This is a genomic window from Brucella sp. IR068, from assembly GCF_049065885.1.
In the GTDB taxonomy this organism is placed as follows: Bacteria; Pseudomonadota; Alphaproteobacteria; order Rhizobiales; family Rhizobiaceae; genus Brucella; species Brucella intermedia.
Window position 1 is genome coordinate 1 of sequence record NZ_JBAKHE010000017.1, and the last position, 55,561, is coordinate 55,561.

A 55,561-nucleotide genomic window follows, 5' to 3' on the forward strand; every position below is an offset into this window, starting at 1 on the left:
GCAGGCGCGATGCCGCTACTGGCAAAGGCGGGCATTGAACCCGATATGGATGAGGGACTAATCTCGCTGGACAATGAAAAGGGAGCGTCGGAATTTGTTACATCCTGCCGCAAGCTCCGGTTGTGGGCGCGGGAAAATGCCGTCAAGCTCTGATCTCGCAGCATACAACTGATGTGAAGAGATGTTCGAACTGCAAACACAAGCGGGCCGGCCCAGCTGGGCCGTTTACCACGCGTATTGGAATGTGGAGAAATTGGTAATCGCCCATGAAGAACATTGCTATTGTCGGCACCGGTCCGACCGGGATCTACACTTTCTTTTCGCTGCTCAAATTCGCAGAGCCAATGTCCATCTCGATCTACGAGAAGGAAGATGAAGCTGGCGTAGGCATGCCTTATAATGACGATGAGAACAGCCGGATGATGCTGGCCAACATCGCCAGCATCGAGATTCCGCCGATTACCTCGACCTATCTGGACTGGCTGCGCAAGCAGGACGAGACGCGTCTCGCTCGATACCGGGTCGACAAGGAAGGTCTTCACGATCGACAATTCCTGCCTCGCATTCTGCTGGGCGAATATTTCCGGGATCAGTTTCTGGCTCTTGTCGAGGCAGCGCGTCGAAAAAACTTTGAAGTCGAAGTGCACGAATCCTGCGAGGTCACGGATATCGAAGCCACGGCCGATGGTGTCAAACTCTGGACTGAGGGGAAGCTCGATTCGAAACTCCTCGATCTCGTCGTCATCGCCACCGGCCACGTCTGGCCCGACGGCGACGAAGCAACGCGCAGTTATTTTCCCAGCCCCTGGTCTGGACTGATCGAAGCCAGGATACCAGCGTGTAAAGTGGGCATTATGGGGACATCGCTCAGCGCCATCGACGCAGCAATGGCGGTCGTTGCCCAACATGGAAGCTTTATCGAGGAAGAAGACGAAAACCTGCGCTTCGACCTTGACCCGGACAGTAAAGGTCTGGCGATAACGCTTATGTCCCGTTCAGGCATCCTGCCAGAAGCGGATTTTTATTGCCCGATCCCTTACGAGCCCTTGCAGATTGCCACGGAGCAGGCGATCAACAGGGAGATCGAGAGCGGTGCCAGTGGCTTGCTTGACAGGATATTTGCCTTGGTCGCGCGCGAAATCGAGGACGCCGATCCGGCCTGGAGCGAGCGTGTTTCGCTTTCGGAACTCAACGCTGACAGCTTCGCTGATGCCTACTTTGCCGACCGCCAAAACCACGATGCGTTCCGCTGGGCAGAATACAATCTCAAAGAAGTCGAGCGCAACAAGCGGGAGAAGCATACCGTCCCCTGGCGCTATGCAATCCTTCGGCTGCACGAGGTCGTTCAGGAGATTATTCCGCGTCTCAATGAAGAGGACCGCAAGCGGTTCGATACAGGACTCTGCAAGGTCTTCGTCGACAACTATGCTGCAATCCCGTCGGAATCGATCCGCAGGCTACTGGCGCTGCGCAAGGCCGGCCTGATAGACGTCCTCGAACTAGGGCACGATTACGACATGGAGGTAAGGAACGATCACACCGTCATCGCCATCGGCTCGGAAGTACGGACATTCGACGTGTTCATCGACGCCCGAGGCCAGAAGCCACTCAAGACGAAGGATTTGCCGTTTCCGTCACTGCGCCGGCAACTCGTTTCGGTCGGAGAGGATATTCCGGAGGTCTCAGACGACTACACTCTGCTGGTACCGGACATTGCATGTGGCAAGATTGCGTTCGGCGCGCTGCCGTATCTGATGCACGACCAGCCCTTCGTGCAGGGAATTACGGCAAGTGCCGACATTGGAGCAGCAATGGCCACTGCTGTCAGTGAACTAAAACACCAAACGCGCCGGCGGCTTCCTTTTATTGATCTCTCCTGATCGAAGCTGAAACATTGACGGGTCAGACAGATACGCCCATGCGAGCGGCCTGGATTATATCTTCGATCAATTCACGCCTTGCACGTTCTCTCGCGACACTGTCGTTTAACCGCAAGATATAGGATGGATGCCAGGAGATCAGCACCGGTCCACCATGTAACCCGATTTCAGCCTGACCGCGTCGCGAAGTAAGAGGAGCGTTGTTATCCGTCAGAGCGAACGCCGCAGAGGCCCCCAACGCAACCACCATGCGTGGACGGATGAAAGCCAATTCGAGCCCCAGCCACCAGCGACAATGCAGAATTTCCTGCCGGTCAGGATTTTGATGCAGGCGGCGCTTGCCACGCGGCATGAACTTGAAGTGCTTAACTGCATTGGTCAGCCATGTCTGCCTGACTTCTGCTCCTGCTGCAACCATGGCTTCACGCAAGAGGTGACCTGCCGGACCTACGAACGGTCGACCTTCCAGATCCTCACGATCACCCGGCTGTTCTCCTACAATCATGAGCTCAGCGTCTTCGGGCCCCTCACCCCAAACAGTCTGGGTTGCGGCCTCGCATAATCCACATCGCCGACAATGTCCGGCAGCCGCTCGCGCTTCGACCATTGTCTGAGGGAACTCGGGCGTTTGCGGCATCGCAGCGCGATAACGGGTCGAAATCGCGACTGCGCCAGCCGCTGGTGACGTTTCTGCGGCCGCGCGCATTCGCTCCACTCGCGACTCGGCATCTCGTAACATATCTGGAATCAGGCGCGTTTCGGGTAGGTTCTTCCAATACTTCTTAGGCATTTCCGCGCGCATCGCATTCAACTTTACCCGTGCCGGATTGAAGATGTTCGCGAAATAGGTGCCCCAAAGCGTTTCGGTGGCATCTTCCGATAAGTCAGGGCGTGAACCGCCTGGATGGTAGCTAAGTCTGCCGGCTTCAAATCGAGCTGTAAGCCTTGGCGTGGCGATCACCCAGTCCATATCCGCGAAACGCTTTGCGAAAAAGGAACTACCCGGCTCGACTATATTATGCTCCGGCTCAAACCAAGCAGCAAAGCGACGACGCAATCCAGTCTCAGGTAATTCGCGAAACCGTACGAAAGCATGCATCTTGTGGATATCACGACCAACCGATTTTGCCATGAGATGCAGCCGCCGCCCAAGCGGGTCCGCATGGCTTAAAGGTTCTCCCGCGTTTCGGTCAAGCCGCCACAACGCCTGATAGAGCAGTCCGAACCGTTCCGGATTAGAATGCCAGATAACCGAATGCGCAAGCTTCAAAAACCCCTGCGTAACGCTTGCCTTATGCTCACCAGGCGCATTGGGCAGCGACGCCCCATCAAACAATCCGTCTGCTCCGCTCCAATCGATATCATTTGGCTCGATACCATGTGATATCGCGATGCGCGCCATCTCACGCCACGCATCGAAGGTGCCGCCGTCGGGTAGTTTAACGGAATAGATCATAATAGCCGCAGTTGCTCAGCGGGAGGTGCACATCGAGCGCGTAAATCGACGTTGTCGATGAGCCGCCCCGGCGACCAGCCAGGTGTCATGATAAAAGGGCGTGCCTTGTTCATGTTGGCACCTATCCGCACCAGATCTTCGTATCTTAAACCGCCGTTCTGGCGCGCAACGATTATGCGATCCACCGTGCGGGTGCCAAATCCAGGAACACGCAGCAGCAATTCACGGCTTGCACGGTTTACATCCAGAGGGAACAGGCCACGGTGCTGTATGGCCCAGGCAAGTTTTGGGTCCAGTTCCAGATCAAGATGACCAGCCTTCATGCCGGTAGCGATTTCCTCGGCAGTGAAACCATAAAAACGCAAAAGCCAATCTGCCTGATATAGGCGGTGTTCACGCAGTAGAGGAGGCTGGATCAAGGGCAGAGCTGCGGAGGCGTCCGGGATCGGGGAGAATGCTGAATAATAAACCCGTCGCAGCTTGTAACCACTGTAAAGCCGTGTCGACATTTTGAGGATGGTCACATCGTCTGCCCCATCCGCGCCGATGATCATCTGCGTACTTTGCCCGGCCGGTGCAAACCGGCGCGGCTTACGCCCGGTATGGGTCTTATCTTTTGCCGCCTCGCCTTCCAGCCGCACTTGTGCCATCGCACCACGGATCGTTTCAGGGCGTTTTTCCGGAGCGAATTTGCGCACACTTGCGTCCTCCGGCAATTCGACATTAATCGATAGCCGATCAGCCCAAAGCCCGGCCTCCCGGATCAAGTCCGGACTTGCATCGGGAATCGTCTTGAGATGGATATAGCCGCGGAAGCCGTGACCCTCCCGCAATGTCCGCGCGATGCGTACCATATCGGACATGGTCTGGTCGGGGGACTTGATGATGCCCGAGGACAAGAACAGGCCCTCGATGTAATTGCGTCGATAAAATTCCAGCGTGAGTGAGACAACTTCCTCGACTGAGAACCGCGCCCGTTCCACGTTCGAGCTGACCCGGTTTATGCAATAGGCACAGTCGAAGATGCAGAAGTTGGTCATAAGAATTTTCAGCAGGCTGATACAGCGCCCATCCGGAGTGTAAGCATGGCAAATCCCTGCGCCTCCCGACGATCCGACACCGCCCTTGCTTGCATCGCGCTTCTCGCCACCGCTTGACGCACAAGATGCATCGTATTTTGCCGCATCCGATAGGATGGCAAGTTTATCCTGAAGGCTCTTTTTCACCATGTGAGCGAAGATACATGTTCATGTTTTGTTCGTCAATAAAAGAGATTTTTTTGCGGATCGCTCACCACGACGTGACCTGTCGCCTGCAAATCTGTTCCCGAAGCCACCGACGCACCGATCTTCCCGATTTCCCAAATGCCAATAGACACCCGATCGAAGTGGGAAAGCGTGCGTCTAATGGCGGCTGCCTTCGACATAAGCCTCGCAAGCGGCCCCCTGCAGGACACGCGCGACGGCGGCAAAGACCTCTTCGCGTTCCTTGATGCTGAGGTCTTTGATGAGTTTTATCTTCTCTTCTCTTCTCTTCCCTATCCGGTCTCACTCTGAACAGACGTGGGATATTGACCGATCTCATCAAGCCTCGGTCACGACAGAGCTAGGATAGAGGAAATTTCTGTTCAAGACCTCAGTGAAGCTTGAACTCGCCTTCGACGCGGCGCCATTCATTCGGTCCGATCAAGCACTGATGCGTATAGCGGACAGAATGGAGCGGGCCTTCAAGCCTGGACTGCCAGAAATCCAGGAACCTGTGCATCTCAGGAAAATCGGGTGCCAGATCGTAGTCCTGCCAGACATAGGTCTGCAGCACGGATTCGAAATCAGGAATGCGATAGAGGATGTGCGCGGTGGTGAGGCCGTAGCCATTGAGCTGACGTTCCAGATCCGATGAGAATTGCATGCTTCATCTCCGTTTCATGACACTGTGAAGTGTGTCGCAAAATTTCACGACCATCAACGGATTTTTAGACGCAATCGCGCCGTTTATTGTTCCTTTCCAGTATGTTAGTAGCATCAGAAGACGAGTGCTAATTTTTTCGTTTCTCCCTCTTGAAATCGAAAAATCTCAAAACCAGATCATTTTGCGCAAAATGCTCGACTTGAGGTTTTGCACCCGCCTGGACCGATCATTCGGTCCGGCCAGAGGGAACAACGTCATCATTTTTGCTCAACGGAGGAAAACATGTCGTTCCGACCGCTTCATGATCGCATTCTCGTCCGCCGGGTCGAATCCGAAGAAAAGACCAAGGGCGGCATCATCATTCCCGACACCGCCAAGGAAAAGCCGCAGGAAGGCGAAGTCATCGCCGTAGGTCCCGGCGCGCGCAACGATGCCGGCCAGATCCAGGCGCTCGACGTCAAGGCCGGCGACCGCATCCTGTTCGGCAAATGGTCCGGCACCGAGATCAAGATCAACGGCGAAGACCTGCTGATCATGAAGGAAAGCGATGTCATGGGCATCATCGAAACCCAGGCAGAGCAGAAAAAAGCTGCCTGAGGCGATAACCCGTCAATCCAACCCATCAGTCAAATAGCTGCCTATTGAGGAGTTAGAGAAAATGGCTGCGAAAGAAGTCAAGTTCCACACCGATGCCCGTGAACGCATGCTGCGGGGAGTCGACGTACTGGCCAATGCCGTGAAGGTCACGCTCGGTCCAAAGGGCCGCAATGTCGTGATCGACAAGTCCTTCGGTGCCCCTCGTATAACCAAGGACGGCGTTTCCGTCGCCAAGGAAATTGAACTGGAAGACAAGTTCGAGAACATGGGCGCCCAGATGCTGCGCGAAGTGGCATCGAAGACGAACGATCTCGCCGGCGACGGCACGACAACCGCGACCGTGCTTGCCCAGGCCATCGTTAAGGAAGGCGCCAAAGCCGTCGCCTCCGGCATGAATCCGATGGACCTGAAGCGTGGCATCGATCTCGCCGTCGATGCGGTTGTCAAGGAGTTGAAGACCAACGCCCGCAAGATCACCAGCAATTCCGAAATTGCTCAAGTTGGTACCATCTCCGCCAACGGGGATACGGAGATCGGTCGTTATCTTGCCGAGGCGATGGAGAAAGTCGGCAACGAAGGTGTGATAACGGTCGAAGAAGCCAAGACCGCTGAAACCGAACTCGAAGTCGTCGAAGGCATGCAGTTCGATCGCGGCTATCTCAGCCCCTACTTCGTCACCAACCAAGACAAGATGCGGGTGGAACTGGAAGATCCCTATATCCTGATCCATGAGAAGAAGTTGTCGAACCTGCAGGCGATGCTGCCGGTTCTCGAAGCCGTGGTCCAGTCCGGCAAACCGCTCGTCATCATCGCTGAAGACGTCGAAGGGGAAGCTCTTGCAACGCTCGTCGTCAACAAGCTGCGTGGCGGCCTCAAGATCGCTGCCGTCAAGGCTCCTGGCTTCGGCGACCGCCGCAAGGCCATGCTGGAAGACATCGCCATCCTGACGGGAGGAACCGTGATCTCGGAAGACCTCGGCATCAAGTTGGAAAACGTCACCCTCAACATGCTCGGCCGGGCGAAGAGAGTGGCGATCGAGAAGGAGAACACCACCATTATCGATGGCGTCGGTTCCAAGGCGGAAATCGATGGCCGCGTTGCCCAGATTCGGGCTCAGATCGAGGAGACAACCTCCGACTACGACCGCGAAAAGCTACAGGAACGTCTTGCCAAGCTTGCCGGGGGCGTTGCCGTCATCCGCGTCGGTGGCTCGACGGAAGTCGAAGTGAAGGAGAAAAAGGACCGCGTCGACGATGCGCTGCATGCGACCCGCGCCGCGGTAGAGGAAGGCATTCTCCCGGGTGGCGGTGTCGCTCTCCTGCGTGCCGTTAAGGCGCTCGAGGGCCTTCCGATCGCGAACGACGATCAGCGTGTCGGCGTCGAGATCGTGCGACGGGCGATTGAAGCACCTGTTCGCCAGATCGCCGAAAATGCCGGTGCCGAAGGTTCGATCATTGTCGGCAAACTGCGTGAAAAAACCGACTTCTCCTATGGCTGGAACGCCCAGACCGGCGAATATGGTGATCTTTATGCTCAGGGTGTCATCGATCCGGTCAAGGTTGTGCGCACTGCGCTGCAGGACGCAGCCTCGGTTGCCGGTCTTCTGGTGACAACGGAAGCGATGATCGCGGAGAAGCCCAAAAAGGAAGCCACTCCAGCCCTGCCGGCTAGCGCCGGCATGGATTTCTAAGCGATTGTCTTTGGCTCGCCTCCGCTGGGGGCGAGCCTCCAATGAGGAGATGAAACATGGTTCAGACTACAATCAAGCGCTCACCCCAACCACTCTATTCTAGAGACCTTGTTGTCTGTCAGAGGGTTTTCGATGACATTCGATCGAGAGCTGGAGTTACCAAGGAAACTGAGGAAGCGGAGCGGATGGCGGCCATCACTGTGGAATTATACAGGCAAGGTGTTCGCGAACCGAGCCATCTAAAAACAATGGTCGAGGCCGCGCGAGGCGTGTTCGATCACCAGGCGCACTAACGACCTGCGCCACATGCAACCGAAACCATCCACTTGGCATCAAAAGGGGGGTCAACCTATGAGAAAGGAAAGATTGCAAAATTCGATTCCGGAGAAACCAGCAGCAATTAGCGCCGAGCATCTGCATCATCCGGCCCAACATTTCGGTCATCCCCGAGACGTTCTTGCAGCCGACGATATCGACATAGACGAGAAACGCGCCATTCTTGCGTCGTGGGCATCTGACATCTTTGCCATCGATTCCAGTCCGACCCTTCGCCTTTATCCTGGAACCGATAAGGCCGTCTCATATGACGAGATCATCGAAGCGCTGAAGACGCTGGACCTGTCTGATCGGCAAGGGCGAGGCGCTCAAGTATCGAAGAATGCACGGCAAAATCCGCAGCTAATCCGTCGAACGGCCAGCGCTACCAGATGTTTCACCAATCGCGGATTAAAGCCCTGTACGGGCCTTTGAAGTTAGCGCATCATCAAGAAACCGGACGGCATTGAGGATCGCTTGATCCGCTTCAGGCAGGAGACCGGCCAGCAGATGCCAGACATGGACATGCCCGGCCAGACTTCGAGCGACGTGCGCACCCGTGCCTCGCCCAGATTGGACGCAAGACGGATCGCATCGCTAAGCATGACCTCGTTTTCGCCGATCTGGATCAGCACCGGCGCCAGATCGTGAACATCGGCGAAGACTGGAGAGGCATCAGGATGTGTCGGCAATTCACCGGCGAGGAACATGCGCGCTAGCTTGTTCAGGAATTCCACGCTGCAAAGCGGATCGATCCCATCGCGCACGGTGGCTGACCGCCCGCTATGGGTCAGATTGGCCCAGGGCGAAAAGGCGACACCTGCCGCAGGCAATGCGATCCCCGCATCGCGGGCCTTGCGCATCATGGTGACGACCATAGCGCCACCAGCGGAATCGCCCGCAAGAACGAGATTTTTCGGATCAACGTCCGATGAGAGAATCGCGCGATAGGCGGCAAACACATCATCAATCGGGGTTGGAAACGGAAATTCCGGTGCCTGACGATAATCGGGTGCATAGATCTTCGCATTCAAGGCCTTGGCCAATCGTCCAGTCAGACCACGATAGCCCTCGACACCGCCATGAACATAGCCACCACCGTGGATATAGAGCAAGACCCGTTGAGGTTCCGAGCCTTCAGGAACAGCCCTCATCGTCGGCACGGAATCCAGCGTGGCGGTTCCATAGGAAACGTCTTTAAGCGCGGGAAACAGGTGGCCAAGACCGCTCATATAATCAGTACGGACTTGCGCCCAACTGGCTTCTGACGTGCCGTGAATCTTTTCTACCACGGGACCCGCGGCCTCGATCCAGCCGTTGAGGGCCGCCTGTGCATTTTCGTAGCCTGCAACTGCTCGAAGACCTTGCCGAAGCCGGGGCGAGCATTCGTCAGAATCAGCTTCGACCGCACGGCACACTGCGCCTGACGGTCTCCGAAGGCTACGGGAAGGCGAAAATCATTCCCTACCTTGCAACCTATCTCGAAACCGCACCCGATCTGGCCGTGGAAGTGAGCTTCACCGACCGGCTGGTCGATCTTGTCGAGGAAGGGTTCGACCTTGCGATCCGGGTCGGGTCGGTCGCGCCGAACGGGCAGTATATCACGCAGGTGATCGACCGGGCGCGGCTCGGAATTTACGCTTCGCCCGAATATCTCCTCAAACAGGGCATACCGGCCAGCGTCACCGATCTGGCGCATCACAAGCGGCTGGTCTATGGATTAGGCTCGACATCAACGGTATGGAGCCTGCCCGGCGAAGACGGGCAGCCCGTCACGATCCATGGCGGTGCCCATGCCCGCTTTGACAGCGGCGACGCGATCCGTGTGGCCGCGCTCGCGGGCCTTGGGATCGCGCTTCTGCCTTCATTCATCATTGAAAAAGACATCGAGCACGGCAATCTGGTGGAAATCCTGCCGGAAACCGCAATGAACGAAGTCGCCATCCATGCGATTTATCCCAGCAGGCGTCACCTTTCGATCCGCACCCGAAGCTTCATAGAGGGACTGAGGCGTTCTTTCAGTTAGGCCGCGCCATACCGTTCAATTTGGCTCATTCACATTTATGGTCAGGGATAGACCCGCCATAAGGATGATGAATGCGCCAAACCCCAGCACAGTATCGAAAACACCAATCTGGCCTGCGGCATATCCGGCGATCATCGCCAGAAGCGCGTTCGGCAGATAGCTGGCAATGTAGAAGGACGAGATCAGGCCGGCGCGTTCTTCGGGCCTTGCACGCGCCACCAGACCGCGCAATACGCCAAGGAACCCGGCGCCAAAGCCGATGCCTGTCGGCAGTGAACCAAGCAGAAGCAAGACAGGGCTGTGAAAAAGCGCACCAAGCAGGACGATCCCGGTTCCGGCAATAATCGTCAGCCCGGCCCAGTTGCGAGCGCTTGCAGCCGAACGGTCGCGGAACAGCATGACGGCACCTGCACCCGCCAGAGTCAGAATTCCGACCGCAGCGCCACTCAGCCACGCCATCGACGGTCCTGTCGCCATTTCATGCAGAAGTCCGGGCAACAGCGACAGGAACAGCGCGCCCAATCCCCAGACGGCGACATTCAGCGGGATGATGCGGAGAAACATTCCCCGCACCTCGGTCGGAATCTCGACCTTTGGCCGCAGGGACAAGCCTTTGCTGGTTCGATTCCGGAAAGTCTCCGCTGAAAGCAAGGTGCGCAGGATCTGGATCAGGGAAAGCCCCAAGGTCAGCGCATAGACCAGCCGCAAGGGCAACGGCGCGAACTGAATCAGTACACCCGCCCCGATCGCGCCCAATGCCATGCCGACCATAGGCGCTAAGCTGTTGATCACCGCACCCGCCTTGTGATCGACATCCAGAAGCGCTGCCGCAACCGCCGTGGTCGCGATGCCTGTGGCAAAGCCCTGAACCAGACGCGCCGCCACGAGCCAGCTTCCGCCGTCCGCAACGAGGAACATGACAAGTGCTGCGCATTCCACCGCGAGCGCCGCCACGATGACAGGCCGTCGGCCATAATGGTTGGATAAAGCCCCCAGAAACAACAGCGAGACGAGCAGCGTGCCGACATAGACCGCGAAAATCACGCTGATCAGAAAGGCCGAAATGCCCCAGCTTGCCTGATGAAGCGGAAAGAGCGGCGTCGTCATGCTCGATGCCGCGAAAAACAGAATGATGGTGAGGCCGTGCAAAGCAAGGGCGGATGATCTTTCCGCCCCACCCCGCGTCTCGTTACAAAGGGTGGTCATGTCAGCGATTCCATGCTAAAAGCGAATTTGTTGCGTTTGTAGCGCAAATTGACCACTAAAGCAAATTATTTGCGTTAGTGGCGTTTGATGCGTCATGCCATACCGTGGAAGACCTTGAATTGTCCTTGAGAGATCAAACAGATACAGCCCCTGCCCCAATCAGCCGACCGGGAGGCCGCGCGGCGCGGATACAGGCCGCCGTTCTGGAAGCCGTGGAAACACTGCGGCAGGAAAAGGCCGCATCCGAGATCACCGTGCCGATGATCGCGGCCCGCGCAGGCGTCACGCCCTCGACCATCTACCGCCGTTGGGGTGATCTTTCACAATTGCTGGCCGATGTCGCCGTGCGGCAGTTTCAGGCTGATGCCCTGCCGCCGGATAGCGGTAACTGGCAAAGCGACCTTGGCCTTTGGCTTGAACAATTCGTCGATGAAATGAGTTCCGGCCCCGGACGCGAATTGCTGCGTGAAGCGCTGGCCGGAAGCTCGACCGAACGTGCGGGCCAATGCACGGAATGTATCCTGCGCAACCTCGCCAGCATCATTGCTCGCGGTGTCCGGCAAGGCGCAACCCCGCCCGACGCGGAAACCCTGCTCGACCGAGTCGTGGCACCGGTGATCTACCGGATATTGTTCACGAAAACACCTCCCACCACGCGATATGCCGCAGGACTGCTGCGGCAGTGCCTTGATGGAGAGATAGATTGACTTTCGCCGCCTGCCTGAATCTTTCGGTCAATGGGTAGCCGCTACGGCTTCCAGTTGCGCGGGTGCCATAAGCGCGAATGCGGAGCGCATCTCGCGCGCCTCTTCTCCGGGACTGCGACCGAAAAGCCGTTTGAACTCGCGGTTGAACTGTGACGCGCTTTCATAGCCGACCCGTGCCGCAGCGCCCGCAGCCGTTACATCGTCACGGATCATCATAAGGCGCGCCTGATGCAGGCGAACCGACTTGATATATTGAATGGGTGAAGTTGCTGTAACCGCCTTGAAATGGGCATGGAACGCGGGAGTGCTAAGGCCTGCTTCACTTGCCAGCGAGCTCACATCGAGCTGCTGCGCGTAATCGCTATGAATGCGCCGCAGAACACGCGCGATGCGTCCGAAATTGCCATGGCTTGCCAAGGCGGCCCGGATCGCACCGCCCTGCCCGCCCACCAGAACGCGGAAACACAATTCCCGCACGATGGCAGGCCCCAGCACCCTTGCTTCCAGCGGCGAACACAATGCGCGAAGCAGCCGCACCGTCGTATCGGCCAGTGTGGCGTCCAATGGCGTGGAAACGATGCCGGCGGGCGGGCTTGCCGGACTGGTGGCCTGTTGATCGACCTCGATGATCAGATCGGCCACGGCGGTCATGTCGAGACGAACGGAGACAGCCAGCAAAGGCTCTTCGGGGCTGGCTTCCGTCTCTGTCGAGAAAGGCAGCGGGACGGAAAGCACCAGATAATGCTGTGCATCGTAATGATAGACCTGATTGGCCAGATAGCCGCGTTTGTGCCCCTGACAGACGATCACGATGCTGGGCTCATAAAGCACCGGCGTGCGGCCCAGCGGATGATCCGCCCGCATCAGGCGCACGCCATCGAGCAGCGATTTCGTATGACCCTCATGCGGAGCAAGCTGCCGGATCAGCGACGCCATCTCGGCTTGCCGCGAGGTATCCGACTTGAATTCTCTCGTATTTATGTGCCGGTTATCCATACAAAATGGATACAATAACACGCATATTATCTGCAATAGGCATCAAAAGAAATAGTTTTAGGCAATGATGCAAGAGGCTTCGGTCTAGCTCGCTCCGCACCGCCTAACTAACTTCTTTCTCGTTCAAACACCCTCTGCGGTGCCGCATGCGACTGCCGCGGGAAAGGAGGAAAAAACATGGATATATCACCAGATGCCAAAGTCATTCTTTTGACTGGTGCCAGCAGCGGCATTGGCGAAGCCACCGCCCGCCATCTGGCCCGAATGGGCCATCATCTCGTCATAGGTGCGCGTCGCACCGAACGTCTTGCAGTATTGCAGAAAGAATTGCGGGCCGAAGGCTGTGAGGTTGACACCGTGGAACTCGACGTCACACGGCTTGAAGGCCTTCAGCGCATGGTTGATTTCGCGCGCGAACGGCATGGGCAAATCGACGTGCTGATCAACAATGCCGGCGTCATGCCGCTTTCCCCTCTGGCGGCGCTAAAAGTCGATGAATGGAACCGCATGATCGACGTCAATATAAAGGGGGTCTTGCACGGCATTGCAGCCGTCCTGCCGGTCATGCATGCAGAGGGCAAAGGGCACATCATCAACATCGCTTCAATCGGCGCGCATGCCGTCTCGCCCACTGCCGCAGTCTATTGTGCAAGCAAGTTTGCAGTACGCGCCATTTCAGATGGTCTGCGTCAGGAAACCGACCAGATTCGGGTGAGCGTCATCAGTCCCGGTGTCGTGCAATCTGAACTGGCGGATCACATCACTGATGAAACGGCGCGCGCCGCCATGGAGGAATTTCGCCGTGTTGCCCTGCCCCCGCAGGCGGTGGCGCAGGCAATCGCCTATGCGATCTCGCAACCGGACGACGTGGATGTCAGCGAAATCATCGTGCGTCCCACTGCCAGCCCCTTTTGAGCGACAAATCCCAATCGACAAGGACTATCATGTCACAGACAATGACAACATCACCCCAACACGACCTGCCCTTTGCAGGCAGGGTCGCTATCGTCACCGGTGCCGCCAGCGGCATCGGCCTTGCGACAGTCGAGCTTCTTCACGCTCAAGGCGCACGTATCGTGGCGGTCGGCCGTAGCGATAATGTCAAGGCCCTCGCCCGCGACAGCATCGTGCCACTGGTTGCGGACGTCGCGCAGGAAGCGAGCGCGGCACGTGCGGTGGATACAGCGCTTTCAGAATTCGGGCAACTGGATATTCTGGTTAACAATGCCGGTATCATCATCAACCGGCCCTTGGCCGAGATGAGCCTTGATGAGTGGAACCAGGTGCTTGCGGTCAACGCGACTGGTGCCTTCTTGTTTTCGCGTGAAGCCATGCGGGCGATGATGCCTGCCCGACGCGGGGCAATCGTCAATATTGGCTCCTATGCCTGCTTCCAGTCCTTTCCCGGCATTGCCGCCTATGCGGCATCCAAGGGCGCGCTGGCGCAACTCACCCGCACGTTGGCGCTTGAGGCCATCGGCCACGGCATCCGCGTCAATGCGGTCGGCTCAGGTGATGCAGTGACCAATATCACGAATGCAATCCAGCCAGATGGCCGCGCCTATCTTGCCGAACATGGCCGCAAAGCACCGATCGGTCGCGCTGCTTCCCCTGAGGAAATCGCTGAAGTCGTCGCTTTCCTCGCCTCGGACCGCGCAAGCTACATAGTGGGTGCCATCGTCATGGCCGATGGCGGGATGAGCGTGGCCATTCAATAATCAACAAACAACAGGAGTATCCATTCATGCAGCAACAAACTCAAAACAAGGTCTGGTTCATCACGGGGGCTGCGCGCGGCATCGGCCTTTCTCTGGCACGGCAGGCCATGGCCAAAGGCGATAGCGTGGCCGCCACCTCGCGCACGCTCGAAAGCCTGCGGCAGGCATTTGGCGACGACAGCGCGCAATTTCTGGCACTGGAAGTCGATCTCGTCAGCGAGGCAAGCGTGAAAGCCGCCATCGACAAGACCATCGCCAGTTTCGGTCGCATCGACCGCGTGGTCAACAATGCCGGCTATGGTCAACAGGGCGCTGTGGAGGCGCTGAGCGACGCCGAACTGCGCCGCAATTTCGACGTCAACGTCTTCGCGCCCCTGCATGTGCTGCGCCATTCATTGCCGCATCTGCGCAGGCAGCGTAGCGGCCATATCTTCAATGTGGCATCCATCGTCGGCTTTCAGGGTGGTTATGCCGGATGGGGCAGTTATGTCGCGAGCAAATTCGCGCTTGCCGGTCTGACCGAAACCCTTGCCGCCGAACTTTCAGAACTGGGCATCAAGGCGACGGTCGTCTATCCCGGCCCGGTGCGCACGGGGTTCCTGTCGAAGGACAGTCTCGTCGTGGCCGAGCGCTCCATCGACGATTATACTGAAGCTCAGGCTTCGCTCGATCTGCATCTCAACGAGTTGGACGGCAAGCAGGCGGGCGATCCCGAAAAAGTGGCGACGCTGGTCCTGCAGGCGGCAAGCGTGGCCGAACCGCCGGTGCATCTGTTTGCGGGCAAGATCGCCAATATGCTGGCCGAACAGAAGATGGAAGCCGTGCGCAAGGACATCGATGCATGGCGTGGCGCGTCAGACGCCACCGACTTCGACGAATAACCGCATGAATAAGGCCCTCCGCAGGCATGGCTTGCGGCGGGCCATCAAATTCACGATGGATCTGTATCATGTTTGACGAATTTCCGGCTGAACAGGCCTATCGCATTCTCGAATCCGGCCCAATCCTGCTTGTATCCACGCGCGGGACGGATGGTTCCGCTAACCTGATGACCATGGGCTTTCACATGATGATAAGCCACGATCCGGCATTGGTCGGCGCCATCATCGGTCCGTGGGATTACAGCCATCAGGCGCTTTTAGAAAGCCGTGAATGCGTGCTGGCCGTGCCGACTGTCGATCTGGCGGAAAAGGTGGTGGATATCGGCAATTGTTCAGGCGAAACGCTCGATAAATTCGAGCGTTTCGGCCTCACACCCGTCGCTGCAAAAACCGTGAACGCGCCGCTGGTGGGCGAATGCTGGGCCAATCTCGAATGCCGCATCGCGGATGATGGATGGTCGCAACGCTATAATCTGCTTGTGCTGGAGGTCCAGCGCATATGGGTGGATAACACACGGCAAGAAAAGCGGCTGATCCACCATAAGGGCGATGGCCGCTTCAGCGTCGACGGCGAGATGATCGATCTGGGCGAACGCATGGTGAAATGGCGTTATCTCATGGATTGATCCGTCGGCTCTGTTTTGCTAACAGCGTCGCACGCTCATTCGAAAGCACGGCGCTATAATTTATTAAAGCTTTGTATAATATTTCAAAAGTCGACTCTAATTATAGCGAATGCTGTACGCAAACTTAAACATCATGCCCGATAAGGTTAGCCCTCGCCACATGCTGGCGGGTGTCATTTCACAGCTGGAAATAGTACCCAGGCAATCGCAGACAGCCTGATATCTGTAAGGTGAATTCACGCCGATATTCATAAAAGGTGAAAGAGCGCCTGTACAACGGTTAAGTGCAAATTCCACTGGCAGACAGCACGTTATCGAAACTGCTACAGTCAAACGGCGAAGCCTGCAATCCTGAAACACCTCTGCCGGAAGCTCGACGGTGATCTTGACCGGCTTATCGTCAGGAATCGCGGAGAGTTTCAGCTTGGTCATGTCGGCTCCTTCGCCGCGCCATATATCTGCATCTGTAAATCCCGCTGGACGATCACGCGCACCAGGAAGCCCGGCCGGATGGTGAGCGTCGGCTGGATGTTGAGCCGGCGTCGCACGATCTGCTGGCCGACGTCGGATGCGGTATCCTGCGCGCTTTCGCGGATCGCCTTGGCAATCTCGGCCTCGTCATTGCTGGAACCGATTTCCGTGCCGATATCAAGCAGCGTCGAGAGGGCCGCGGCCCTGAACAATTGGCCCCAATGGTAATCGACGCCATCCTCCAGACCGGAGTAGCCTTGCGGATCAGCCCCTGAAGGCGTTCGAGCACGATGGATGTACCGTCCGGCATGATGAGCCGGTTCCATACCAGCAATACGCGGGACTGACCGAACGCGACCTGGCTGTCATACTGACCGATCAGGCGGGAGCCTTGCGGGATCAGCAGGTGGCTCCCGGTCGGGCTGTCATAAACGTGTTCCGTGACCTGCGCGATGATCTGGCCGGGAAGATCGGACTTGATGCCGGTAATCAGCGCGGCGGCGATCACGGTTCCGGCCTGCACGATATAGGGCGACGCCTTTTCCTGCACGCGGTCAGCGCTGACGGTGCGGTGGTCGTTATCGGCGTTGACGAAGGCAAGTTTGCGATCCTGCATGTTCTGCGCCGAACCGGAATCGAGCGGCGGGGTTTCGGCCGCAAGAGCGAGACCGGTCGCGGAATCTATGCCCGAACCTGTTGCCGTCGCCGCCGTAGTGGATGCGACCTGCGGATTACCGGCAGTCCGCTCTCCACGGCTATCGGTGAAGAGTTTCGCCTGCCGCGCCGCCTCGATCTCGGCAAGCCGGCGCTGCTCTTCGGGATCGACGCGCGGCGTCTGGATATTCGGCGCCATGGACGCCGTCATTGACCAAAACCCGCGAGTGGAAGCGCGAGAGGCTTTGGCCATTTTGACGAGCAGCATCAGAGGTCAACCTTTTGACTCCCATCCGCCACGCATCCAAGTAATATTTAAGGAGAATATTCCAGAGCTTTAGAAGCCCTGTCTATTCCCGATAAAGACGCAAAGGATACCTGTTTCAAAAAACAATTCTAGGTCACTTTCAAGTCGATAGTTTTGAACACGATCCATCAAAGGTCTCACATACATCTAGCTTACCCGCGCGCAACACGCTGGGAGCTGGAACAAGGCAAATAACATGGCACTTCAATCAATCTTGCAATGCGCTGATTGCCAGTCAACAACGGGTCTTCACAGCCATCCGGTGTTCAATACCGTGCTTGTTGAACGTGGCATCCCTCTTAAAGAGTGCTGTACAGGTATTGCGCGGTAAACAGATCGAGATGCCCGCCGCCAACATTTTTGTAGACGGTGATCTGGCGGTCGTCGCTGCGGCCTGGATGTTTTCCCTGACATAGCTCAATCAGATCAGCTTCGATTTGCTCATGGTTGATAAGTCCTGTAGCGAGCGGAATTCCGAGTTCACCCGAACCATCACAGCAATGGCGCGTATCGACAAATACCCGTCCGGCACGACGGAACACGTCATCATCGGCTTCACGCATGTCTGGCATATAGGCACCGATCAGATCAACATGAGCGCCCTCTTTGAGGAGTTTTCCCTTAACCAGCGGACTGGTCGACATGGTGACACACGATATCACTTCCGCCTTCGAGACTGTGTTATCGAGATCCTCCACGGCAACGATGTTGACGCCGGCAATGTCAATTCGGCTGGCAAGTTTTTCCGCCCTGTCGAAGTTGCGGTTCCAGATAAAGACTTGATCGATCGACGGTCGGCTGGCGCAATGAGCCTCCACCACATGGGGCGCTAGCCCCCCGGCACCAACCACCAGCAAGGTACGGGCGTCCTTGCGCGCCAGCAGGCTGGCGCCAAGTGCCGAATCTGCCGCCGTCTTCTTGAAGGTTTCAATGGCGCCATCACAGACCATGAGTGCTTCGCCGGTCTGACCGCTGAACAGCGTTACCGTGCCCTGGATCGAAGGTTGGGCCACAGGAAGTTTGACATTCGCAGGGAAAACACCGACCAGCTTGACGGCAACCGCCTCCCCTTCGAGCCAAGCTACCAGGGACACAAACTGGTTGTCTGCGCTTTTCCGATCCTGAAGCACGGTAGTGTCGCTTTGCGGTCGTTTGCCGCTCGCATGCGCTTGACGCAAGGCTTCGATCAATCCCGGATAATCGAGCGCGGCTTCGGTTTGCTGTGCATTGAGAATTATCATCATTCGTTCCTGTCACGCCACGCGCTTCAAAAAACTTTTAGTACGCGGATGTTGTGGATTGCCCATAACCTTTTTAGGCGGGCCGGATTCAACAATCACGCCACCATCCATGAAAATCAGAAGGTCGGCGACTTCGCGAGCGAAGTTCATTTCATGCGTGACGACAATCATGGTCACGCCATCTTCGGCCAACTGGCGCATCACCGCCAGAACCTCACCGACCAGTTCCGGATCAAGAGCTGATGTGGGTTCATCAAAAAGCATCAGCCGAGGCTGCATCGCCAATGAACGGGCAATCGCCACGCGTTGCTGCTGCCCACCGGAGAGCTGGTCGGGATAATAATTCGCGCGCTCGGTAAGGCCGACTTTTTCCAGCAGCTTCATCGCCGCGGCGGTGGCCGACTGGCGACCTATCTTGCGTACGATCATAGGCGCCTCGATGATGTTTTCCACCACGGTCTTATGGGGGAAGAGATGGAAGCCCTGGAACACCATGCCCATTTTCTGGCGCTGGCGTGCCAGTTCGTTGAAGGACATCGTATAAAGCCGCTCACCCTGCCAACGCATGCCGATCGGCTCGCCTTCGAGCAACACGGCACCGGAATCCGGCACTTCGAGATAGTTCAGGCAGCGCAGCAATGTGCTTTTGCCGGAGCCGGATGGGCCGACAATGCAGGTCACGTCCCCCTTTTCCACCGTCATATCGATGCCGTCGAGCACCCGGTGATTGCCAAAAGATTTGGTCAGTCTTTCCACCTGCAACAGTGGCAAGCTCGCGGGCGTTTCACTCATTTTTGATATCCAAGCGCAAATTTGAAGGGGAGCAGTCTGGACAGGAATGACGCGGAACAGGTGATCTGCCGGGATTTCAGGTGGTTCTCGATATGGTGTTCGATGATAGTCAGGGCGGTTGACAGGATGAGATACCAGATCGTAGCCACGATCAGCAGCGGAATGGTCTGATATGTGCGCGAATAAATCATCTGCGCCGAATAGAGCAGATCGGGCAAGGCAAGCACGCTGACCAGCGACGTGAATTTCAGCATTGAAATGGTGTCATTGCCGATCGGCGGAATGATAATACGGATTGCCTGCGGCAGCACGATGCGCTTCATGATCTGAAACCGCGTCATGCCAAGTGTCGCGGCGGCCTCGGTCTGGCCCGGATTGATCGCCTGGATGCCAGCGCGGATGGTTTCGGCGGCATAGGCGCTTTCTGTAAAGGACAGGCCAAGCAGTGCTGCACTCATCGGCGTGATCAGCGTGTTCATGTCCCAGGACCACAAGGTCGGCCCGAACGGGATGCCAATGGTCAGATTGGGAACCAGAAGCGCCAGATTGTACCAGAAAATCAGCTGAACCAGGGGTGGAACGCCGCGAAAGAACCATATCCACAGCCAGCTTGCCCATTGCAGCACCGGATTGGCCGAAAGGCGCATCACGGCCAGTATGATGCCGATTGCAAAACCGAAGATCATTGCGGCAAAAGTCAGGAACAGCGTGCGCGCCAAGCCAGCGAGAATGTCGGGATGAAACATGTAGCGCACAACAATGTTCCATTGCAGGTTCTCATTGGTCGCCAGCATATTGGCAAAACTCAATGCGATCAGAATGAGCACGGCGCCGGTGATCCATCGAGACGGATGGCGCACGGGTATCGGTTTGACACTATGTATATCCGGCCGGTGCGCGACCGTCTTTGCTGTTCTTGCCATGATTTACTCCAGACTACCGTATCGTGTTTAGCGAAATTCGTATTCGAACTTACCAAACCCGCCGGCCCGTGTTCCGGGCCGGCCCTTGCGTAATGGACCGCGGCTGTATTCGCACCGCCGCCGGCTGACAGGCGTTCTCCTTCAATCGGCCCTGACTATTTTGGCTCCGGATTGTCCTTAGTAACCAGCACCGCCTTTTCCAGGGTGCCGGCGCCATCAACGCCCCACTTTGCCATGATTTCCTTGTAGGAGCCGTCATCGATCATGGACTGGATGGCATCACGGAAAACTGGCCCAAGCGCATCACCCTTGCGCACGCCAATGCCGTTGAAGACCGGATTGCTGACCAGTTCAGATACGCTGAAGCGCCCCGTAATCTTGGCCATATAGTGCATTTTTGCCGATCCGGCCGCCACCATCTCAACACGCCCCGAGGACACAGCCAGTTCGGCGGCGTTCTGGGTGGTGAATTGCTGCAGGTTAATCGGCTTCTCACCGGCGGATTCGCACAATTCCGCGCTCTTTTCCTTCAGATATTGGTAGTCCCAGGCGCCTGTCATCACTGCAACGCTCTGGCCGCACAGATCTTTTTCCGACTTGATGGAAAAGTCTTTGCCTTTCAAGAAGGCATAGGCGGTACCTTCCTTGCGCTGAGGAATGAAATCAAGCGAATCAAGCCGTTCCGGCGTCACACCGAAGGAAGAAAATCCGGCGTCAAAACGCTTGCTGGCCAGTCCCGGAATGATGGCGTCGAAACTGGTTGCGGTAAATTCGAATGGTACGCCAATGCGTTCCGACATGGCTTTGGCCATGTCGATGCTCCAGCCTTTCAGGACGCCGTCTTCGACAAACTCGTCCGGTGGCCAGTCATTGAAGGCAGCAATCTTGACGCCCTTCCTGTAATTCTCCGGCACAGCGTCCTGTAGTGCCTTGATCGGTGCGGCATGCACCGAGGTGATGCTGGCGGCCGTGGCCAGCGCCGCCAGCGCTACCATCATGCGCCGGGATGCGGTTTTGCGACGATTGGTCATTTATCTCCCCTTTGATTGGAACTTTATCCCCGTGCGAGGCTCGTCTTCTACTTGCGTTGCTGAGAATGATATGCGAACGTTCTCACAATATAGCCATTGATTGAACGCATCCGTCAAGTTGAAAGTTGAGATCAGGCCCATCATCGCCTATGAAACGGTACAGGTATTGAGCAGCGTGGAACTGCTTGGAAGGAACGCGCAGACATGAGTGAACGACGCGCCGACAAGACGACCATTGCCGATGTAGCGCGCCTGGCCGGCGTCAGCACCGCGACCGCCGGACGTGTCTTGGGCGGCTATGGCTATACCAGCGAAGAAATCCGCGACAAGGTGAAGAAATCCGCTGATATGTTGGGCTATCGCCCCAATCTGCTGGCACGCAGTCTTATCACCGGGCGCAGCAAGACCATAGGCGTTGTCGCGGGCGACATGCAAAGCCCGTTTTACGCCAGTATTCTGCGCGGTATTTCCGATGTGGTTCGTGCGCGCGGCTTTGGCTTGATCGTCACCAACAGCGATGAATCGATCGATCGTGAGCTGGAGGCAGTGGATCTTCTGCGCGAAAAGCAGGCCGACGGCATCATCATTGCGCCCTGTGATATTCTCAAGGCGCAGCACTTGCACGATGTCGTTGCCAGCGGCTGTCCGGTGGTTCAGATCGATCGCCGCGTGAAGGGATTGAAGGCGGATTCGGTGACCGTCAATGGCCGCCAGGCCGCCCACGCCGCAGTGACCCAAATGATTCTCGACGGCCACAGTCGGATTGGCGTACTGGCGGAACTCGAGCATGGCCGCTACAAGAATCTCAACGCATTTCTTCACGACCGCCAGCACAAGAAAATCGATATTTCATCGCTTTATCCGAGCTGGCAACGTCTGCTCGGCTATATCGAAGCGCATGAGGAAGCCGGGATCGCCTTTGATCCGAGCCTCGTTGGCCAGGTGGGCAGCTATTCGATCGATATTGCCCGCCAGCACGCCATCGCGTTGCTGACCCGGGAAACCCCGCCTTCAGCGCTGTTTACCACCGATGGATTGATGTCAGCCGGCGCCATGCTGGCAATCAGCGAACTCGATATTTCCATTCCGCAGCAACTGTCCGTGGTCTGCTTCGACGATCTGGACTGGATGTCGTTCTTTACCCCTAAACTGACGGCAATCCGGCAGCCGCTGCTCGAGGTTGGCGAAGCCGCGGCCCGTCTGGTCCTGGAGCGGCTCGATAGCGCCGATCGCGCGCAGCAGGATATCGTGCTGCATGCCGAATGGCAGCCCCGTTGTTCGCTCGCCCGCCATCCCGGTTGATCTGGCCGGTCTTAACCTCGAAAAGACATGCGCAGCGAGCTCAATCCTGCAACTCGGCTATAGGCTCGCCGAGATCAATCGGCGCGGCATGACCTGTACCACCATATTGGCCACATGTCGCCGCAGCAACGCGTGACGCCGCCTGTAGCAATGTTGCGGGCGCCTCGCCTTTCACCAGGCCATAAAGGGTGCGGGCGATGAAACTGTCACCAGCGCCTAACGTGTCAACCGCCACAATCGGCGTTGCTTCGGTATGGAAAACCCCTTGCGCACTGGCAAGAACTGCGCCCTTGGTGCCGCGGGTGACCAGCACCCAATCCGCGCCGCTCTCGCGCAGGCAGGCAATGGTCGCCGTAATCTCGTCCGGCGAAAGCTCACCGCCCGAAACAGCGGCCAGAAAGCATTTCGGGCCGATGCGTCGATAGTGTTCCACGTCGCGACGGGTGGAGAAATCATAGGACAGACGTTGCGGCGCAATGGCATCCAGCCAGCCGTCAAGGCCGCTCGACTGACCGATATGGACGGCATCGAACCGGCGCGCAAACTGAATATCGGCGGCGCTCGGCTCAAACATCGACACTCCGAGATCAAAGCGGATGAAATAGCGATCATTGTTACCGCGATGACCAATGATGCAATAGGCCGTCTTGCCTGTGCCCTCCATGCGCAGATGCGAAGTATCGACGTCCTCGTCGCGCAGTGCGGCCTGAATGACCCTTCCGGCCGCATCTGCGGCAACCACACCGATATAGGCCGCCTCGGCCCCAAAACGGCTCATATGGATAGCGACATTGACACAGTTACCGCCTGGAAACATTTCCCGACGCGAAATGTAACAATCGACGACATTATCGCCCATCGCCGCGATTTTGATCATTCTTATTTTCCCAATTGACAAGATGTGAGAACGTTCGCACACTAAAGTAGAACTGTCAATGTATCGCGGGGTTGGTACCGGGAAATGTTGCACTGGACCGGAACGGCTGCCGATCGGCGCAGCCAGGCTCTTCAAGACGCTGAAAAGAGGAATAGAATGCCCAAACAACTTCCTACCGATATTGCTGAAACCCTGAATGCGCTTGCGCAGCGGGATTTTTCGCATGTGTTTCTGGTTGCCTGCGGCGGATCGCTGTCAATCATGCATCCGGGCAAGTATTTGCTGGATCGCCATTCGGGACTGCTGACCTCTGATGTCTATAATGGCGAGGAGTTCGTCACACGCGACCCGCGTCGCCTCAACAGCGATGCCATTGTAATTCTGTGCTCCCAGACGGGCACCACCAAGGAAACGGTGCGGGCGGCAGAACATGCCCGTCGCCGGGGCGCCTGCGTGATCTCCCTGACGCTGGATCCGCAATCGCCGCTCGCCGCCGCCGCCGACCACGTGCTGCAATACCAGGCGTCCTACACCACCGGCATTCCGATCGATGGTGCCGACAGCAATTACAGCGTGCTTTACATGTTGCTGGCGGGCATTGTCGATTTACGCGACAAGACCAGCCTGCTGCCCAAACTGCTGGAAAGCCTGCCGGCACTGCAACCGGCCATTGAACGCGGTCAGCAGCATTTTGATGAAACCTTTACCAGATATGCAGAGCGCTACGGCCGCGAAAAAGTCGTGTACACCATGGCTAGCGGTCCGGTTTATGGCGCAGCCTATTCATTCTCCATCTGCGTGCTCATGGAAATGCTGTGGATCAACTCGCAAGCTATCCACGCCAATGAGTTCTTCCATGGCCCATTCGAAGTCGTCGATAAAAATGCCTGCTTCGTCGTCATGATTGGACTCGATGAAACGCGTGCGCTGGCCGAGCGTGGCCGGGATTTCCTGTACCGTTTCGGCGAGCCGGACAATATATTGGTGCTGGATGCAGCGAAACTCGATCTCGCTGACATAGATGACACTTTCAAGGGATATTTCGTGCCGTTGATTTTCTTCGATGCGCTTTGGAAATTTGCCTACAAACTGGCGGCGAAGCGTGAGCAGGTCATGCTGGATGGTCGCCGCTACATGAAAAAGATCACCGATTACTAAACAGCATCGGGTGCTGGTCCATCTCTGTTGAAGCTGGGCCGGCGCTGCGCGTAATTCTCACGAGACAGTCGAGCCGCTCAGCGTCGCCAAGGTCCTGGCGTGAGCCATCTGTTTCGCTGATTTACGGTGCTTCTCAACTAGAACTAATCACTTTTTTTGGCAAGCAAGAACCCAGAGGAGATAAAGTCCCCCTAATAGCCCGGTCGTAAGACCAATCGGCATTTTGATGCCGAATGGCACATGCTGGCTTAACAAGTCAGCAACCACCAGAAGGGTTGCCCCCATAAGGGCGCCCGAAATGAGTGGGACATTCGAACTCGCCGTCAGACGCCGGGCCAACTGTGGCGCTGCCAGAGCGACAAAGGAAATCGGTCCGGCGGATGCGGTAGCAACAGATGTTAGCGTGACCGCGACCAACACCATTGCCAGACGCGTACGCTCCGGCTGGATGCCGAGCTGGCATGCTGCATCATCGCCCATTTCCAAGATATTGACAGATTTGGCGTAATGAAGCGCCAACGGCACGGTTACCGCGAAACCGACCATTGCTGGGACAACATGTGCCCAGCTTCTTGTATTGAGTGATCCCGATAGCCAGAGTTGGGCCGACGCGGCCTGGTCCAGATCGCCCGCGACCAGAAGTACGGTATTGATGCCCGAAAGAATGGCCCCCACGCCAATTCCGACAAGGATAAGCCTATAGCCGCCGGTTCGTCGCCCCTTGACAGCCAACATAAACACAAGAACTGCCGCCGCCATTCCACTTGCAACGGCTGAAAGCGCTGTTTCAAGCGGACCGGCATTGAACAATATGATTTGTGCAATAGCGCCAGTTGCTGCACCTGTCGTAAAGCCGATCACGTCGGGCGAGCCAAGGGCATTGCGCGAGATTGATTGGAAGATCGCGCCTGCCATACCGAGTGAAGCACCCACAAACAAGGCTGTGACAAGGCGAGGTAAACGTACGCGCTGGATTATGCGATCGGCGGTCGCGTTGTCGCTTCCACCAACCAGACTCGAAATGACCTGGAAAGAGCTGAATGACATTGTACCTGTTGCGATATGGAAAACCGCAAGCAGCAGGATGGCTGCAAGCAAGAGGCAGCAGATCATCAATGGGCGCGATTTCCAGCGAACAGAAACAGGACCTATCCGAAATATATTCATTGATGTGCTCATAGTTTCGTCAACCGGAATTTGCGCACGACAAAGATAAAGAACGGCCCGCCGATCAACATGGAGACAATCCCGGCTGCAACTTCCGAAGGTGCTACAATCAGCCTTCCTATGATGTCAGCGCCTAGCAAAAGATTGGACGCCAGCAATGCGGAATATGGCAGTATCCAACGATAGTCCGGTCCAGTGATGGTCCGGGCCAGATGAGGAGCCACCAGTCCGACGAACGCGATGGGGCCAGCCCCAGCAGTGGCAGAACCTGCCAGAAGCATTACGGAAAGACAGGCCACAAGCCAGGTCACGTGCAGGTTGACGCCAAGCGCAGCACCAAAATCCCTGCCCAGCGCCATTGCATTCAGGTTTCCGGCGATCGACATCGCCACGCCAAGCCCTGCGATGACTGCCGGAGCCAGAATGGCGACGACATCAAGGCCGCGCCCCTCAACGGAGCCTGCGGCCCAGTGACGAAACTGGTCAAGGACAGCGAGCGGTGCATTGATGACAACAATGCCCGTGACCGATGCAAGCACAACCGACAATCCGGCTCCGGCCAGCACCAATTGCACGGGATTATTCGCTTTGCCGTGGGTGTCTCCGAGAATGAAGACGGCAATTCCTGCAAGAGCAGCGCCCGCAAATCCGAACCAGACATATTGCGCCATTGTCGTCAGGTTAAAGGTCACGATCCCCAGAATGACCGCGACGGCTGCACCTGCATTGATCCCCAGCAATCCTGGTTCGGCGAGCGGATTGCGCGTTACAGCCTGCATGATGGCGCCAGCGGTTCCAAGAGCCATCCCTGCGATGATTGCAACGATGGTGCGCGGGATACGCAGTTCGAGAATGACAAGATGTTCGTTGTTCGAAAAATCAGGCTGCCATAGCGCATGGATGGTCTCGGTAAGGGCGATTGACCGGGAGCCCAGAGCAAGGCTGCAAAGCGCCATAGCGGCTAAACTGGCGGCGACAATAACAAGACCCCGAACACGCCGCTTCTGCAATGGCATGATGAATTGTATCCGTCTGGGCATCATTTGCGAAAATTGGACGCGACAGCCTCGATCATCTGGAGACCGGAATAATAGTCGATACGGAATGAAGATGGTCCGAGAGGATAGACGTTATGATCGCGGACCGCAGGAAGGTTCGCCAGTACTGGATCTTCCAGCAATGCCTGAACGTCATTTTGTGAGCCGCGCAATAGAAAAATGCTCTTGCCTGTAATCGCTGCCGAGAGGTTCTCGTGGGAAATGAAATCGAAATCAGACCGGCGTCTGACATCCTTGGCTACCGTATCGGGCAAGCCATCGACCTTGAAACCCAATGCTTGCAGAAGCAGGGACTGCGGGCTTGAGGTTCTGCCGACCGAGTAACTGTTTCCGATATTGTAGCCGACGATTGTAACCGGTTCGTTGGGCGGCATAATCGTTGCAGCCACCTCTGCAACCTTGGCGTCGAAACGGGCGATCGTCGCGCCGGTCTCATCTTCCAACCCCAACGCTGTGCCGAGCTCAGTAGCAATCTCCTGCCAGCTCTGGTTGGAATAATTGACGACCAGCGTTGGAATGCCTTGCGCTTCCAATTCGCTATAATGTTGAACGACACTGTCGGCTCCGGTCGCCGATGCGATCAGCAGGTCCGGTTCAACCCCGATAATAGCTTCCATGTCGAATTCGAGATTGGGATATAGCACTTCGACGCCCCGCTCGTCGGCAACTTCTGCCCATTGAAGGAAGAAGCCCTTGTTATCTGTCAGTGGGCTCGGGGTCGTCGCGGCTGTCGCAACCAGAGGAGCGCCCATGGCCAGCAGTATACCGGTTATGCTGGGTGTGGTCGATACGATGCGAACGGGTTTGGTTTTCAGTACGAGTTCGCCCGCTTCATGCTTTACGGTACGTGGCCAGGCCTGTTCGGCGGCCATGACCGTCCGAGGTGGAGAAAACAGAATGACCATGGTGGCGAGAAGCAAGAAAATCGGACGTGCAGCTTGCATGGCTATTCTCCACCAACGCAAATTGGAAATCTTCAGATGGAAAGCTTTCCGAACGAACGCGCGACCAGCCAGCGTTTCGAATGGGAAAACACTGCGCCGTTATCGAACAAGGAGCGAGCGGTCTGCTTCGGCTCCGAAAACTGGAGCTGATTACTCCATATTGCAGAATGCGTTCTACAATGCAATACGAACAGCCACGTGATTTCCTCCAGGGACGACCAACCATGATGCAACGCCTGCATGCAGACGCCATTACATTGCGCTACGATGATCGGGTCATCGTCGAGAACTTGTCGATCATTATTCCCGATGCGTCTTTCACTGTCATTGTCGGTCCCAATGCGTGCGGGAAGTCCACATTGCTGCGTGCCTTGTCACGATTGCTTGCTCCGGTCAGTGGAAAAGTCGTGCTGGATGGCAGGAACATAAGCCATTTGCCGGCGAAGGAAGTCGCGCGCAGGCTTGGTCTTCTGCCACAAACCTCGGTCGCCCCAGACGGCATCACCGTTGCGGATCTGGTATCTCGAGGTCGGTATCCGCATCAGTCCTTTCTGCGGCAATGGTCAGTGGAGGACGAGGAAGCAGTAGCACGCGCCCTGGAAGTCACCCGTATTTCCGACCTCGCCAACCGTTCAGTCAACGAACTTTCCGGCGGCCAGCGTCAGCGCGTCTGGATTGCTCTTGTCCTGGCCCAGGAAACACCGATCCTTCTGCTCGATGAACCGACAACTTATCTCGATATCGCGCATCAGATCGAACTTCTGGAATTGCTGGCGGAACTTAACCGCGAGGGCCGGACTGTCGTTGCCGTACTACACGATCTCAATCATGCCTGCCGATATGCTTCACATCTGGTGGCCATGCGAAACGGGGCGATCATGGCGGAAGGCGCTCCATCCGAGATCGTTACAGAAAAGCTGATAGAAGATGTGTTCGGCCTTGCATCGGTAATCATTACCGATCCGGTTTCGGGAACGCCGCTCGTCGTCCCCCGAGGAACGCCCCCGCAATCTCCGTGACATTTCAATCGATGGCGTCGCCCCCCTCCCCGTCTACGATCCTTCCGCCAGTTGCCTGATTGACCAGTGACGCCTCATGAAAGAGCGCTCTCCGCTCGTCCTCGCTTCGCAATTGTCCAAGATCAGCCACCGTCGTCATGACGCAAACGATTTCCCGCTGCGCGTCGAAGACCGGTGCGGCCTGCCCTGTAACATTTGAAAGAAGATGGCTGGTCATTTCGGACCATCGTTCGTTGCGCACTTGGTCCAGCAATGACTTTGCCGGCGGGCTGCCCCGAAAGTGAGCTGGCTGTACCTTACGCGCTGCATCGACCGTAGCCTTGGGTAGAAAAGCCTGAAAAACCAGACCGCAAGCCGTATTATCGATGGGCAATGTGTCTCCCAGAGCCAGAGGATTGACCGAGAAATACGCACTTCGATACCAGCGCACGAGGGTCGGGCCACGATCTGTCCAGATAGCAACACCACCACTGACGGCATGTCGTTGCGAAAGGGCCTTCATGTGTTGCGCCGCAATCTCCACGGCGTCCACACGTTTCAAAGCGCCAATGCCGATGCTCAGCGCAGTCGGCCCCAGATCGTAAAGACCGCTCGCAGCGTCCTGTTTCGCAAGGCCTTCCTTGACAAGGCTCTGCAGATAACGATGCGCTGTCGATCCTCCCGTCTTTGCCCGTCGAGCGACTTCGCCCAACGCAAGCTCGGTTTCAGCATTGGCCAGAATCCGGAGAAAGCGCGCGGCAATGGAAACCGACTGTATTGTACCCGAGCGTTTTTCACTCGTGGTGTCGCTCTCATCGGACAGGTCGTTCTCGTTCAAATGCTTTGCCTCCTCCGCGGTAATAGCAAAACAATGTTTAGCGACAAGCCGTTGGAAAGTCATGCCCTCTGCATTGCGAATGCGATGGGCGAACCTCGAGGGTTTTGGACGGATTGAATTGGCCCTCCCTCACTGTTGCGGGCATGCAACACATATCGGAGGCTTGATATTATACTGTATTGCGGCATGCATTCCTTATTGCGGAATGACACCCTTATGCTTTAACAGAACATGACTAATATACTCATGTTTGGGGCGACTTATGAATATCCGTTTGAATCGTGGCTTGATGTCCAGCGCCAGTGCACTCACGCTGGCGGTGTTTGTGGTAACGCCTGCGCTTGCCCAGGAGGCTGCGAAAGCCAGCTCCGATGCGATTGTGCTTGATACTGTGGTCGTGACAGGGGAAAAAGTTGCGCGCGACATCAAGAACACGGCGTCATCTGTCACCGTCATTTCGGCCAAGGAAATCGACAAGGAAAAGACAGGCGATTCATCCGTGGCTGAAGTGATCGCGAACGTTCCGAACGTCATCTATACCGACAATGTCGGCGCTCCTATTATTCGCGGGCAGGATACGCAGGGCCCAAACACAGGGCAGAACGTGTTCTGGGGCGGCACCGTGCCGCGCGCCACGATCAATCTCGATGGGCATTATCTGAATTATAACGAATATTACTTCGGCGCGACTTCGGTGTCGGACCTCGATAGTATCGAGGTGTTCCGTGGCCCACAGACTACATCTCAGGGTGCGAATGCAATTGCAGGTGCGATCATCGTGAACACCAAGGACCCGGTATTCACACGTGAAGGTGCTTATCAGGTCGAGATCGGCAACTACAATACCAAACGCACCTCAATCATGCTGAACAGTCCCATCTACAAGGATGAGCTGGCCGCGCGCCTCGCGATCGACTATTCGGGCCGCGATACCTTCATCGACTATATCAGCCCCAACTTCATTTCCGAAAAGACAAATCAGGATTTCGAGGCGTTGAATGCACGGCTGAAACTGCTGTGGGAACCAGCGGAGATACCAGGCCTTACGGCAAAGCTGACCTATTCCCACAATCGATCCAACCGTCCAAGCCAGGAAGCAGCATCCGCACCATTCGATGAGCTCGAACATCTGACCACGACCATGCCAAGCTGGAAGCAGGATACCAATACAGGCATCCTTGATGTCGGCTATGATTTCGGCAACGGCGTGAAATTCTACAATCAGGCGCAATATTCCGCCTCCTCGGTGCATCGCCATACCGGCATTGCGAATAACGGCAAGGCCGATATCAATCAGAAGAACATTTCCAATGAGTCTCGTATCACGTTTGGCGAGCAGGAAGACGTCATCAGCGGTGTCGCCGGTATTTTCTACGCCAATACCAAGTCGGACGAGTTCATGCTGCTTCAAGGCACGACGACGTTTGACGATACGAAAGACAATCTGGGGCTTTTTGCCGAAGTGAGCTACCGGCTCGATGACCAGTGGACGTTGACCGGTGGGATACGTTACCAGCAGGATCGTGTACAGCGCATCGGAAAATCGGCACTGGCGCCAACGCCACTCGATTACGACGAAACATTCTCCGCGCTCTTGCCAAAGGTATCGCTGGCATATGCTGTCACCCCCGATCTGACGATCGGAGCGTTGGTCAGCAAAGGTTACAACCCCGGCGGGGTTTCCCTCAATCTCAATTCGCGGCAGTGGAAGCCTTTTGAGGATGAGACACTGTGGAACTACGAGTTGTTCACGCGCGCCAATCTGCTCGACGACAAGCTCACGCTGACAGGCAATCTGTTCTACATGGACTTCAAGAACGCCCAGTACAACATTCCTGTCGTCGTCTCTCCCGGTGTGGCGCAATCCTATACGATCAATGCCGAAAAGGCTCATGCCTATGGTCTTGAAATGGGGCTCGACTATCAGCTTTTGTCTAATCTGACGATCAAGACAAGTGCTGGTATTCTCCGCACCGAAATCGACGAAATTTCGAGCAATGTAAGCTATGAGGGCAATGAGTTCGCCAAGTCTCCCGGTTATATGTTCAGCATCGGTGCGAGCTGGGATGCAACGGAAAAGCTCAATATCTCCGGACAGGTTCGCCACACTGACGGCTACTATTCAGACCTTGCCAATACACCGATCTATGTCGTGGACGCCTATACGATTGCCGACGCGCGAGTGAGCTATGATTTCCATGAATCGCTGCAGCTTTATGGCTATGTGAAGAATATCTTCGACGAGCGCACTCCAACCTATCTGCAGCAGAACCGCGGCATTGGTGGCATCGAGGCAAGTATAACCACGCCACGCACATTCGGCGTCGGTATCAAGGGCACGTTCTAAGTATCCTGTAAAACCGCCAACCAGTCGGTCACATCTGTGGTCGACACAGCTTTTTATATGCATTAACGGGAGCCTGGAATGGGTGCGCAACGGAAACTTCACATTGGTATGTCGCTGGCACCGACCTGGCTGAGTGGCGACGGGTGGCGGCATCCGGACAGCAACATCGAAGGGACATTCGGCTCGGACTTTTACGTCGATATCGCCCGACGTGCGGAAGCAGCAAAACTTGATTTCGTATTCCGTCCCGATAGCCTTTTCATGAACCATCAGATCATGGAAACCACTCCGGGCTTCGGCAGCATGGATGCAACGCTCGTCATGGCGACACTGGCTCGGGAGACTTCGCATATCGGTCTTCTGACCACGATATCGACAACTTTCATGCCGCCTTATGTCGTTGCTCGTCAGGTCCAGTCCCTGCACTGGCTCAGCAAAGGCCGGGCCGGTTGGAACATTGTTACGGCACTCGATGGCAACGAGAATTTCGGTTTGACGGAAATGCCTTCATCTGACGAACGCTATGCAAGGGCAGCCGAATTCACCGGCGTCGTGCGTGATTTGTGGAAGAGTTTTCCCGGATCGGCCTTGAAACGTGATCGTGAAAGTGGCCGCTTTGCGGATACGGCAGCCATACATCCGATAGACCACGAAGGTACCTTTTACCGGGTTAAGGGTCCGCTCAATGTCCCCTCCGTTCAAGATGTTCCCATTCCGCTTATTCAGGCTGGCGCGTCACCGGCAGGGCGCGACTTTGCGGCATCCGTTGCCGACGCCGTCTTTTCCGCGACCCCGGATATGGAAGCGGCAATCGATCTTCGCCGCAATCTTCGCGACCGTGCGCAATTCCATGGCCGAAAGCCGAACGACGTCCGCCTGCTCCCCGGTCTCAGCCTCTATTTGGCACCAACGCGGAAAGAAGCGGATGAACTGTTCGCCTACACGCATGCGCGAGGTGATCGGGCTCGAAAAATCGCATTCATCCACGAAATGACCGGCCTCGACCTATCGAAATGGCCCGCAAATCGTCTCATTCGACCGGACGACCTGCCACCTCGACCGGAAAAGGTTCGAAGCAAAACCCATGCAGGATTGCTTCGGCGTTTGTTACAGCGTGAAGAGCTTTCACTAGATGAACTCTTGCGCAGACCAGAGGTTATCAGCGCCGCACACTGGCAGGTCATCGGCACGGTGGATGATGCTGCCAAAGACATTCGCAAATGGTTTGAAGCAGGTGCGATCGACGGGTTCATAACCGCGCCGGGTGGCTCAACCGGATCAATGCGGCTAGCGCTTGATGAACTCATGCCAAGGCTTAGCGAAGAAGGATTGCTGCGTTCAGAATATTCAGGAGATACGTTCTTCGGGCATCTCACGGAGTAAGGCGGTTCTCGTACAAAAGATGGAACGGATTCTTAAAAAGACGCCTTCCAGCCGAGTTGTTTCCGATCTCTCAGGCATTCAGCATCGTAGACCGAAATCATCAGGATTGGGGTGGGAACAAGATCTGTTCCCACAAACACGATAAGGCAAACGATAGCCGCCCTGGGTATTCTCCTGACGGAACGGCGGCTAGGTTTGTGACAAATCCAGCCCGTTCGGCAGCGCGATCCAGATGACAGTCTGTGCTTTCGACGAATGACGTGACAAGTATCTTTTGCCATGTACGTCCTGGACCAGCACAAAACTGCCTGCCGGAACATGGCGGACCTCGCCATCGCTCGTCTCATAATCTACTGATCCGTCCAGCCTGACAGTTGGAACCGGCTCAGGGACTTTACGCCAAATAACCTCACGCATACCGGCCGGGATATGGGTGACCCGGATGCGGAAGGCCGGATAGCTGGCCGTTACGTCAAAGGGCGCTCTCCTCCACGACCTGCCTCCGCTCCCGAACCTGATCGGACTCAAGGCCGGCATATTGCTTCTTCCATCGATAATAGGCAATCCCAGCTCTACCTGCTTCAACGCCGCGACGATCTGCTCCGTCGAATACCATCTCTTCTTCATGGCAAATTCTCCTTCTCAAATCGGGAAAATCCACCGGAAAAATAACATTAAATCCGGACCATTTTAACACGGGCACGTCACACACTTTTCCGCGCCTGATCACATCCGGACCATCTTCAGGGCTAGCGATGCTGAATTCAACGCCCCAACATCAACGCCGTCGCAAACGAGATTTCCGATTCCATGCAATAATGTGACAGCCATCACTATTCCCTATAGCTCACCTAAATCGATCGAAGTTTTACGCCCTGTCAGTTCTCAGAACCATCCTGCTTCGCTTTTAACCGCTCATTCAATAGGAGCTTGAGCCGCGCATTTTCCGCTTCCAGCTCTTCCAGTTCTTCGTCTGTCACCGGTCCATCTTCAGTCTTGGAACTTGGCCTTTTCGCACGAAGCCGCTTTTGTGGTGATTTGCGAATGGGAGGTAAGGTGACAGTTTCATCTATCCCCTCCTCTTTCCGCTCGGGCTCCACAACAACTGGCGCTTCTTGAGGGACCTTCGGCTCTTCAGCGAACGATAATACCTCCTGAAGAGGTGCCAGTTCAACCTGCCGGATTGCCTTGTCACTCTCTTCGTCGGGATCTTTGGTCGTAACTTTGATGGATAGTCGCGTTGGCAATATAGGTTCAGGCTGCTCAGGGCTTTCACTGGCCGCCGGTCCAGCGTCTGGCATTTCGTCCGGCAAAGCCGGCTTCTTCCGCGATCGCCAGCTTTTCAATCCCGCAATAAGACGCTTACCCAGTGACTTCATCGTGATCGACCTCCCTATACCTGCCGCAACAGTACGCAGAAATGCTGTCAGCTTAAGCCTGACAACACAATAGTTTTGGCAACCATAGCTCTTACACATGTCACCAGAACGCGTGAACAGATCAGTTATGAGGCCAGCAGAGCAGTCTTAGCGACCGTTTCTCTATTGCTTTTCCAATCGTCGAAGCATTTTGAGCAACTGCCTGTTCTCCATGCGTAATCTGGCGGCCAGTTCACGTTTCAGATCGGCATTCTCTATTTCAAGAGCTGACAATTCAGCCTGAATATCAGGCTCGGCAAACACCCGAATTGCCGCTTGTTGTTTCTGCGGAGCTGATTTTTTCATACCACGTCGAACAGACGGCTTTTTCTCACTGACAACAGGATTTCCCACCATGTTTTCCGTTTGCAGCTCTTCCATTGTAAGGGGTGCTTCTTCCGGTTTCGAGGCGTCCATGTTGGAAAGTTCTTGCTCGCTCAAAGCCTCTTCAACTTGCTCGATGACCGGCTCAGTTTGCGACACAGCATTTATGGTCGTAGTCTCAGTTTTGCGTTCAATCGGCTTGGATAGATCAGGCTGGACCTGAGCGTCCATAGGAGATTGGGGCGCATCCGCTTCCACTTGTTCGGTGATCGACTTCAGATCCAGATTCCCCCACAAAGATGACGAGCCCTTGCGAGTACGCTTGTTCTTATAATCAACGACAACATTGCGGATTCGATTTTTCATCCGTGAGTAGCTTTCCCGAGGAAATTTGAAGGTACGCTCTACGCGCGTCAAAGGGCTTTTAGCAGTAGCTACATATTATGCGGCGGATTTTCAACACTCAACAGAATGTCCGACCTGATCGATATGCCCTGAAAGCAAGTTTATCTCATCTTGAACACATGATGTACACGGCCTTATTGTTACATCAACCATTGACCTGTATTTTTGACGCCTAAATGAATTTCCAAACATCGATCTGGAGAAGCATACCATGGCAGACGAAACCATTGCAGCAGTAAACGAGACACCAGTTGAGGTTAGAACCGCCGAGCCTGTAGGCATCACGAAGAAAACCCGTGCGTCACGCAAAAAAGCTGAGCCTAGGCCCGCAAAGGCGGCTACAGCACCTGCCGCTAAAACTACCAGGGCCGCAGCAAAATCAGCCTCCGTTGCAGCAGAGCCAGCCACCCGCACGGTCAAGAAATATACTCCCGCACAACGCACTTCAATTCTTGCTTCCGTTGAAAAGGCGACCAAAAGTGGCAAGACCACATTGAAAGCCGCGCTGCAGCAGTTGGAAGTCAGCGAACAGACTTATTACAACTGGAAGAACGCCGCCGGAAAAACAGCACCGGCAGCAGCAAAGGCAAAAACGACAGCGGGGGCGAGCGACGATCTAAAGGCCCTGATTGCGCTTGAAGCGGAAAACCTGAAGCTGCGCAAGGAACTCGCCGCAAAACTGCGCGCAGAAAACGAAGAACTGCGCAGACGTCTCGGACAGGCTTGAGACTAATTGCAATCGTAGTATCTGCGAAAGCGCCATCAGAACAGGTGACTTCCTACACGCCGGTCACCTGTTCGCATTTCAGTGAAAGAAATCCGGACCCGTTGCTTTCTCTTTTGAGAAGTCATCCAACACGGCCGTGAGTTATGATCGAATTCGCATTTGACTTAGATTGACGGAGCCGCCCATGCTTTTAAACGACGCTCAAGCCCAGGCGCTCTACAAAGCGATACAAGCCCTGAATGAAGGTGGCTGCCAGCTACTTACGGCTTCCTTTGACGCATTTGCCCTCGGTGAGGCAATCATTGACGTTTGCACGCACACTGATGATCGCATCGAACTGCGATCTGCAGGCAATGTACTGAAGTACACGTCGACCTATCCGCTTTCGCAGCTGCCTATCGTTTGCAAGCACTGTGATTGCTTAAGCGAAGAATGACATTGTTTTTGATTTCAGTTTTCTATCTATAAAATCTTCGTCCAGACCGCTCGACGGAGACTTAACAGAAGTCAATTAAAGAAAGCGCTTGGCCTCTAGACAGGGTCATCGTCCGATGACGGACTTTTTTGCTATTTCCAAGGCCTTCCGTGCATTGTTCTCAGCGGCCTCCTCAGTCGGTGCGGCCGACTGGATTGTGAGCCTGTCTCCGGCTTCTACGACAAAAATATTCACCCCTTTCAGGCCACCTACATTCGGAAGGCGGATAAGTCGCCCAATTGCAGGGGAGAGGTCGATTTTCTCAATCTTGAACCCGATTTTTTCGGAACTGACGTCCAGCTCTGTGAGATAACCTTCGTCCGTTCTGTTTTCTTGCCCTTGCTCGTCGACATGGCGATCGATAGCGATCATCAAATGCTGGTCGTCATCTGTTCCGCAGCAGGACATCCGAAAGTTAGTCGGTTCTTCCGCATGATGCGCGGAGGCATCGAAAATTGACCAGAACTCCTGCTTGATGGGCGTCAGCTCATGGATTTTGAAACCGTCGGCCCGCACGGGGACATTAATTCCGGCAAGTGCAATCGCGATGACGACCGCTATAAAAGTTCTATTGTTCATTCAGGGCACCATTACATTAATTTAAGCGCGGCCAAGTTAGGTCTGAACCATTGCGCTTAGACCGAACCCAAGCAAGTGGTTTCACGCCTCTTGCAGAGGTGGTTTGGCTCGCCGGGACTACCACTTTCTTGTCCGGCAGGAAGCTCATTCTCCGATTTTGGCATTGGCCTGGAGTGCTATCGTGGAGAGATTGGAACGACAGGCCCAATAATTTTATTTAACCGTTCTTCGGGCCCGATCTCTTCGGCAGTCCTATTCTTGATCAATGTAAATCCCACCGTAAGCTACGGATTGCTGGCCTATTTCAAGGCGGAGAAACGAGGACGGATGGCCTATTGGGGACGAATTATTGCGGCTGCAACCGCCACAATAGCGCTCGCAGCAATCAGTTATTACCACTTCCCGCTAGGCGTTTTGTTTCCAATCACCATCCTGCTGATGATCTACAGTGAATGGAGCAGTCGTACGCCCAAGCTATAAATACGGGGCTCACTACTGGGATGGATTTGAGAAACCAAGGCGTAAAATTTGCTATACCATTAAATTCGTAGACACCCAGCTTTGTCATTGGGGAGACCTATTGGCGGGGAACGATCTTGCCGCTTTTGTGAGCCTTCGTTGTAACCGATCATCGTCCGATGTCTCATTCAGCGCCGCATCTATGGCCTCCTGCCCGGACTTTCGCATCATCACGAGACCAAAGATTGCGGCCTCGCTTACCTTTTCGTCGTCAGTCCGCTTCAGGATGGCTACATAGGCGGAGGACAACCGTGGATCATTGTGAAAGCTACTGTTCGTAAGCCTCATTATATCAGTTATCTCATCTGGATCGTTGGAAGCCTGCAAAGCGGCAAATAACTGCTTCTCACCGGGCTCGCCGGTGGCCCGCATTGCAGATACAAGTTCGGCTCTCTCCTCAATCCTATGTGCCCGGTTGAATGCATCCGCAAGCGCACTAGCGACGCGATCGCTGCCGTCGGTCTGTTTCCTGACTTTACCGGCGGCGAGGCTCAATTCGACTTCTGTTCGGGCGGAAGCGAGATCTTTCAAGGCAGATTCCAGCAAAGCGTCATTTTTTAAGCCCGCCTTCCCGAGTGTTCGCGCAGCCGACTGACGTGCGCCAGCGTTGTCAGATTTAAGCAAATCCTGCATTTTGGCAATCGACCGTTCACTGAGGTCCGTATCGGCGAGCAAATGTGCCAGATCTCCGCTGAACCTGTCATTGGTGCTGGCGTAGAATGCGTTGTGTACAAGAGGTAGAGCCTCTTCCCCCTGATAGACGATTGCTGCCGAAGTGGTGGCTCGCAAGGCTTCGTTTTCCGTTCGCTCCAGCAGGGCGAGTAATCCCGGACCGAATTCGGCGGGATGAGGAGCTACAACGGTGAAATTGGCAAGATTGGCTTCAAGTTGCAGGTTTCTCGTTTCAAAAAGAAGTCTTCCGATAAGAGAGACTAGTTCAGGCGGCAACTCGATTGGCTCTCGCTTGAATTTCATCGGACCAATAATTCCGGCAAGGAGATAGGTGACCTCGATACGCTCATCGTCGTCCTTGGCTGCAGCTAGACGTTTTGTCAGACTCGGCAACGCGTTAGGGCCAAGTGCAATGATGCTGCGCGTTGCAGCAAAATATGCATCTTCGCTTTGGGCAGACGCCATCGCATCAAAAGCGTTCTGAACAGACGTTTCAACTGTGTCAGCCCAGGACGGAGCACTCGCCGATAGAAATATCGCAATCAGACAAGCGGTTGAGAAGGGGGTCTTCATAGTTTTTGGGCATTCCTGAATTTGAGTTTCCGAGAGCGGCGATGTGTAGCAAAAATTTCTGCAATCAATTCTGTGGTCCTGAAGGTGGAGCTTTATGTTCGTTGCGCGGCCACAAGGCGATGAACCAGAACAGCCCTGCGACAACGGCGCTGTGAGCTGCCATCGCTGCAAAGCCAAGAATGATCGGCGACGGGCGCCCGTGATATCCGCCATCAAACGCGACCATCACACAGCGCACGAATAACCCAAGTCCGGCACCGCCAAGGAGCACAGCCCTTAAGCTCAGCCACCCAAGATATCGGGCAACGAAGAATCCAGGTATTCCGAACATCAATGCGAGTGGATAGCTGAACATAATGATCGGGAAGCCGTGAAAGCCTCCCATGAGGATCATGTTCAGTACGCCCGATGCAAGAGGTGACAAAGCAAATCCCAGTATGATCCTTGCGGTACCTGTCACGCGCCCACCCCGAAGCATTCGTCCAGCAGCGATCTGAAAGCCAGCAGGACTGTGACGCAAACGATCAGCATCCCGCCACTGGGAATGAACGAAAAAGATGTAGCCTGTCTCAGAATGCCCATTCCTATACATACCAGGAATTGAACGCCGGCGACCGCAACTAGGATCGATCTGATTTCGCCGCACGCTATCTCAGGCTGGGTGATTGAAATGAGCCGGTGATAGCCGTAGACGAAAAGCGGGATGAGGATGGCGGACAATGCCAGAGCCCCCAGGTTCAGCAGCCAGGGCGTGTCGGAAAACAATTCCGGGGTGAAGATCAGCGGGACGATGAACAGATAGCCGGCAACGGTACTGGCGAGAAATGGTGGCCAGAGCAGAACCGTCAGCGAAAGTTTTGGCGCTGCTTCACCACCCTTTCCTGATAACAGTGCATTGGCGACAACGATCATCCAAACGGCCAGAAGGATGACAGGGGTGGCGATCAGCCAGTCCATGGCGGAAACCGCGCCAAAGCGCGTCAGTTCGATTGATGTGACGAGATCAAGCGGTAACGCGCCGAGAAGCGGGATCGCCAGAAGCAACCAGACGCCATTACCCAAATTGGGGAAGCGCGCGATGTCGTTTAGCCAGATCAGCACCGCGGTTGTGCCGACGAATGACACGATTCCGACACTCGTCGCTCCAGGAAATCCCTCCACGAGGTCCATGGCCGCCAGCGCGCTCATCATGCCGTATGCCTGGATGGCAGTAAAAAGGAGGACAATGGACTTGATGACTACGCTAATCCGAAAAGCATTTCCCGAAGAGGCAATCTGACAACGCGCCAAAGAGGGGAAAATCAGTTTCGCAATTTCCACATGGGCAAGCACAGTGAAGAGCGGCATGACCCCAAGCGCGAAGATTGAGAAACGCGCCAGCGCTCCGTTAGGAGAGTAAATCGCCTGCTCGGCCAGTACAGACGTATCGATACCAGGCAAGGGGATTTGCGAGGCGACAAGAACGACGATGACTGCTGCTGTGACCGGTACAACTGATTGCCATAACAAGGTCGCCGATCTATCTGGCGGTAGAGAATCAATACTCATACAGATTAGCTTACTCAATACTCGCCACATCTCAAAATTGGCCAGAATGTGCGAAAAGCCAGACGATCATTCTAGGTCGATATCTGCTTTGCCGAGCCATATGTGCTGGATTATTGTTAAACGTCATTAACATCGTTCGGCAGAAATTGGCGTTTGTTTTTTCCAGTTCCCCATCTTACTTTGGAGATCAGTCAATTTCGTCATGGATAGCGATTCAGGATATTGCAAGACCCTGCAATATCGGCCGCTTCACAATGAAGGATGGGACAATTGATGGAAGGAAATGAATGTCGAAACTATTGAGACCTTTCGTTTCTCTGGCAGTTTTTGGCGTTCTCGCTGTCACTCCAGTTTTAGCCCAGGAACAGCAGGAAAGCATCGTCTTATCCGTTTCACCGAAAATGGTACGGTGGGCCGACGTCTATAAAGTACGTCCGGAGCGAGCAGATGATCCTTATTATCATGTACGGGTCATTGAGAGGCAAAAAGGCTGGAAAGTCTGGCAGTTCAATGAGCTGGCCTTTCATATGGCCGTAACCCCGAAAGCGCTGCAGGCGAGCCGCATCGACAAGAAGGTGAAAATCTACAGTTATAAGGACGTGGAGATTCGTAGCGCGTATCATCGGTGGCTGGATGAGCCCGCAACACGGTCCGAAGTTCCCGTTTGCGATGTTGATATTCTAAGTTGCATTAAAAAACTACCACCGCAATAAACGAGGAGCCGTCCATGCAAGGTTTGATCTATGGCGCGGTTTTATCCGCATTGCTCTGCAGTTCGGCGACCGCCGAAGATACTGGCGGCGTTGCCTTTCAGAATAGACTGGCAGCATGCGTGACGGTCAAAGCCGCAGAAACTGAGACGATAACGAACCTCGTTTCGGTCAGAACCAGTTTTCAATTATACAAGCCAATTGGTGACTGCGGATGTTTCTCGGCGCGGGCAGCCTATATTAGCAGCGTCAATATAGGAGGCGCGCGAGAAGTATTGCAGCAAGGCGTTATCGTGATCAATAAGAATGCAACAAAGTCTCTTGTTCTTGCGAGCGAACCTGGACTGGCCGCCAATCGGGAAATCCAGATCCAGTTGACTTGCGCAAGTCCAACATAGGTCAAAGCTTTCGCCACTTACTTTCAATACTGCGCCGAAAAGGATCTGACGATGCTCAGAAAATTTGTTCTCCTGGCGATTTTTATAGCGACGACGTTTGGGGCTAGCGGGATGATTAACGGCTGGCCAAAAACTGCGATAGTGAGGTGCACCCCGAGTAGCCAAAGAAATTGTCACTAATTGACGCTGGATACGATCCCTGCAATTATTTGAATCGGATATTTTCAATTCACAGGTTGATCATATGATTCGGCTGGCTGAGGCTCCGAGTGCAAAGTTCGGTTTATAGGCTCAGGATTGTATAATGCTAAAGTGACGTGCCAGTTTCGAAAACAAATACAGAAAAATGACCAGAGGATTAAACCTCTGGCCATTATCCTACTGCTATACTCTCTATCGAGAGTTAATGGTCCAGAAATCCTGCCAATCCTGTAGCTTCGAATAGTCGCTTTCAGCAGTCTCGGAATGTGGAACATAGAGTTGGTCGATGACGTTAACGATGCCGGAAACTTCGCTTTCCGGAATCTTCGCTCCCTTGCTCGATGAGATCTTTCCGTCGGCCAGCTGCGGCGCCATGCCCTCTTCCGTCATCATGTAATGCACGAAGAGCTTCGATGCATTCGGGCTTTTCGTACCAGATGCGATAACGGCAACGCGTGGTGTCAGCTGTCCGGCCCAGGGCTTCATGCCCGCGCAAATGCCCATCGTGTAGCCATTCTTCTTGGCGTCACGGAAGATTGAGGTGCTGAGGAAGCCCATAAATGGCTTTTCCTGCCCCTTTGCACCGATGATCGGACCGACTTCCGTATCGCTGCGTGTAACGCTCGGACGGTTCTTGGCGAAGCGCTTGACCCATTCGGCAGTCGCGCTTGCTTCCTCGGTTTTCAGTGGCTCACCGAAGAACTCTTCATATGCCTTGCGCATGGCTTCATCATCATGCTCGGCAATCTGATTGAACCAGAACATGGTTTCGTTGCGCAGAAGCGGATCAGGAATAGCAATGCGGCCCTTCCATTCTTCCGTGGTCAACGCCCAGATATTGTCGATCGGGCACTTATCGCCATGAACATCAGAGTTATAAGCCCACACCCATGGATTGAGACTGGTAATGGCTGGGTTCTGATATTCCGCACCTGATCCTTGAGATCGACGGGAAGCCAGCTGAGACCTGCGCCCTGAACGATGATTTCCGACGTAACTGATGGTAGATTGCTCATGTTGAAGACGTCCGTGCGAACATTGTTCGCGGCCGCTTCACGCAGAATGACCTGCTCCTGGTTCTGGCCGTTCATCTTCACGCCTGTAGCCTTGACACCGTATTTTGCGGTGAAGGCTTCAGCCATGGTGACGATCTTGCCAGTGGCATCCACAACGGTAATGCCAGGCTCTTTCTTGGCCGCTTCAATCAGTGCGTCGAGCGAATAATCTGCATCCTTGATACCGATTTCAGCGACAGGCTCTGCGAAGGCAGCTGTGCTTGCCAGAAGTGCGGCACTCAATGAAAGGGCCGCATATTTGCGAAGGGTTGAACTCATTATTTCCTCCAAAGTTGATAGTTATTGTTTGAAAGCGAAAGCATCGACGCGCATTCGATACGCCTCTTTTCAGTCGCTGATGCGCTTGCCTTCTCTGTCGAACACATGGACGTGACTGCGTTCGACATGGAACCAGATTTCATCGCCAGCCTTCTGGGCTGGAGCATCTGCGACGATTGCAAAAAACTGCTCGCCATGAACTGACATTTCGACGATCCAGCTACCGCCGGTGGGCACGATATCGACCACTTTGGCCACACATCCCTGCTCAACAGGCGTATCGCTGAGTGGCACGGATTCCGGCCGGATACCGACGGAACCGACATTGCTTGCCGCAATGCTCTGCGCCTTGAGGTAATCGCGTGCCCATGTCGCCAACGCGCCGTTATTGCTGTCATTAAGCTCGATGATATTGATCGGCAGATTGCCGATGAATTCAGCCACAAAGCGATTGGCCGGCCGCTCGTAAATGTCGTCAGGCGTGCCGAGCTGTTGCAACTCGCCTTCGCTCATCACCGCAATCGTGGTTGCCAATGTCATGGCCTCCCACTGGTCGTGGGTTACGAATACGACCGTCGACCCCATCTCCTGATGAATACGCTTGAGTTCCGCACGCATTTCGAGACGCAGTTTCGCATCGAGATTGGAAAGTGGTTCATCGAGCAAAATAATATCGGGCTTAAGCGCCAGCATACGCGCAAGCGCTACGCGCTGCTGCTGACCGCCAGACATCTGCGCTGGCAAACGGTCGCGATAACGCTCAATGCCAAGCTTCTGCAGAACGTCATCGATAATACGCTGACGCTCAGCCTTGGCTACCTTATGCAACTTCAAGCCGAACTCGACATTCTGTTCGACCGTCATATGCGGCCAAAGGGCATAGTTCTGGAACACCAGCCCCATGCCACGCTTTTCTGGTGGTACATAAATGCCGTCATCCACCGATACGATCTTCTGACCATCAACGAGGATCTGACCTTCGGTTGGATATTCAAGACCCGCAATCATGCGGAGCGTCGTCGTCTTGCCGCAGCCCGAAGGTCCAAGCAGGCAGAGAAACTCCGACTTTGGAATTTCGAGTGAAAGCTTTTCAATTGCGGCGCGGGCGGCTTTGCCGTAGCTCTTTCTGACATCGCGAATAGTAATGCTCGACATTATTTGCCTCCCAATCCGTCAGACAATTTGCTGTTGGTGAGTTTTTGAACGATGACCGTGCCGCCAAAGGCGATGACGCAGATCATCAAAACGACTGCATTCGCGGCCTGGCTATAGCTGTAGTCGACGAGGCGCAATGCATAGGTGGTGAGAACATCCGTGCCCGGCACAGCCAGCACGACGACGAGGCTCAAGCCTTTGATGCCGGAGATAAACGGCAGCAGAATACCAGAAACCAGAGAGCCTTTCTGGATCGGCGCGACAATCGAAACCAGACGACGCCAGAAACCGGCACCCACGATCTGGGCCGCTTCTTCAGGCGCTTTGCCAAGCTGCATCATTGCAGAGATACCCGCGCGCGATGCGAATGGCATCTGATCGGCAAGGATCGCGAGAACCAGCAGGATCGGCGTTCCGTAAAGGGCGGGAAGCGGACCACGCTGCACTGCAAACATCGTGAGATAGGCCGCAGCAAAGGCAATGCCCGGAACCAGATAAGGCAGGAATGTCACCTGACGCAGGAACGTGCCAACAAGCGAAACAGGCGTGCGAGCCACGACATAGCCGACCAGAAGACCAAGCAGACCTGCACCCAAAGCAGCCGAGCCGACGATCCACAACGTGTTCCAGGTCGCTTTCCAGAACTCGCCTGTCAAGAGGATGCCATTGCTCATCGCGGTGGTGTTAAGATCGGTGCCGATCCAGAAATCCAGCGTGAAATTATCCAGCGTGAAAACGCCCGGCACACGCATAACCGTCGTCAGCAAAAGCGCCATCAACGGAATGAACGCGCTGACAACGAACATGAGTGCGGCGAAGCTGAATGCAGGTACACGGAAGCGCCCAAGGTCTGTCTCACGGTTCATCGAGCCCTTATTGCCAATAGTGACGAAACGGCGCGCTTCCTTGAGCAGATACATATCGAGGAAGATTGAAATGCTACCAAGCACGACAATGGTTGCCGCAAGAACGGCACTCATGCCAGCCTGACTGGTTGAAATTGCACGGAAAAGAGACGTCGCCAGAACGTCAAAACCAACCGGCACGCCAAGAATATAGGCAACACCAAAGTCGCCGAGGCATTTGGCGAAGATCAGCGTTGAAGCCGACACAAGCGAGGGCAGCATCAATGGAAGAATGATGCGGCGCGCAATCAGCAATTTGCCTGCGCCCATGACACGGGCTGAATCTTCAAGCGTGGAATCAAACTGCCGCAACGCATTGCCGAAAAGCAGGATCACGAATGGCGTATAGTGCATGGCCAGGATGATCGTGATTGGCAACATGCCGTAAGCAAGCCAATCAGGTGGCGAGAAGCCCAAAGCTTCCATCCAGCTTGGCTGACCACCGGTGGTGCGGTTTTTAAACAGGGTCAGCCAAGCCAGTGCGAAGGTCCACGAAGGCAGCATGTAAGGAACGATCAATGCTGTCGAGAACCACTTCTTGCCCGGCAAATTTGTGCGACTCAAAAGCCATGCGAGTGGAATGCCTGTGACAAGCGCAAAGGCAATCGAACCAAGTGCGATGATTGCTGTGTTCCAAAGCGGACGCCAGAACACATCGGTCGAAATCGCCGAGAAGAACGCACGGTTGAGATAATAAAAGGTCAATTCACCAATCTGCTGGCCCGAGCGTGCCCGATCAGCAAATTGGACAATCACTGCATCTGACAAAAGCAGCACGATTGGCGCTGCAATCAGATAGGCAAAAACGATTGCCAGCATAACCCCGATCAGTGTCGTGGGGTCTGCATTATAGACCTTATATTTGTAGGGTAGTTGCTTGTAAAAACTCATTATTTTATCCACTTTGAGCCGAAGAGACTCCGACCGAAACCCAATCGGGTTGCAGTTAACTGTGTTCTGGCTTGCTGCGGGAGCTGGCACTCAGAGAAATGCCATGCGAATTGATCGCTTGCTGCGAAGCGAATTATGGAGGCGGTGCGCCAGCCTTCTCGCTCACCTCACGCACCACGGACCACGCGGCTGCATAATCTATGGGAATGAAGTGATCGTCGCCCTGAAACTCGGCTCTCATTTCAGGCGTGAATGTGAAATTGAAGAAGCAGCGCTTCATCTCCGCCACGAGCGACGGCGCAAGATTGTGAGCATAAGCAAATGAAGAGGTCGGAAACAGATCGCTCTGATAGATCAGACGAACGGCATCACGCTTCACAAGCCCCCGCTCGATCATGCGTTCAAGTACATCGGAGGCAACAGCCGCCATATCGTAATCACCGGCGACAACACCGAGGATCGATTTATCGTGTCCGCCCGACATGATAGGCGCATAGTCCTGCCCCGGCGTGAGACCTTCTTTTGGAAAGAGAGCGCGTGGCGCGACATTGCCAGAATTTGAGAACAATGATGCATGGGCGACGCGATGCCCTTTAAGATCACCCAATTTTTCATAGGGCGAGCCCGCGCGCACGACCGCGACCAGCCTATAGCCGCGCATCTGATCGCCAGTGCCTTTGGCGGCAAAAGGAACCGCACCTGCACGATTGACCGCCTCAATTGTCGGCCCTGTAGAGAAGCCCGCAAAATGCAGGCGTCCTGAACGCATCGCCTCAACTTCATCAGCACTGGACTGAATCGGATAATAAACGATCTGCCGTCCAAGGCAGGCTTCAAGATGCTGGGTGAACGGCTTAAAGAGCCGAGCATAAACCGCCGGGTCTTCGATGGGCGAATAAGCCCATACGAGTGTTTGCGGATCACGCCATTGGGAAGCGTCTTTGGGAGTATCTGCGACAAGGTCGCGGTTCTCGTCGCAATAACGCTCATCCAGCGCACCGCGATAAGCGCAAGCAGCATCAGCAGCATTCGCATAAGCGATGCACAGCTGAAGCCCAAACAAGGTCATGCCGATACGACATGCCAACCCGCGCCAGAACATTTTTTCCTCCCTGGACACTTGCTATGATACAAGTGCCGCAGCCTCATCCAGTATTTTCTCAGATACTAGCAATTCTAACTGTCAGAATCCTGTCGTCCCGAAAACCTTGAATAGAATCGTCGAACACAACATGCGTATCCTTCTTGTAGAAGACACAATCGATATTGCGTTTGCTATTGCTTCAAAGCTTGAAAAGGAAGGCCACTCTGTCACGACTGCCTATGATGGTGTGCAGGGGGAAGATCTGGCTGTGAATGGCTCCTTTGATCTGATCGTACTCGACATCAACCTTCCGGGACGTGACGGTTTTGCCATCCTGCGCAGTATGCGAGAACAATCCTTGTCATGCCCGGTATTGGTGATCACCGCTCGCAATCGATTGCCGACAAGATCGATCTTCTCGAGCTTGGCGCTGATGATTATCTGGTAAAGCCCTTCGATCTCAGGGAGCTTTTTGCCCGTATCAGAGCCGTCGCAAGACGGCATATGGGCGTGGCACAGCCGGTTTTGCGGATCGGCGAATTATCGATCAACCTAACACAAAGATCAGTGATGCAGGGTGACGGGCCACTGGATTTCGGGCGGCGGGAATTCGACGTTCTGGAAATGCTTGCCACCCGTTTCAATGTCACGGTTCCAAAAGATATGCTGGTTCTGAAACTGTTTGGCCATGAAGATACCGGCACACCCAATGCTATCGAACTGCTGGTTTCACGCGTGCGGAAGAAGCTCGAGCACAGCACAGTTGAGATTGTTACACAACGCGGCGTGGGTTATTTGCTCCGGCTTAAAGCGCCGCAGCTCTGATGGTCAAAGGAGCCGCAAACAGGGAATATTCGATCCAGCGCCGCATTTTGGTGGGCAGTGGATTAACGCTGCTTGCCGTCACCGTTCTGCTCTTCTTTCTTGGTCGCTGGTATGCGCATCGTGCAGCCGATGAAGCATTCGACCGTGTTCTTGGAGCGGCGGCCCTATCGATCGCAGACACGATAACTCTGCAGGATGGTGCGCTCAGCGTCGATCTTCCACACTCGGCCTTTTCCATTCTGGGCACTTCGCGCCTCAATCGCATTTTCTATCGTATCGTAGCACCCGATGGCAGCCTCCTGACCGGTTCGCCTATTCTCGGGCTCGAAATTCCGCATGGCAACAATAGCCGCATTCGCCTCAGCGACAGTGTTTATCGCGGTGAAAAAGTACGAATTGCTGCAGTCGCACGCTATCACAGCGACGCAAGAGGCGGCGGCTGGGTCGATGTTCTGGTGGGTGAAACGCGCGAAGCGCGGAGGCAGCTAACCTTGCAACTAAGCCTCAACACTCTCTTGCCTGCGCTTGGAGTGGCTTTGCTCGCACTGGTCCTTATCTGGCTCGCAATCCGGTTTGCATTCAGACCGCTGCGAACGGTTGAGTTTGATCTGCGCCAGCGCTCCTCATCCGACCTTAACCCGGTTGCCGGTCCTATTCCCAAGGAAGTCAGCGCACTTGTCACAGCGCTCAATGATTTCATGGGGCGGCTGAACGATGTGCTTGCCGGATTAAAGCTGGTCACAGCCGATGCAGCACATCAGATGCGCACGCCACTTACCGCCTTGCGTGCCCTGACCGAACTGTCATTCGAAGAAACTGATCCAGACCGGCAAAAGGAAATCCTTGCCCGTGTCCATACCAACTCCATAAGCGCAAGTCTTCTCGCAAATCAGCTTTTATCTGAGGCGACGACGCTGCACAGTATTCAATCGCGAAGGCTCGAAACGCTCGATCTACGGCAGGTTACACAGGAAGCAGTCCGAAGACTGCGCGCTGAAGGCAGTTATTTCGATCTGCAACAAACCATCAGCTTTGATATGCCCGATGAGCCGCTCTATATGAGTGGCGAAGCCATCAGCCTCAGAGAAATGATCCGCAATATCGTCGAAAACGCACTTATTCATGCGCCCGGCCCTGTTACTATCAGCCTTAGCCAGAATGGAGCTACGATCACCCTTGGTGTTCATGACAGAGGCGCAGGGCTTGCGACCGACATGAAAGACCGTGTCTTCGAACGCTTCGTCCGAGCAAATCAATCAAAGCCCGGTTCCGGCCTTGGTTTGTCGATAGCAAAAATGGTTGCGGAAGCGTTGGGCGGCCAGATTAAACTGCGCGACCGCGAAGGTGGTGGAACAAGCGTGCTGGTGACATTGCCCGCAACGACACCGGAGCCGCGCGCATGAAATGCATTATCCTGCAATTCTGTGCCGTTCTGATATTGATTGTTCCTTCATGGCATAACACGCATGCGCAAAATGACCCGGTCTCAAAACCCGAATTTCAGATTGTCGGCGACATCGCACCCGGAACCATAGCCCCCGTACAGGCTGGTCTTGCCCGTCAATTGCTCGGTGTGAACATTGCTTATCGGCAGATCAGACCGGGTGAATGGACTTCGCGGCTTCTTGCTGGCGCTAAAGAAGCGAGCACCGCCGATCTCGTTATCCTTTCGACGCCCGATCTTGCGGTACTCATCGCCAATGAAGGTGGCGCGCAACCAAAAAATGGAATTGTTCGCAATGCAGGTTTAGCACCACAAGCTCATTGGCGTAGCGAATTGTTCAGCATCGGTTTCGATCCAGCGGTGAGCGTTGTCAGACGTCGCGCGCTCGACAATGAACTGCCAACGACACGCATTGAACTTGCACGATTGTTAGAGCAAAACGCACCGCGTTTTCAACGGCGCGTCGGCGTCGTCAATATCGGCATTGATAATGTCAGCTATACGCTGGCGGCTCAGGATTCGATCCGCTCTCCATTATTCTGGCGTATTGTCCGCGCCTTCGGCGCATCGCAAGCGCGTATTTTCGACACGAGTGAAGAGCTATTACAGGCATTGTCGGCTGGCAGCATCGATCTTGCCTATAACGTGTCGTTGTCAGACGTGAGCAAATGGCAATATGACGCACGGGATTTTACAGTGATCATACCACAGGATTACGTCGTCGCTCTACCCTGGACCGCGCTCATCCCAGACCGAAGTAGACACGCAAACATTGCCGAACAGGCAATCACATATCTTCTGTCTTCTAACGGTCAGGCGATCCTTCAACAAACTGGTCTTGTATCGGAAACGAGCCCTTCGGATGTAGCATCGCTGCAACCTGTCGAGCTTGGGCCGGAGCTTCTGGTTTATCTGGATGGATTAAAACGAAGCCGCTTTCTCGACACTTGGTTTCAACTCACTGTTCATGAGTAACAACACCAGTCAACAAATCCTGACAATGACTTATCCGGGTTAGGAGTATTACTCCTTCGTCTTTCGAATGGATAGCAAGAACACCGTCACCCTCTTGCCATCGGGACGAAAATCGAGGGTGTTGGGGGCCTCCAAACCTCCATACTGGCTTGTCAGCTCGTACAATCTGAATCCCACTGAAAATTCAGAAAGTTGGACAGATTAATTGGTTGGCACTCCGTCTTTGATCTAAAGACACAGGTAAGATGCTCTGGTCCGACCAAAGGCGAACCGCTTAATTTCCAGGTTGCCAGTCAAAAATGCAGCTGTCGCCGGAGTGCCTCTCCGACGAACATAAATTAATCTCGATTTCGCTAAATTACCATTATCTTGATCCAGGAAACAACAAATCGAGAAATCTTGCGGCAGTCGGTTGGGGCTCATGATTAGCAAGCCCCGGACGCTCATTGGCTTCAACGAAGATATAATCCGGGTTTTTGGGTTGCTTGACCATGAAATCGATCCCGACAACGGGAATACCGATTGCCCGGGCAGCCTTACAGGCAGCATCAACAAGGTCTCTATGAACAGTAGCTGTAACGTCGTGGATCGTACCGCCTGTATGAAGATTGGCCGCCTTGCGGACCGTAATTTCGCGATGATCCTCCAAAACAGAATCGAGCGACAGACCTTGTTCCTCCAGGCATCTTTTCGTTTCAGCATCTACAGGAATACGGCTTTCTCCGCCTGTCGCCGCAGCGCGTCTGCGGGATTGTATCTCGATAAGCTTGCGGATTGTTGCTTTGCCATCGCCGACCACCCGTGGCGGGCGGCGAACCGCAGCTGCAACGAGCTGGTAGTCTATTATCACCAGCCGAAGGTCCTCGCCTTCAAAACACGCCTCCAGCAGCACACGGTCGCACACGGTTCGCGCCTGTTTGATCGCCGTTCGCAGGTCTTTCATGGTCGAAATCCCGACGGAAATGCCTCTTCCCTGTTCGCCCCGGGCTGGTTTCACCACCAGCTTGCCGTGATGCTTTAGAAAATCTTCCAGCGCACCGTCATTCGCTTCGGCGGCAATCTGCTCCGGCACTGTCAAACCCGCCTTCTCGACGACACGCCGCGTCACGGCCTTGTCGTCACAGATCGACATTGCGACACCAGATGTCATTTCAGATAGGCTCTCACGACAATGAACCGAGCGTCCGCCATAGGAGAGACGGAAAAAGCCACCATCGGCATCGGTCACTTCAACCTGAACACCACGGCGCACCGCTTCATCAATAATGATGCGGGCATAGGGATTGAGCGCGTCAAAGGATTCCAGATGTGAGGCGAAGAACTTCTCATTTATTGCGTTCTTGCGCTTGATCGCGAAGAGCGGAACACGGCGAAACCTCAGCTTTTCATAGAGCCTTATAGCATTCTCATTGTCGTGCAGAACCGATAGATCGATATGGCTCAAACCACGAGCCTGAAAATGCTCGGCAAGTTTACGCACCAGTTTTTCGCCAATACCGGGCTGTCGTGCTTGCGGATGGACCGCAAGACACCAGAGCGAAGCACTGCGATCAGGATCGTCGAAAAGACGCTGATGATCGATACCCGTCACAGTGCCAACAATTTCGCCGGTAGCATCGTCCTGAGCCACAAAATAGGTAACAGCACGGTTGTCTCGCTCCGATGAGAAAAAGTCGGGACGCAGTTGAACCATGCCACAGGTCGCATAGACGGCGTTGATGCCTTCCGCGTCCACTTCGGAGACTGCACGACGGATGGTTATGCCGCGTGTCCGCCGCCCGCCCGGGCGATAGGTAGCAAGTTCAATCCGATACGTATGCGACGGATCGAGAAATATCTCGTGTGGTGCGAGCGACAGCAGCACATGAGGATCGCTGACGTAAAAGACGATATCGCGGCTTGCTGGTGCTTCCGCCCGCAAAGCTTCCACAATGGCCTCATTGGTTTCGAAGGTCTGCGCGAAGAGCAGCCGACCCCAGCCACAATCGACAAACACATCCTGCTTGCGATCTCCGCTTCCCGTCTTGTCGTGGCCATGCGCATGTTCCTGATAAAAGCCAGCGCTTTCAGGCGTACGCAAGCGCGTTAGACGGTGCGAAAAGGCTTTGCGACCTTTCGCTTTCTGCCGGGTCATATCCACCTCACCGGTTTTCCGCATTTCATGCCTCCTGCGTTTGCAGCCACATTTCAAGGAGGCCAACCTGCCAAAGCTCCGAACCGCGCAACGGCGTTATGTGTTCGGACGGTTTTGCAAACAGGCGTTCAAGATAATCGCGTTGGAAAAGTCCGCGCTCCCTCGCCTTTTGTGAAGAGAGGGCATCTCGCAACATATCGAGATAAGGGCCATCGATGTATTTGAGCTGCGGAACCGGGAAATATCCCTTCTTGCGGTCGATCACTTCGCTTGGAACGACCTTCCTCGCCACATCCTTGAGGATACCCTTGCCGCCGTCACGCAGTTTTTCCTCCGGCGGAATGCGGGCGGCAAGCTCGACCAGCTCATGATCCAGAAACGGCACCCGCGCTTCAAGCCCCCAGGCCATCGTCATGTTGTCCACGCGCTTGACCGGATCGTCCACGAGCATCACATTCGTATCGAGCCGCAGCGCACGGTCGACAGGCGTATCCGCTCCATCCTGCAGCAGATGTTCTTCCAGAAGGTCCTGACTGTAATCACGTTCCGGCATCCATTCCGGCGATAGCTGCGTGACGAGAACGTCGTGCGAGCGGTCACGGAACCCTTTGGCATAGTCGCTGACGACATCGTTGGAATCGACTAGCGGTGGATACCAGTGATAGCCGCCGAACCCTTCATCCGCGCCCTGTCCCGACTGGACAACCTTGATATGCTTCGAAACTTCCTTGGAAAGAAGGTAGAAGCCGACATTATCATAGGACACCATTGGTTCGGACATTGCCGCGATCGTTCCCGGCAAGGCGTCCATGAGGTCTGCAGAAGGCACAAAGATCTTATGATGTTCGGTCCCGAAATGCTCGGCGATCAGATCGGAATAGACAAATTCGTCGCCTTTTTCCCCGTTTGCTTCCTCAAAACCAACTGAAAAACTCATCAGGCCCGATTGACCTGCCTCAGCCAGCAGACCGACGATCAGGCTTGAATCCACCCCTCCGGATAAAAGCACGCCGACCGGCACGTCGGAAATCATCCGGCGCTTGACAGCGACACGCAGCATGGCGAGCAATTGCTCCTGCCATTCCTCGCGGCTCAACGCGCCGTCGCCGGGTAGACGACGATAAGGCGCCTGCCAATAGACGCGGTCAGCAAAACGTCCATTCGGTTCATAGACACGGATTGTCGCCGGGGGGAGCTTTCGAACACCATTATAGATCGTGCGTGGTGGCGGCACCACGGCATGAAAACTCATGTAATTGTGCAAGGCCGCGCGGTCTATCGAGGTGTCGATGCCGCCTGCCTTAACCAGAGCAGGCAAAGAAGAGGCGAACCGCAAGGCACCGGCCACCTCGGCGATATAGAGCGGCTTGATGCCGAAGCGATCACGCGCCAGGATAACCCTGCCGGTATCGCGTTCGTGAATGGCGAAAGCAAACATGCCAAGAAAACGCGTAACGCAGCTTTCGCCCCATGCATGCCATGCCTTGAGAATGACTTCTGTGTCACCGTCGGAGAAGAACTTGTAGCCCTTCTGTTCCAGCTCTGTGCGCAATTCGCGGAAATTATAGATGCAGCCATTGAAAACAAGCGTCAAACCGAGGTCGGCGTCGATCATCGGTTGCTGCGATTTTTCGGAAAGATCAAGGATTCTCAATCTTCGATGCCCGAAGCCGATATTGCCCCGGACCACAATCCCGGATGCATCGGGCCCGCGAGGACTGAGTACATCCGCCATTTTCGAGACTGCCGAAACTGACGGGGAACGACCGTCAAACCTGACTTCTCCGCAAATACCACACATAAAAAGGGTCGAAACCTCCATTATCAGTCATAAACAAATGAGGCCGTCGCATCTTTCATGGCGACGGCCTGCATAATTGCAAATGCGGGAGCGCCGGGATGGTTCCCAACTTTTTAGTTTCCGTTATGCGATCTTTCGGACCGTTTCCGCTTTGGAAAGCATATAGTTTTCGGCGGAAACCATATGTTCAAACGCGATGAGTCGCGCATCTTCGCTGCGATTTTCGACAAGCGCCGCCAGCAATCGATGCTGAAAGATGAGCCCTTCTTCACGCGAGGCTGGCGTGGGGTCCGCATAAATTGCGCGTGCGATTGGCAGGCTTCGCAGCAGGTTATGGGTCAATCCGCAGATGAAGCCGAGCAGGCGGTCCGGACAAAGTTGCGCCAGCAGGGAATGGAAATCCAGCTCCGCAACACGCTGGCGATACTGGTCGTCGAGATCAACTGGTGGACGGTCATAAATCCGCATTGTGTCTTCTAGTCGGATGATCTCGTCCTCGGTCAGCCTTCCCGACAGGATAGCCGCGACCTCCGGTTCAAGAAGCTTGCGGATAGCGTAGACTTCCGCAAGGCTCGGATGGTCGAAGAAAAAATAACTCCCAAGCATTTCCATTGCGTGCTGGGCGGAAGGTTCGGCCACAAAAGCCCCGCCCCCGGGACCGCTGCGCGTAAAAATCAGACCCTGCGTCTCCAGCGCCTTCATCGCTTCGCGCACAGTGCCCTTGGCGGCCTTGAACTGGTCAATCAGTTCCTTTTCCTGTGGCAGTCGATCTCCCGGCCTCAATGCATCGGAACGGATAACATCCTTGATACGGTCGGCAATCTCTTCCGGTCGCCGACGGACCTTTGCCGCCCTCGCGCGATATTGCGGTTCGTGATCGGAATTCAGGCCCATTTTGACCATATCCTGCTACTCTCTCCTGATGCGCGGCGCGCTTTCCACGAGTTTTCGTGTATAGGCATGTTCA

Annotated in this window: 57 protein-coding genes and 3 pseudogenes (1 of these 60 cut by a window edge); 26 read left to right on the plus strand and 34 right to left on the minus strand. The window is 55.0% G+C overall.

Annotated elements, in window-relative coordinates:
- Positions 1-266 precede the first annotated feature (266 nt).
- Complete coding sequence (locus tag ACOWVS_RS20625) at positions 267-1,880, plus strand: FAD-NAD(P)-binding protein (protein WP_006469962.1); 1,614 nt, start codon at positions 267-269, stop codon at positions 1,878-1,880.
- Positions 1,881-1,902: 22 nt separating this feature from the next.
- Here the strand turns inward: ACOWVS_RS20625 and ACOWVS_RS20630 are convergent, their stop codons facing one another.
- Entirely contained in the window at positions 1,903-3,336 is a 1,434-nt protein-coding gene (locus ACOWVS_RS20630) for a UdgX family uracil-DNA binding protein (protein ID WP_075042216.1), read from the minus strand.
- The gene (locus tag ACOWVS_RS20635) at positions 3,333-4,562 is read right to left on the minus strand and encodes a putative DNA modification/repair radical SAM protein (RefSeq protein WP_006471527.1); all 1,230 of its coding nucleotides are present in this window, start codon (positions 4,560-4,562) and stop codon (positions 3,333-3,335) included. Before ACOWVS_RS20635 ends, ACOWVS_RS20630 begins: the two co-directional genes overlap by 4 nt.
- 180 nt (positions 4,563-4,742) lie before the next feature.
- On the opposite strand from ACOWVS_RS20635, the gene ACOWVS_RS20640 reads away from it, so the two are divergent.
- A complete protein-coding gene (locus tag ACOWVS_RS20640) occupies positions 4,743-4,892 on the plus strand; it encodes a hypothetical protein (protein WP_022569095.1) in 150 nt (49 codons plus the stop codon).
- Between the two features lie 79 nt (positions 4,893-4,971).
- Here the strand turns inward: ACOWVS_RS20640 and ACOWVS_RS20645 are convergent, their stop codons facing one another.
- Entirely contained in the window at positions 4,972-5,244 is a 273-nt protein-coding gene (locus tag ACOWVS_RS20645) for an usg protein (RefSeq protein WP_006469958.1), read from the minus strand.
- Between the two features lie 282 nt (positions 5,245-5,526).
- On the opposite strand from ACOWVS_RS20645, the gene groES reads away from it, so the two are divergent.
- From groES to ACOWVS_RS20665, 4 genes are all read left to right on the plus strand, one after another.
- Positions 5,527-5,841, plus strand: a complete 315-nt coding sequence (gene groES / locus ACOWVS_RS20650; RefSeq protein WP_006471526.1) for a co-chaperone GroES — start codon at positions 5,527-5,529, stop codon at positions 5,839-5,841.
- 61 nt (positions 5,842-5,902) lie between these two features.
- Positions 5,903-7,531 (plus strand): chaperonin GroEL, encoded by a 1,629-nt coding sequence (groL, locus tag ACOWVS_RS20655; protein WP_006469956.1) that lies wholly within the window; start codon positions 5,903-5,905, stop codon positions 7,529-7,531.
- Between the two features lie 56 nt (positions 7,532-7,587).
- The gene (locus ACOWVS_RS20660) at positions 7,588-7,824 is read left to right on the plus strand and encodes a hypothetical protein (RefSeq protein WP_006469955.1); all 237 of its coding nucleotides are present in this window, start codon (positions 7,588-7,590) and stop codon (positions 7,822-7,824) included.
- Positions 7,825-7,882: 58 nt separating this feature from the next.
- Positions 7,883-8,281 carry a hypothetical protein gene (locus tag ACOWVS_RS20665; RefSeq protein WP_006471525.1) on the plus strand — a complete coding sequence of 133 codons (399 nt, stop codon included), beginning with the start codon at positions 7,883-7,885 and terminating at the stop codon, positions 8,279-8,281.
- Positions 8,282-8,283: 2 nt separating this feature from the next.
- Here ACOWVS_RS20665 and ACOWVS_RS20670 read toward each other — a convergent pair whose 3' ends face one another.
- Entirely contained in the window at positions 8,284-9,138 is an 855-nt protein-coding gene (locus ACOWVS_RS20670) for an alpha/beta hydrolase (RefSeq protein WP_006469953.1), read from the minus strand.
- A 38-nt stretch (positions 9,139-9,176) separates the two neighbouring features.
- On the opposite strand from ACOWVS_RS20670, the gene ACOWVS_RS20675 reads away from it, so the two are divergent.
- Positions 9,177-9,872, plus strand: a complete 696-nt coding sequence (locus ACOWVS_RS20675) for a substrate binding domain-containing protein (RefSeq protein ID WP_006469952.1) — start codon at positions 9,177-9,179, stop codon at positions 9,870-9,872.
- Between the two features lie 15 nt (positions 9,873-9,887).
- Here the strand turns inward: ACOWVS_RS20675 and ACOWVS_RS20680 are convergent, their stop codons facing one another.
- Positions 9,888-11,078, minus strand: a complete 1,191-nt coding sequence (locus ACOWVS_RS20680) for an MFS transporter (protein ID WP_006469951.1) — start codon at positions 11,076-11,078, stop codon at positions 9,888-9,890.
- Positions 11,079-11,203: 125 nt separating this feature from the next.
- On the opposite strand from ACOWVS_RS20680, the gene ACOWVS_RS20685 reads away from it, so the two are divergent.
- A complete protein-coding gene (locus ACOWVS_RS20685; protein ID WP_198510842.1) occupies positions 11,204-11,785 on the plus strand; it encodes a TetR/AcrR family transcriptional regulator in 582 nt (193 codons plus the stop codon).
- Between the two features lie 27 nt (positions 11,786-11,812).
- Here ACOWVS_RS20685 and ACOWVS_RS20690 read toward each other — a convergent pair whose 3' ends face one another.
- The gene (locus ACOWVS_RS20690; RefSeq protein ID WP_006471521.1) at positions 11,813-12,721 is read right to left on the minus strand and encodes an AraC family transcriptional regulator; all 909 of its coding nucleotides are present in this window, start codon (positions 12,719-12,721) and stop codon (positions 11,813-11,815) included.
- Positions 12,722-12,958: 237 nt separating this feature from the next.
- Here ACOWVS_RS20690 and ACOWVS_RS20695 point away from each other — a divergent pair, with 237 nt between their 5' ends.
- The 4 genes from ACOWVS_RS20695 to ACOWVS_RS20710 all read left to right on the plus strand — a co-directional run bounded on the left by ACOWVS_RS20695 (position 12,959) and on the right by ACOWVS_RS20710 (position 16,006).
- Positions 12,959-13,696 (plus strand): SDR family oxidoreductase, encoded by a 738-nt coding sequence (locus ACOWVS_RS20695; RefSeq protein WP_006469948.1) that lies wholly within the window; start codon positions 12,959-12,961, stop codon positions 13,694-13,696.
- A gap of 29 nt (positions 13,697-13,725) precedes the next feature.
- Entirely contained in the window at positions 13,726-14,499 is a 774-nt protein-coding gene (locus ACOWVS_RS20700; protein ID WP_006471520.1) for an SDR family NAD(P)-dependent oxidoreductase, read from the plus strand.
- A 26-nt stretch (positions 14,500-14,525) separates the two neighbouring features.
- Positions 14,526-15,380, plus strand: a complete 855-nt coding sequence (locus ACOWVS_RS20705) for an SDR family oxidoreductase (RefSeq protein WP_006469946.1) — start codon at positions 14,526-14,528, stop codon at positions 15,378-15,380.
- 68 nt (positions 15,381-15,448) lie between these two features.
- Complete coding sequence (locus ACOWVS_RS20710; protein ID WP_006471519.1) at positions 15,449-16,006, plus strand: flavin reductase family protein; 558 nt, start codon at positions 15,449-15,451, stop codon at positions 16,004-16,006.
- A gap of 348 nt (positions 16,007-16,354) precedes the next feature.
- On the opposite strand, the pseudogene ACOWVS_RS20715 reads toward ACOWVS_RS20710, so the two are convergent.
- From ACOWVS_RS20715 to ACOWVS_RS20740, 6 genes and pseudogenes are all read right to left on the minus strand, one after another.
- Positions 16,355-16,438, minus strand: a pseudogene (locus ACOWVS_RS20715) (DUF2274 domain-containing protein); the annotation flags it as partial.
- Positions 16,435-17,330 (minus strand): annotated as a pseudogene (locus tag ACOWVS_RS20720) (TrbI/VirB10 family protein); the annotation flags it as partial. The pseudogenes ACOWVS_RS20715 and ACOWVS_RS20720, both read right to left, overlap by 4 nt.
- Before the next feature lie 407 nt (positions 17,331-17,737).
- Positions 17,738-18,679: an ornithine cyclodeaminase gene (locus ACOWVS_RS20725; protein WP_036565065.1), complete on the minus strand. Its 942-nt coding sequence runs from the start codon at positions 18,677-18,679 to the stop codon at positions 17,738-17,740.
- Between the two features lie 12 nt (positions 18,680-18,691).
- Positions 18,692-19,471 carry an amino acid ABC transporter ATP-binding protein gene (locus ACOWVS_RS20730; protein ID WP_006469942.1) on the minus strand — a complete coding sequence of 260 codons (780 nt, stop codon included), beginning with the start codon at positions 19,469-19,471 and terminating at the stop codon, positions 18,692-18,694.
- Entirely contained in the window at positions 19,468-20,394 is a 927-nt protein-coding gene (locus ACOWVS_RS20735; RefSeq protein WP_006469941.1) for an amino acid ABC transporter permease, read from the minus strand. Before ACOWVS_RS20735 ends, ACOWVS_RS20730 begins: the two co-directional genes overlap by 4 nt.
- Positions 20,395-20,549: 155 nt before the next feature.
- The gene (locus ACOWVS_RS20740; RefSeq protein WP_006469940.1) at positions 20,550-21,425 is read right to left on the minus strand and encodes a transporter substrate-binding domain-containing protein; all 876 of its coding nucleotides are present in this window, start codon (positions 21,423-21,425) and stop codon (positions 20,550-20,552) included.
- 204 nt (positions 21,426-21,629) lie between these two features.
- Here ACOWVS_RS20740 and ACOWVS_RS20745 point away from each other — a divergent pair, with 204 nt between their 5' ends.
- Positions 21,630-22,727, plus strand: coding sequence for a LacI family DNA-binding transcriptional regulator (locus ACOWVS_RS20745; protein WP_006469938.1), 1,098 nt, complete (start codon positions 21,630-21,632; stop codon positions 22,725-22,727).
- A gap of 40 nt (positions 22,728-22,767) precedes the next feature.
- Here ACOWVS_RS20745 and ACOWVS_RS20750 read toward each other — a convergent pair whose 3' ends face one another.
- On the minus strand, positions 22,768-23,829 hold the full coding sequence (locus ACOWVS_RS20750; RefSeq protein ID WP_077684364.1) for a PfkB family carbohydrate kinase: 1,062 nt from the start codon (positions 23,827-23,829) through the stop codon (positions 22,768-22,770).
- Here ACOWVS_RS20750 and ACOWVS_RS20755 point away from each other — a divergent pair.
- Positions 23,761-24,762, plus strand: a complete 1,002-nt coding sequence (locus ACOWVS_RS20755; protein ID WP_075042217.1) for an SIS domain-containing protein — start codon at positions 23,761-23,763, stop codon at positions 24,760-24,762. The genes ACOWVS_RS20750 and ACOWVS_RS20755 overlap by 69 nt on opposite strands.
- Positions 24,763-24,909: 147 nt before the next feature.
- Here the strand turns inward: ACOWVS_RS20755 and ACOWVS_RS20760 are convergent, their stop codons facing one another.
- Genes ACOWVS_RS20760 through fepB form a run of 3 tightly spaced genes read right to left on the minus strand, consistent with a single transcriptional unit; the run spans position 24,910 to position 27,931 of the window.
- Entirely contained in the window at positions 24,910-25,929 is a 1,020-nt protein-coding gene (locus ACOWVS_RS20760) for a FecCD family ABC transporter permease (protein ID WP_235691698.1), read from the minus strand.
- An 8-nt stretch (positions 25,930-25,937) separates the two neighbouring features.
- Positions 25,938-26,945, minus strand: coding sequence for a FecCD family ABC transporter permease (locus ACOWVS_RS20765; RefSeq protein WP_036565062.1), 1,008 nt, complete (start codon positions 26,943-26,945; stop codon positions 25,938-25,940).
- Positions 26,946-26,968: 23 nt separating this feature from the next.
- The gene (gene fepB / locus ACOWVS_RS20770) at positions 26,969-27,931 is read right to left on the minus strand and encodes a Fe2+-enterobactin ABC transporter substrate-binding protein (protein WP_075042218.1); all 963 of its coding nucleotides are present in this window, start codon (positions 27,929-27,931) and stop codon (positions 26,969-26,971) included.
- A gap of 224 nt (positions 27,932-28,155) precedes the next feature.
- On the opposite strand from fepB, the gene ACOWVS_RS20775 reads away from it, so the two are divergent.
- Positions 28,156-28,950 carry an ABC transporter ATP-binding protein gene (locus ACOWVS_RS20775; protein WP_006471513.1) on the plus strand — a complete coding sequence of 265 codons (795 nt, stop codon included), beginning with the start codon at positions 28,156-28,158 and terminating at the stop codon, positions 28,948-28,950.
- Positions 28,951-28,954: 4 nt separating this feature from the next.
- Here the strand turns inward: ACOWVS_RS20775 and ACOWVS_RS20780 are convergent, their stop codons facing one another.
- Positions 28,955-29,767: an IclR family transcriptional regulator gene (locus ACOWVS_RS20780; protein WP_006471512.1), complete on the minus strand. Its 813-nt coding sequence runs from the start codon at positions 29,765-29,767 to the stop codon at positions 28,955-28,957.
- A gap of 262 nt (positions 29,768-30,029) precedes the next feature.
- Between ACOWVS_RS20780 and ACOWVS_RS20785 the strand changes: the two genes are divergently transcribed.
- Positions 30,030-32,114: a TonB-dependent receptor gene (locus tag ACOWVS_RS20785; protein ID WP_075042219.1), complete on the plus strand. Its 2,085-nt coding sequence runs from the start codon at positions 30,030-30,032 to the stop codon at positions 32,112-32,114.
- A gap of 78 nt (positions 32,115-32,192) precedes the next feature.
- The gene (locus tag ACOWVS_RS20790; RefSeq protein WP_006469929.1) at positions 32,193-33,497 is read left to right on the plus strand and encodes an NtaA/DmoA family FMN-dependent monooxygenase; all 1,305 of its coding nucleotides are present in this window, start codon (positions 32,193-32,195) and stop codon (positions 33,495-33,497) included.
- 189 nt (positions 33,498-33,686) lie between these two features.
- Here ACOWVS_RS20790 and ACOWVS_RS20795 read toward each other — a convergent pair whose 3' ends face one another.
- The 4 genes and pseudogenes from ACOWVS_RS20795 to ACOWVS_RS20810 form a co-directional block, all read right to left on the minus strand.
- Positions 33,687-34,034, minus strand: coding sequence for a hypothetical protein (locus tag ACOWVS_RS20795; protein WP_050791049.1), 348 nt, complete (start codon positions 34,032-34,034; stop codon positions 33,687-33,689).
- Positions 33,979-34,124 (minus strand): annotated as a pseudogene (locus ACOWVS_RS20800) (IS3 family transposase); the annotation flags it as partial. The pseudogene ACOWVS_RS20800 and the gene ACOWVS_RS20795, both read right to left, overlap by 56 nt.
- Positions 34,125-34,375: 251 nt before the next feature.
- On the minus strand, positions 34,376-34,876 hold the full coding sequence (locus tag ACOWVS_RS20805; protein ID WP_006471510.1) for a hypothetical protein: 501 nt from the start codon (positions 34,874-34,876) through the stop codon (positions 34,376-34,378).
- A gap of 162 nt (positions 34,877-35,038) precedes the next feature.
- Positions 35,039-35,605: a hypothetical protein gene (locus ACOWVS_RS20810; RefSeq protein WP_006471509.1), complete on the minus strand. Its 567-nt coding sequence runs from the start codon at positions 35,603-35,605 to the stop codon at positions 35,039-35,041.
- 250 nt (positions 35,606-35,855) lie between these two features.
- On the opposite strand from ACOWVS_RS20810, the gene ACOWVS_RS20815 reads away from it, so the two are divergent.
- Together ACOWVS_RS20815 and ACOWVS_RS20820 are read left to right on the plus strand one after the other, a co-directional pair.
- Entirely contained in the window at positions 35,856-36,371 is a 516-nt protein-coding gene (locus ACOWVS_RS20815) for a transposase (RefSeq protein ID WP_006469922.1), read from the plus strand.
- A gap of 184 nt (positions 36,372-36,555) precedes the next feature.
- The gene (locus ACOWVS_RS20820) at positions 36,556-36,807 is read left to right on the plus strand and encodes a hypothetical protein (RefSeq protein ID WP_006471508.1); all 252 of its coding nucleotides are present in this window, start codon (positions 36,556-36,558) and stop codon (positions 36,805-36,807) included.
- 105 nt (positions 36,808-36,912) lie between these two features.
- On the opposite strand, the gene ACOWVS_RS20825 is transcribed toward ACOWVS_RS20820, so the two are convergent.
- Positions 36,913-37,425, minus strand: coding sequence for a hypothetical protein (locus ACOWVS_RS20825; protein ID WP_006469920.1), 513 nt, complete (start codon positions 37,423-37,425; stop codon positions 36,913-36,915).
- Between the two features lie 258 nt (positions 37,426-37,683).
- Here ACOWVS_RS20825 and ACOWVS_RS20830 point away from each other — a divergent pair, with 258 nt between their 5' ends.
- The gene (locus ACOWVS_RS20830) at positions 37,684-37,905 is read left to right on the plus strand and encodes a hypothetical protein (protein WP_128570247.1); all 222 of its coding nucleotides are present in this window, start codon (positions 37,684-37,686) and stop codon (positions 37,903-37,905) included.
- A gap of 84 nt (positions 37,906-37,989) precedes the next feature.
- On the opposite strand, the gene ACOWVS_RS20835 is transcribed toward ACOWVS_RS20830, so the two are convergent.
- The 3 genes from ACOWVS_RS20835 to ACOWVS_RS20845 form a co-directional block, all read right to left on the minus strand.
- Positions 37,990-39,189: a hypothetical protein gene (locus ACOWVS_RS20835; protein WP_006471507.1), complete on the minus strand. Its 1,200-nt coding sequence runs from the start codon at positions 39,187-39,189 to the stop codon at positions 37,990-37,992.
- Positions 39,190-39,253: 64 nt separating this feature from the next.
- Positions 39,254-39,649 (minus strand): hypothetical protein, encoded by a 396-nt coding sequence (locus ACOWVS_RS20840; RefSeq protein WP_128006246.1) that lies wholly within the window; start codon positions 39,647-39,649, stop codon positions 39,254-39,256.
- Positions 39,646-40,737 carry a preprotein translocase subunit SecY gene (locus tag ACOWVS_RS20845; protein WP_157796378.1) on the minus strand — a complete coding sequence of 364 codons (1,092 nt, stop codon included), beginning with the start codon at positions 40,735-40,737 and terminating at the stop codon, positions 39,646-39,648. Before ACOWVS_RS20845 ends, ACOWVS_RS20840 begins: the two co-directional genes overlap by 4 nt.
- Before the next feature lie 287 nt (positions 40,738-41,024).
- Here ACOWVS_RS20845 and ACOWVS_RS20850 point away from each other — a divergent pair, with 287 nt between their 5' ends.
- Both ACOWVS_RS20850 and ACOWVS_RS20855 read left to right on the plus strand, forming a co-directional pair.
- Positions 41,025-41,450, plus strand: coding sequence for a DUF5086 domain-containing protein (locus ACOWVS_RS20850; RefSeq protein ID WP_006469915.1), 426 nt, complete (start codon positions 41,025-41,027; stop codon positions 41,448-41,450).
- A 14-nt stretch (positions 41,451-41,464) separates the two neighbouring features.
- The gene (locus ACOWVS_RS20855; protein WP_006469914.1) at positions 41,465-41,845 is read left to right on the plus strand and encodes a DUF2195 family protein; all 381 of its coding nucleotides are present in this window, start codon (positions 41,465-41,467) and stop codon (positions 41,843-41,845) included.
- Between the two features lie 393 nt (positions 41,846-42,238).
- Here ACOWVS_RS20855 and ACOWVS_RS20860 read toward each other — a convergent pair whose 3' ends face one another.
- From ACOWVS_RS20860 to phnD, 5 genes are all read right to left on the minus strand, one after another.
- Positions 42,239-42,934: an extracellular solute-binding protein gene (locus tag ACOWVS_RS20860; RefSeq protein ID WP_420973137.1), complete on the minus strand. Its 696-nt coding sequence runs from the start codon at positions 42,932-42,934 to the stop codon at positions 42,239-42,241.
- A complete protein-coding gene (locus tag ACOWVS_RS20865; protein ID WP_247644442.1) occupies positions 42,871-43,380 on the minus strand; it encodes a hypothetical protein in 510 nt (169 codons plus the stop codon). The genes ACOWVS_RS20860 and ACOWVS_RS20865 overlap by 64 nt, the downstream gene beginning before the upstream one ends.
- 69 nt (positions 43,381-43,449) lie before the next feature.
- Positions 43,450-44,535, minus strand: coding sequence for an ABC transporter ATP-binding protein (locus ACOWVS_RS20870; RefSeq protein WP_006469912.1), 1,086 nt, complete (start codon positions 44,533-44,535; stop codon positions 43,450-43,452).
- A complete protein-coding gene (locus ACOWVS_RS20875) occupies positions 44,535-46,331 on the minus strand; it encodes an ABC transporter permease (RefSeq protein ID WP_063883012.1) in 1,797 nt (598 codons plus the stop codon). The genes ACOWVS_RS20870 and ACOWVS_RS20875 overlap by 1 nt, the downstream gene beginning before the upstream one ends.
- A 133-nt stretch (positions 46,332-46,464) precedes the next feature.
- Positions 46,465-47,433 (minus strand): phosphate/phosphite/phosphonate ABC transporter substrate-binding protein, encoded by a 969-nt coding sequence (phnD, locus tag ACOWVS_RS20880; RefSeq protein WP_006471502.1) that lies wholly within the window; start codon positions 47,431-47,433, stop codon positions 46,465-46,467.
- A 130-nt stretch (positions 47,434-47,563) separates the two neighbouring features.
- On the opposite strand from phnD, the gene ACOWVS_RS20885 reads away from it, so the two are divergent.
- From ACOWVS_RS20885 to ACOWVS_RS20900, 4 genes are read left to right on the plus strand one after another with little or no spacing between them, the layout of a single operon-like run.
- On the plus strand, positions 47,564-47,863 hold the full coding sequence (locus tag ACOWVS_RS20885) for a response regulator (protein ID WP_247644443.1): 300 nt from the start codon (positions 47,564-47,566) through the stop codon (positions 47,861-47,863).
- Positions 47,779-48,240 carry a response regulator transcription factor gene (locus ACOWVS_RS20890; protein WP_247644444.1) on the plus strand — a complete coding sequence of 154 codons (462 nt, stop codon included), beginning with the start codon at positions 47,779-47,781 and terminating at the stop codon, positions 48,238-48,240. The genes ACOWVS_RS20885 and ACOWVS_RS20890 overlap by 85 nt, the downstream gene beginning before the upstream one ends.
- The gene (locus tag ACOWVS_RS20895) at positions 48,240-49,643 is read left to right on the plus strand and encodes a HAMP domain-containing histidine kinase (RefSeq protein WP_006469907.1); all 1,404 of its coding nucleotides are present in this window, start codon (positions 48,240-48,242) and stop codon (positions 49,641-49,643) included. The genes ACOWVS_RS20890 and ACOWVS_RS20895 overlap by 1 nt, the downstream gene beginning before the upstream one ends.
- A complete protein-coding gene (locus ACOWVS_RS20900; protein ID WP_075042220.1) occupies positions 49,640-50,659 on the plus strand; it encodes an ABC transporter substrate-binding protein in 1,020 nt (339 codons plus the stop codon). The genes ACOWVS_RS20895 and ACOWVS_RS20900 overlap by 4 nt, the downstream gene beginning before the upstream one ends.
- 364 nt (positions 50,660-51,023) lie before the next feature.
- On the opposite strand, the gene ngg is transcribed toward ACOWVS_RS20900, so the two are convergent.
- The 4 genes from ngg to ACOWVS_RS20920 form a co-directional block, all read right to left on the minus strand.
- A complete protein-coding gene (gene ngg / locus ACOWVS_RS20905) occupies positions 51,024-52,817 on the minus strand; it encodes an N-acetylglutaminylglutamine synthetase (protein WP_075042221.1) in 1,794 nt (597 codons plus the stop codon).
- 1 nt (position 52,818) lies between these two features.
- On the minus strand, positions 52,819-54,594 hold the full coding sequence (locus ACOWVS_RS20910) for an N-acetylglutaminylglutamine amidotransferase (RefSeq protein ID WP_006471499.1): 1,776 nt from the start codon (positions 54,592-54,594) through the stop codon (positions 52,819-52,821).
- Between the two features lie 123 nt (positions 54,595-54,717).
- Positions 54,718-55,497: a FadR/GntR family transcriptional regulator gene (locus ACOWVS_RS20915; RefSeq protein ID WP_006469903.1), complete on the minus strand. Its 780-nt coding sequence runs from the start codon at positions 55,495-55,497 to the stop codon at positions 54,718-54,720.
- A 6-nt stretch (positions 55,498-55,503) separates the two neighbouring features.
- Positions 55,504-55,561: the end of an ATP-binding cassette domain-containing protein gene (locus ACOWVS_RS20920; RefSeq protein WP_075042222.1), read on the minus strand. 740 nt of this gene lie beyond the right edge of the window; only the last 58 of its 798 coding nucleotides appear in the window; the start codon falls outside the window, past its right edge; it ends in the stop codon at positions 55,504-55,506.

What these genes read in the sequence shown, in the direction of transcription:
- ACOWVS_RS20735 (WP_006469941.1), bottom strand. Translation starts at nt 20,394, where the DNA reads ATGGCAAGAACAGCAAAGACGGTCGCGCACCGGCCGGATATACATAGT.
- ACOWVS_RS20660 (WP_006469955.1), top strand. Translation starts at nt 7,588, where the DNA reads ATGGTTCAGACTACAATCAAGCGCTCACCCCAACCACTCTATTCTAGA.
- ACOWVS_RS20855 (WP_006469914.1), top strand. Translation starts at nt 41,465, where the DNA reads ATGCAAGGTTTGATCTATGGCGCGGTTTTATCCGCATTGCTCTGCAGT.
- ACOWVS_RS20850 (WP_006469915.1), top strand. Translation starts at nt 41,025, where the DNA reads ATGTCGAAACTATTGAGACCTTTCGTTTCTCTGGCAGTTTTTGGCGTT.
- ACOWVS_RS20775 (WP_006471513.1), top strand. Translation starts at nt 28,156, where the DNA reads ATGATGCAACGCCTGCATGCAGACGCCATTACATTGCGCTACGATGAT.
- ACOWVS_RS20695 (WP_006469948.1), top strand. Translation starts at nt 12,959, where the DNA reads ATGGATATATCACCAGATGCCAAAGTCATTCTTTTGACTGGTGCCAGC.
- ACOWVS_RS20805 (WP_006471510.1), bottom strand. Translation starts at nt 34,876, where the DNA reads ATGAAGTCACTGGGTAAGCGTCTTATTGCGGGATTGAAAAGCTGGCGA.
- ACOWVS_RS20790 (WP_006469929.1), top strand. Translation starts at nt 32,193, where the DNA reads ATGGGTGCGCAACGGAAACTTCACATTGGTATGTCGCTGGCACCGACC.
- ACOWVS_RS20815 (WP_006469922.1), top strand. Translation starts at nt 35,856, where the DNA reads ATGGCAGACGAAACCATTGCAGCAGTAAACGAGACACCAGTTGAGGTT.
- ACOWVS_RS20865 (WP_247644442.1), bottom strand. Translation starts at nt 43,380, where the DNA reads ATGAGTTCAACCCTTCGCAAATATGCGGCCCTTTCATTGAGTGCCGCA.
- ACOWVS_RS20740 (WP_006469940.1), bottom strand. Translation starts at nt 21,425, where the DNA reads ATGACCAATCGTCGCAAAACCGCATCCCGGCGCATGATGGTAGCGCTG.
- ACOWVS_RS20750 (WP_077684364.1), bottom strand. Translation starts at nt 23,829, where the DNA reads ATGCGAAAAATCCCGCTGCGCAAGCGCATTCAGGGTTTCAGCAATATC.
- ACOWVS_RS20705 (WP_006469946.1), top strand. Translation starts at nt 14,526, where the DNA reads ATGCAGCAACAAACTCAAAACAAGGTCTGGTTCATCACGGGGGCTGCG.
- ACOWVS_RS20645 (WP_006469958.1), bottom strand. Translation starts at nt 5,244, where the DNA reads ATGCAATTCTCATCGGATCTGGAACGTCAGCTCAATGGCTACGGCCTC.
- ACOWVS_RS20725 (WP_036565065.1), bottom strand. Translation starts at nt 18,679, where the DNA reads ATGATAATTCTCAATGCACAGCAAACCGAAGCCGCGCTCGATTATCCG.
- ACOWVS_RS20795 (WP_050791049.1), bottom strand. Translation starts at nt 34,034, where the DNA reads ATGCCGGCCTTGAGTCCGATCAGGTTCGGGAGCGGAGGCAGGTCGTGG.
- ACOWVS_RS20870 (WP_006469912.1), bottom strand. Translation starts at nt 44,535, where the DNA reads ATGTCGAGCATTACTATTCGCGATGTCAGAAAGAGCTACGGCAAAGCC.
- ACOWVS_RS20785 (WP_075042219.1), top strand. Translation starts at nt 30,030, where the DNA reads ATGAATATCCGTTTGAATCGTGGCTTGATGTCCAGCGCCAGTGCACTC.
- ACOWVS_RS20895 (WP_006469907.1), top strand. Translation starts at nt 48,240, where the DNA reads ATGGTCAAAGGAGCCGCAAACAGGGAATATTCGATCCAGCGCCGCATT.
- ACOWVS_RS20825 (WP_006469920.1), bottom strand. Translation starts at nt 37,425, where the DNA reads ATGAACAATAGAACTTTTATAGCGGTCGTCATCGCGATTGCACTTGCC.
- groES (WP_006471526.1), top strand. Translation starts at nt 5,527, where the DNA reads ATGTCGTTCCGACCGCTTCATGATCGCATTCTCGTCCGCCGGGTCGAA.
- ACOWVS_RS20755 (WP_075042217.1), top strand. Translation starts at nt 23,761, where the DNA reads ATGCCCAAACAACTTCCTACCGATATTGCTGAAACCCTGAATGCGCTT.
- ACOWVS_RS20810 (WP_006471509.1), bottom strand. Translation starts at nt 35,605, where the DNA reads ATGAAAAATCGAATCCGCAATGTTGTCGTTGATTATAAGAACAAGCGT.
- ACOWVS_RS20915 (WP_006469903.1), bottom strand. Translation starts at nt 55,497, where the DNA reads ATGGTCAAAATGGGCCTGAATTCCGATCACGAACCGCAATATCGCGCG.
- ACOWVS_RS20900 (WP_075042220.1), top strand. Translation starts at nt 49,640, where the DNA reads ATGAAATGCATTATCCTGCAATTCTGTGCCGTTCTGATATTGATTGTT.
- ACOWVS_RS20730 (WP_006469942.1), bottom strand. Translation starts at nt 19,471, where the DNA reads ATGAGTGAAACGCCCGCGAGCTTGCCACTGTTGCAGGTGGAAAGACTG.
- ACOWVS_RS20700 (WP_006471520.1), top strand. Translation starts at nt 13,726, where the DNA reads ATGTCACAGACAATGACAACATCACCCCAACACGACCTGCCCTTTGCA.
- ACOWVS_RS20760 (WP_235691698.1), bottom strand. Translation starts at nt 25,929, where the DNA reads ATGAATATATTTCGGATAGGTCCTGTTTCTGTTCGCTGGAAATCGCGC.
- ACOWVS_RS20690 (WP_006471521.1), bottom strand. Translation starts at nt 12,721, where the DNA reads ATGGCGTCGCTGATCCGGCAGCTTGCTCCGCATGAGGGTCATACGAAA.
- ACOWVS_RS20875 (WP_063883012.1), bottom strand. Translation starts at nt 46,331, where the DNA reads ATGAGTTTTTACAAGCAACTACCCTACAAATATAAGGTCTATAATGCA.
- groL (WP_006469956.1), top strand. Translation starts at nt 5,903, where the DNA reads ATGGCTGCGAAAGAAGTCAAGTTCCACACCGATGCCCGTGAACGCATG.
- ACOWVS_RS20845 (WP_157796378.1), bottom strand. Translation starts at nt 40,737, where the DNA reads ATGAGTATTGATTCTCTACCGCCAGATAGATCGGCGACCTTGTTATGG.
- fepB (WP_075042218.1), bottom strand. Translation starts at nt 27,931, where the DNA reads ATGCAAGCTGCACGTCCGATTTTCTTGCTTCTCGCCACCATGGTCATT.
- ACOWVS_RS20835 (WP_006471507.1), bottom strand. Translation starts at nt 39,189, where the DNA reads ATGAAGACCCCCTTCTCAACCGCTTGTCTGATTGCGATATTTCTATCG.
- ACOWVS_RS20640 (WP_022569095.1), top strand. Translation starts at nt 4,743, where the DNA reads ATGGCGGCTGCCTTCGACATAAGCCTCGCAAGCGGCCCCCTGCAGGAC.
- ngg (WP_075042221.1), bottom strand. Translation starts at nt 52,817, where the DNA reads ATGCGGAAAACCGGTGAGGTGGATATGACCCGGCAGAAAGCGAAAGGT.
- ACOWVS_RS20665 (WP_006471525.1), top strand. Translation starts at nt 7,883, where the DNA reads ATGAGAAAGGAAAGATTGCAAAATTCGATTCCGGAGAAACCAGCAGCA.
- phnD (WP_006471502.1), bottom strand. Translation starts at nt 47,433, where the DNA reads ATGTTCTGGCGCGGGTTGGCATGTCGTATCGGCATGACCTTGTTTGGG.
- ACOWVS_RS20765 (WP_036565062.1), bottom strand. Translation starts at nt 26,945, where the DNA reads ATGCCATTGCAGAAGCGGCGTGTTCGGGGTCTTGTTATTGTCGCCGCC.
- ACOWVS_RS20820 (WP_006471508.1), top strand. Translation starts at nt 36,556, where the DNA reads ATGCTTTTAAACGACGCTCAAGCCCAGGCGCTCTACAAAGCGATACAA.
- ACOWVS_RS20710 (WP_006471519.1), top strand. Translation starts at nt 15,449, where the DNA reads ATGTTTGACGAATTTCCGGCTGAACAGGCCTATCGCATTCTCGAATCC.
- ACOWVS_RS20890 (WP_247644444.1), top strand. Translation starts at nt 47,779, where the DNA reads ATGCCCGGTATTGGTGATCACCGCTCGCAATCGATTGCCGACAAGATC.
- ACOWVS_RS20910 (WP_006471499.1), bottom strand. Translation starts at nt 54,594, where the DNA reads ATGTGTGGTATTTGCGGAGAAGTCAGGTTTGACGGTCGTTCCCCGTCA.
- ACOWVS_RS20630 (WP_075042216.1), bottom strand. Translation starts at nt 3,336, where the DNA reads ATGATCTATTCCGTTAAACTACCCGACGGCGGCACCTTCGATGCGTGG.
- ACOWVS_RS20745 (WP_006469938.1), top strand. Translation starts at nt 21,630, where the DNA reads ATGAGTGAACGACGCGCCGACAAGACGACCATTGCCGATGTAGCGCGC.
- ACOWVS_RS20680 (WP_006469951.1), bottom strand. Translation starts at nt 11,078, where the DNA reads ATGACCACCCTTTGTAACGAGACGCGGGGTGGGGCGGAAAGATCATCC.
- ACOWVS_RS20885 (WP_247644443.1), top strand. Translation starts at nt 47,564, where the DNA reads ATGCGTATCCTTCTTGTAGAAGACACAATCGATATTGCGTTTGCTATT.
- ACOWVS_RS20625 (WP_006469962.1), top strand. Translation starts at nt 267, where the DNA reads ATGAAGAACATTGCTATTGTCGGCACCGGTCCGACCGGGATCTACACT.